General features: G+C 33.0%; 58 protein-coding genes and 1 riboswitch (1 of these 59 running past the window's edge). Of the genes, 36 read left to right on the plus strand and 22 right to left on the minus strand.

The window, feature by feature from the left end; all coding sequences use genetic code 11:
• Positions 1-397: 397 nt before the first annotated feature.
• The 5 genes from Q4487_RS16095 to Q4487_RS16115 all read left to right on the plus strand — a co-directional run bounded on the left by Q4487_RS16095 (position 398) and on the right by Q4487_RS16115 (position 8,165).
• Entirely contained in the window at positions 398-3,202 is a 2,805-nt protein-coding gene (locus Q4487_RS16095; protein ID WP_303545692.1) for a TonB-dependent receptor, read from the plus strand.
• A gap of 9 nt (positions 3,203-3,211) precedes the next feature.
• Complete coding sequence (locus Q4487_RS16100; RefSeq protein ID WP_303545695.1) at positions 3,212-4,735, plus strand: G-D-S-L family lipolytic protein; 1,524 nt, start codon at positions 3,212-3,214, stop codon at positions 4,733-4,735.
• A 227-nt stretch (positions 4,736-4,962) separates the two neighbouring features.
• Positions 4,963-6,471: a F0F1 ATP synthase subunit beta gene (gene atpD / locus Q4487_RS16105; RefSeq protein WP_100894668.1), complete on the plus strand. Its 1,509-nt coding sequence runs from the start codon at positions 4,963-4,965 to the stop codon at positions 6,469-6,471.
• Between the two features lie 67 nt (positions 6,472-6,538).
• The gene (locus Q4487_RS16110; RefSeq protein ID WP_100894669.1) at positions 6,539-6,817 is read left to right on the plus strand and encodes a F0F1 ATP synthase subunit epsilon; all 279 of its coding nucleotides are present in this window, start codon (positions 6,539-6,541) and stop codon (positions 6,815-6,817) included.
• Between the two features lie 205 nt (positions 6,818-7,022).
• Entirely contained in the window at positions 7,023-8,165 is a 1,143-nt protein-coding gene (locus Q4487_RS16115) for a thiol-activated cytolysin family protein (RefSeq protein ID WP_303545700.1), read from the plus strand.
• Between the two features lie 267 nt (positions 8,166-8,432).
• Here the strand turns inward: Q4487_RS16115 and Q4487_RS16120 are convergent, their stop codons facing one another.
• The 6 genes from Q4487_RS16120 to Q4487_RS16145 form a co-directional block, all read right to left on the minus strand.
• Positions 8,433-8,867 carry a LexA family transcriptional regulator gene (locus Q4487_RS16120; protein WP_303545702.1) on the minus strand — a complete coding sequence of 145 codons (435 nt, stop codon included), beginning with the start codon at positions 8,865-8,867 and terminating at the stop codon, positions 8,433-8,435.
• Between the two features lie 2 nt (positions 8,868-8,869).
• The gene (locus Q4487_RS16125) at positions 8,870-10,126 is read right to left on the minus strand and encodes a Y-family DNA polymerase (RefSeq protein ID WP_303545705.1); all 1,257 of its coding nucleotides are present in this window, start codon (positions 10,124-10,126) and stop codon (positions 8,870-8,872) included.
• 61 nt (positions 10,127-10,187) lie between these two features.
• Complete coding sequence (locus tag Q4487_RS16130) at positions 10,188-11,309, minus strand: aminopeptidase C (RefSeq protein WP_303545707.1); 1,122 nt, start codon at positions 11,307-11,309, stop codon at positions 10,188-10,190.
• Between the two features lie 41 nt (positions 11,310-11,350).
• Positions 11,351-11,788 (minus strand): ankyrin repeat domain-containing protein, encoded by a 438-nt coding sequence (locus Q4487_RS16135; RefSeq protein WP_303545710.1) that lies wholly within the window; start codon positions 11,786-11,788, stop codon positions 11,351-11,353.
• Positions 11,789-11,844: 56 nt separating this feature from the next.
• Positions 11,845-12,057 carry a helix-turn-helix transcriptional regulator gene (locus Q4487_RS16140; protein ID WP_303545713.1) on the minus strand — a complete coding sequence of 71 codons (213 nt, stop codon included), beginning with the start codon at positions 12,055-12,057 and terminating at the stop codon, positions 11,845-11,847.
• A gap of 3 nt (positions 12,058-12,060) precedes the next feature.
• Positions 12,061-12,627 carry a DUF2975 domain-containing protein gene (locus Q4487_RS16145; RefSeq protein ID WP_303545716.1) on the minus strand — a complete coding sequence of 189 codons (567 nt, stop codon included), beginning with the start codon at positions 12,625-12,627 and terminating at the stop codon, positions 12,061-12,063.
• A gap of 141 nt (positions 12,628-12,768) precedes the next feature.
• Here Q4487_RS16145 and Q4487_RS16150 point away from each other — a divergent pair, with 141 nt between their 5' ends.
• The 9 genes from Q4487_RS16150 (at position 12,769) to Q4487_RS16190 (ending at position 21,781) form a co-directional block, all read left to right on the plus strand.
• The gene (locus Q4487_RS16150; RefSeq protein ID WP_303545718.1) at positions 12,769-13,929 is read left to right on the plus strand and encodes a pyridoxal phosphate-dependent aminotransferase family protein; all 1,161 of its coding nucleotides are present in this window, start codon (positions 12,769-12,771) and stop codon (positions 13,927-13,929) included.
• Entirely contained in the window at positions 13,926-14,300 is a 375-nt protein-coding gene (locus Q4487_RS16155; RefSeq protein ID WP_303545721.1) for a DUF2007 domain-containing protein, read from the plus strand. The genes Q4487_RS16150 and Q4487_RS16155 overlap by 4 nt, the downstream gene beginning before the upstream one ends.
• A gap of 12 nt (positions 14,301-14,312) precedes the next feature.
• The gene (gene bioD, locus Q4487_RS16160; RefSeq protein ID WP_100894676.1) at positions 14,313-14,927 is read left to right on the plus strand and encodes a dethiobiotin synthase; all 615 of its coding nucleotides are present in this window, start codon (positions 14,313-14,315) and stop codon (positions 14,925-14,927) included.
• A 137-nt stretch (positions 14,928-15,064) separates the two neighbouring features.
• Positions 15,065-16,330: an adenosylmethionine--8-amino-7-oxononanoate transaminase gene (bioA, locus tag Q4487_RS16165; RefSeq protein WP_303545726.1), complete on the plus strand. Its 1,266-nt coding sequence runs from the start codon at positions 15,065-15,067 to the stop codon at positions 16,328-16,330.
• 2 nt (positions 16,331-16,332) lie between these two features.
• Positions 16,333-17,487, plus strand: a complete 1,155-nt coding sequence (locus Q4487_RS16170) for a beta-ketoacyl synthase N-terminal-like domain-containing protein (protein ID WP_303571910.1) — start codon at positions 16,333-16,335, stop codon at positions 17,485-17,487.
• A gap of 61 nt (positions 17,488-17,548) precedes the next feature.
• Positions 17,549-18,127 carry a hypothetical protein gene (locus Q4487_RS16175; protein ID WP_100894679.1) on the plus strand — a complete coding sequence of 193 codons (579 nt, stop codon included), beginning with the start codon at positions 17,549-17,551 and terminating at the stop codon, positions 18,125-18,127.
• Between the two features lie 4 nt (positions 18,128-18,131).
• Complete coding sequence (locus tag Q4487_RS16180; RefSeq protein ID WP_303545165.1) at positions 18,132-19,553, plus strand: flotillin family protein; 1,422 nt, start codon at positions 18,132-18,134, stop codon at positions 19,551-19,553.
• 134 nt (positions 19,554-19,687) lie between these two features.
• A complete protein-coding gene (gene bioB / locus Q4487_RS16185; RefSeq protein WP_100894681.1) occupies positions 19,688-20,782 on the plus strand; it encodes a biotin synthase BioB in 1,095 nt (364 codons plus the stop codon).
• Between the two features lie 141 nt (positions 20,783-20,923).
• Complete coding sequence (locus Q4487_RS16190; protein ID WP_303545169.1) at positions 20,924-21,781, plus strand: cupin-like domain-containing protein; 858 nt, start codon at positions 20,924-20,926, stop codon at positions 21,779-21,781.
• Positions 21,782-21,789: 8 nt separating this feature from the next.
• Here Q4487_RS16190 and Q4487_RS16195 read toward each other — a convergent pair whose 3' ends face one another.
• The 3 genes from Q4487_RS16195 to Q4487_RS16205 all read right to left on the minus strand — a co-directional run bounded on the left by Q4487_RS16195 (position 21,790) and on the right by Q4487_RS16205 (position 24,509).
• Positions 21,790-22,269, minus strand: coding sequence for a regulatory protein RecX (locus Q4487_RS16195; RefSeq protein ID WP_303545171.1), 480 nt, complete (start codon positions 22,267-22,269; stop codon positions 21,790-21,792).
• Positions 22,270-22,396: 127 nt separating this feature from the next.
• On the minus strand, positions 22,397-23,947 hold the full coding sequence (locus tag Q4487_RS16200; protein ID WP_100896809.1) for a ribonuclease E/G: 1,551 nt from the start codon (positions 23,945-23,947) through the stop codon (positions 22,397-22,399).
• Between the two features lie 271 nt (positions 23,948-24,218).
• Positions 24,219-24,509, minus strand: a complete 291-nt coding sequence (locus Q4487_RS16205; protein ID WP_013620605.1) for an HU family DNA-binding protein — start codon at positions 24,507-24,509, stop codon at positions 24,219-24,221.
• A 125-nt stretch (positions 24,510-24,634) separates the two neighbouring features.
• Here Q4487_RS16205 and mutY point away from each other — a divergent pair, with 125 nt between their 5' ends.
• The 4 genes from mutY to gldD are packed head-to-tail and all read left to right on the plus strand — an operon-like array spanning position 24,635 to position 28,075.
• Positions 24,635-25,660 (plus strand): A/G-specific adenine glycosylase, encoded by a 1,026-nt coding sequence (gene mutY, locus Q4487_RS16210; protein WP_303545174.1) that lies wholly within the window; start codon positions 24,635-24,637, stop codon positions 25,658-25,660.
• Between the two features lie 34 nt (positions 25,661-25,694).
• Positions 25,695-26,177 (plus strand): single-stranded DNA-binding protein, encoded by a 483-nt coding sequence (locus Q4487_RS16215; protein ID WP_100894685.1) that lies wholly within the window; start codon positions 25,695-25,697, stop codon positions 26,175-26,177.
• Between the two features lie 19 nt (positions 26,178-26,196).
• Positions 26,197-27,528, plus strand: coding sequence for a gliding motility-associated protein GldE (locus Q4487_RS16220; protein ID WP_303545180.1), 1,332 nt, complete (start codon positions 26,197-26,199; stop codon positions 27,526-27,528).
• Positions 27,518-28,075, plus strand: coding sequence for a gliding motility lipoprotein GldD (gene gldD, locus Q4487_RS16225; protein WP_303545183.1), 558 nt, complete (start codon positions 27,518-27,520; stop codon positions 28,073-28,075). The genes Q4487_RS16220 and gldD overlap by 11 nt, the downstream gene beginning before the upstream one ends.
• Before the next feature lie 91 nt (positions 28,076-28,166).
• Here gldD and Q4487_RS16230 read toward each other — a convergent pair whose 3' ends face one another.
• Positions 28,167-28,556, minus strand: coding sequence for a heavy-metal-associated domain-containing protein (locus tag Q4487_RS16230; protein ID WP_303545186.1), 390 nt, complete (start codon positions 28,554-28,556; stop codon positions 28,167-28,169).
• A gap of 198 nt (positions 28,557-28,754) precedes the next feature.
• Between Q4487_RS16230 and Q4487_RS16235 the strand changes: the two genes are divergently transcribed.
• Entirely contained in the window at positions 28,755-29,279 is a 525-nt protein-coding gene (locus Q4487_RS16235) for a hypothetical protein (protein WP_303545189.1), read from the plus strand.
• 21 nt (positions 29,280-29,300) lie between these two features.
• Complete coding sequence (locus tag Q4487_RS16240) at positions 29,301-29,486, plus strand: hypothetical protein (protein ID WP_303545192.1); 186 nt, start codon at positions 29,301-29,303, stop codon at positions 29,484-29,486.
• A 111-nt stretch (positions 29,487-29,597) separates the two neighbouring features.
• On the opposite strand, the gene Q4487_RS16245 is transcribed toward Q4487_RS16240, so the two are convergent.
• Both Q4487_RS16245 and Q4487_RS16250 read right to left on the minus strand, forming a co-directional pair.
• Positions 29,598-31,655, minus strand: a complete 2,058-nt coding sequence (locus Q4487_RS16245) for a pitrilysin family protein (protein WP_013620599.1) — start codon at positions 31,653-31,655, stop codon at positions 29,598-29,600.
• A gap of 4 nt (positions 31,656-31,659) precedes the next feature.
• Complete coding sequence (locus tag Q4487_RS16250) at positions 31,660-32,982, minus strand: pitrilysin family protein (RefSeq protein ID WP_303545195.1); 1,323 nt, start codon at positions 32,980-32,982, stop codon at positions 31,660-31,662.
• A 290-nt stretch (positions 32,983-33,272) separates the two neighbouring features.
• On the opposite strand from Q4487_RS16250, the gene rplU reads away from it, so the two are divergent.
• Both rplU and rpmA read left to right on the plus strand, forming a co-directional pair.
• Complete coding sequence (gene rplU, locus Q4487_RS16255; protein ID WP_100894692.1) at positions 33,273-33,908, plus strand: 50S ribosomal protein L21; 636 nt, start codon at positions 33,273-33,275, stop codon at positions 33,906-33,908.
• A 42-nt stretch (positions 33,909-33,950) separates the two neighbouring features.
• A complete protein-coding gene (gene rpmA, locus Q4487_RS16260; RefSeq protein ID WP_100894693.1) occupies positions 33,951-34,211 on the plus strand; it encodes a 50S ribosomal protein L27 in 261 nt (86 codons plus the stop codon).
• Positions 34,212-34,404: 193 nt separating this feature from the next.
• Here rpmA and Q4487_RS16265 read toward each other — a convergent pair whose 3' ends face one another.
• Both Q4487_RS16265 and ahcY read right to left on the minus strand, forming a co-directional pair.
• Positions 34,405-35,508 (minus strand): SDR family oxidoreductase, encoded by a 1,104-nt coding sequence (locus Q4487_RS16265; RefSeq protein ID WP_303545200.1) that lies wholly within the window; start codon positions 35,506-35,508, stop codon positions 34,405-34,407.
• 99 nt (positions 35,509-35,607) lie between these two features.
• On the minus strand, positions 35,608-36,924 hold the full coding sequence (gene ahcY, locus Q4487_RS16270; RefSeq protein WP_100894695.1) for an adenosylhomocysteinase: 1,317 nt from the start codon (positions 36,922-36,924) through the stop codon (positions 35,608-35,610).
• A gap of 130 nt (positions 36,925-37,054) precedes the next feature.
• Between ahcY and Q4487_RS16275 the strand changes: the two genes are divergently transcribed.
• The 6 genes from Q4487_RS16275 to Q4487_RS16300 all read left to right on the plus strand — a co-directional run bounded on the left by Q4487_RS16275 (position 37,055) and on the right by Q4487_RS16300 (position 43,291).
• Positions 37,055-37,690, plus strand: a complete 636-nt coding sequence (locus tag Q4487_RS16275) for a 4'-phosphopantetheinyl transferase superfamily protein (RefSeq protein WP_303545204.1) — start codon at positions 37,055-37,057, stop codon at positions 37,688-37,690.
• A gap of 29 nt (positions 37,691-37,719) precedes the next feature.
• Positions 37,720-37,980, plus strand: a complete 261-nt coding sequence (locus Q4487_RS16280) for a thiamine-binding protein (RefSeq protein WP_303545207.1) — start codon at positions 37,720-37,722, stop codon at positions 37,978-37,980.
• Positions 37,964-38,602 carry a nicotinamide riboside transporter PnuC gene (pnuC, locus tag Q4487_RS16285; RefSeq protein ID WP_303545210.1) on the plus strand — a complete coding sequence of 213 codons (639 nt, stop codon included), beginning with the start codon at positions 37,964-37,966 and terminating at the stop codon, positions 38,600-38,602. Before Q4487_RS16280 ends, pnuC begins: the two co-directional genes overlap by 17 nt.
• Positions 38,557-39,123 carry an ATP-binding protein gene (locus Q4487_RS16290; RefSeq protein WP_303545213.1) on the plus strand — a complete coding sequence of 189 codons (567 nt, stop codon included), beginning with the start codon at positions 38,557-38,559 and terminating at the stop codon, positions 39,121-39,123. The genes pnuC and Q4487_RS16290 overlap by 46 nt, the downstream gene beginning before the upstream one ends.
• The gene (locus Q4487_RS16295; RefSeq protein WP_303545216.1) at positions 39,120-40,658 is read left to right on the plus strand and encodes a DUF4301 family protein; all 1,539 of its coding nucleotides are present in this window, start codon (positions 39,120-39,122) and stop codon (positions 40,656-40,658) included. Before Q4487_RS16290 ends, Q4487_RS16295 begins: the two co-directional genes overlap by 4 nt.
• A gap of 201 nt (positions 40,659-40,859) precedes the next feature.
• A riboswitch (TPP riboswitch) is annotated at positions 40,860-40,954 on the plus strand.
• A 111-nt stretch (positions 40,955-41,065) separates the two neighbouring features.
• On the plus strand, positions 41,066-43,291 hold the full coding sequence (locus Q4487_RS16300) for a TonB-dependent receptor (RefSeq protein WP_303545219.1): 2,226 nt from the start codon (positions 41,066-41,068) through the stop codon (positions 43,289-43,291).
• 60 nt (positions 43,292-43,351) lie between these two features.
• Here the strand turns inward: Q4487_RS16300 and Q4487_RS16305 are convergent, their stop codons facing one another.
• Positions 43,352-43,795, minus strand: coding sequence for a hypothetical protein (locus Q4487_RS16305; RefSeq protein WP_100894702.1), 444 nt, complete (start codon positions 43,793-43,795; stop codon positions 43,352-43,354).
• A gap of 111 nt (positions 43,796-43,906) precedes the next feature.
• Between Q4487_RS16305 and greA the strand changes: the two genes are divergently transcribed.
• Positions 43,907-44,383, plus strand: a complete 477-nt coding sequence (gene greA / locus Q4487_RS16310) for a transcription elongation factor GreA (protein WP_100894703.1) — start codon at positions 43,907-43,909, stop codon at positions 44,381-44,383.
• Positions 44,383-44,775, plus strand: coding sequence for an HIT family protein (locus tag Q4487_RS16315; RefSeq protein WP_303545224.1), 393 nt, complete (start codon positions 44,383-44,385; stop codon positions 44,773-44,775). The genes greA and Q4487_RS16315 overlap by 1 nt, the downstream gene beginning before the upstream one ends.
• On the opposite strand, the gene Q4487_RS16320 is transcribed toward Q4487_RS16315, so the two are convergent.
• The gene (locus Q4487_RS16320) at positions 44,762-45,118 is read right to left on the minus strand and encodes a hypothetical protein (protein ID WP_100894705.1); all 357 of its coding nucleotides are present in this window, start codon (positions 45,116-45,118) and stop codon (positions 44,762-44,764) included. The two genes, Q4487_RS16315 and Q4487_RS16320, sit on opposite strands and share 14 nt — an antisense overlap.
• A 2-nt stretch (positions 45,119-45,120) precedes the next feature.
• The gene (locus Q4487_RS16325; RefSeq protein WP_303545226.1) at positions 45,121-46,269 is read right to left on the minus strand and encodes a PAS domain-containing sensor histidine kinase; all 1,149 of its coding nucleotides are present in this window, start codon (positions 46,267-46,269) and stop codon (positions 45,121-45,123) included.
• A 106-nt stretch (positions 46,270-46,375) separates the two neighbouring features.
• Between Q4487_RS16325 and Q4487_RS16330 the strand changes: the two genes are divergently transcribed.
• The 5 genes from Q4487_RS16330 (at position 46,376) to Q4487_RS16350 (ending at position 49,838) form a co-directional block, all read left to right on the plus strand.
• Complete coding sequence (locus tag Q4487_RS16330) at positions 46,376-47,272, plus strand: flavin reductase family protein (RefSeq protein ID WP_303545229.1); 897 nt, start codon at positions 46,376-46,378, stop codon at positions 47,270-47,272.
• Positions 47,273-47,311: 39 nt separating this feature from the next.
• Positions 47,312-47,695 carry a DUF3127 domain-containing protein gene (locus tag Q4487_RS16335; RefSeq protein WP_100894708.1) on the plus strand — a complete coding sequence of 128 codons (384 nt, stop codon included), beginning with the start codon at positions 47,312-47,314 and terminating at the stop codon, positions 47,693-47,695.
• A 5-nt stretch (positions 47,696-47,700) separates the two neighbouring features.
• Positions 47,701-48,345, plus strand: coding sequence for a leucyl/phenylalanyl-tRNA--protein transferase (gene aat / locus Q4487_RS16340; RefSeq protein ID WP_034645898.1), 645 nt, complete (start codon positions 47,701-47,703; stop codon positions 48,343-48,345).
• Between the two features lie 27 nt (positions 48,346-48,372).
• Entirely contained in the window at positions 48,373-49,194 is an 822-nt protein-coding gene (locus Q4487_RS16345) for an AraC family transcriptional regulator (RefSeq protein WP_303545235.1), read from the plus strand.
• A gap of 74 nt (positions 49,195-49,268) precedes the next feature.
• Positions 49,269-49,838 carry an NAD(P)H-dependent oxidoreductase gene (locus Q4487_RS16350; RefSeq protein ID WP_303545240.1) on the plus strand — a complete coding sequence of 190 codons (570 nt, stop codon included), beginning with the start codon at positions 49,269-49,271 and terminating at the stop codon, positions 49,836-49,838.
• A gap of 101 nt (positions 49,839-49,939) precedes the next feature.
• Here Q4487_RS16350 and Q4487_RS16355 read toward each other — a convergent pair whose 3' ends face one another.
• From Q4487_RS16355 to tyrS, 3 genes are all read right to left on the minus strand, one after another.
• Positions 49,940-51,235 carry a hypothetical protein gene (locus tag Q4487_RS16355; protein ID WP_303545243.1) on the minus strand — a complete coding sequence of 432 codons (1,296 nt, stop codon included), beginning with the start codon at positions 51,233-51,235 and terminating at the stop codon, positions 49,940-49,942.
• 5 nt (positions 51,236-51,240) lie between these two features.
• Positions 51,241-53,613: a prolyl oligopeptidase family serine peptidase gene (locus Q4487_RS16360; protein ID WP_303545246.1), complete on the minus strand. Its 2,373-nt coding sequence runs from the start codon at positions 53,611-53,613 to the stop codon at positions 51,241-51,243.
• Between the two features lie 252 nt (positions 53,614-53,865).
• The gene (gene tyrS, locus Q4487_RS16365) at positions 53,866-55,161 is read right to left on the minus strand and encodes a tyrosine--tRNA ligase (protein ID WP_303545248.1); all 1,296 of its coding nucleotides are present in this window, start codon (positions 55,159-55,161) and stop codon (positions 53,866-53,868) included.
• A gap of 94 nt (positions 55,162-55,255) precedes the next feature.
• Here tyrS and Q4487_RS16370 point away from each other — a divergent pair, with 94 nt between their 5' ends.
• Positions 55,256-56,263 (plus strand): NAD-dependent epimerase/dehydratase family protein, encoded by a 1,008-nt coding sequence (locus tag Q4487_RS16370; protein WP_303545251.1) that lies wholly within the window; start codon positions 55,256-55,258, stop codon positions 56,261-56,263.
• On the opposite strand, the gene Q4487_RS16375 is transcribed toward Q4487_RS16370, so the two are convergent.
• Both Q4487_RS16375 and Q4487_RS16380 read right to left on the minus strand, forming a co-directional pair.
• The gene (locus tag Q4487_RS16375; RefSeq protein WP_100894717.1) at positions 56,229-56,654 is read right to left on the minus strand and encodes a DUF4296 domain-containing protein; all 426 of its coding nucleotides are present in this window, start codon (positions 56,652-56,654) and stop codon (positions 56,229-56,231) included. The genes Q4487_RS16370 and Q4487_RS16375 overlap by 35 nt on opposite strands.
• 36 nt (positions 56,655-56,690) lie before the next feature.
• Positions 56,691-57,671: the 3' portion of a dihydroorotase gene (locus tag Q4487_RS16380; protein ID WP_303545254.1), read on the minus strand. Its footprint extends 354 nt past the window's final position; 981 of the gene's 1,335 nt are visible here — the last part of the coding sequence; its start codon lies off the right edge, out of view; it ends in the stop codon at positions 56,691-56,693.

The following is a 57,671-nucleotide window of genomic DNA, read 5'->3' on the forward strand; positions in this document are numbered from 1 at the left end:
CTAGAAGCTAACTTCTAGGACTTTTGTTGTTTATATGGGGTTGTAGGGAGTTATATCTAAGTTATTACTTAAAAGATTTACAAAACCGTAGTGTAGTTTGTCTTTGGGAGTAGTTTTGAATCTAGTTATTATGTACTAGTGGAATAATTATTAAGTTTTAGAATCTTATTAATATCTATCTATAATAAATTAAATCTTAAAGTTAACAATGTAGGTTTAAAACTACTAATCTTGTTATTTATTAATAATTAGCAACTATTTTTAGAGTATAAATAAATTTTTAGGTCTAAAAATGTTAAAAAATTACTATGCACGCATAATTTAATAGTGTTAATAGTTGTTAAAATCAAAAAAAAATATAACTTCACAATCAAAACTAACTTAATTCAATACTAGAATGAGAAAAATAATTCTTTTTTCTTTCCTTATTTTTAGTGTTTTGGGATATTCTCAGACCACAATAAAAGGAAAGGTTGTTGATCAAAATGATCAACCAGTGTCCTCGGCCAACGTTGTAATTGTTGGAAAGGCCGAAGGTGTAGTAGCTAATTTTGATGGACTTTTTACGTTAACCACGTCACAAGTTCCTCCATTTAAATTAAAAGTATCAAGTATTGGTTACTCTTCCGTTACAGTAGACGTAACAAAAAATAATCAAACATTAACAGTAACTCTAAACGAAGAGGCAGAACAGTTAGGTGAAATTGTAATTTCTGCTTCTAGGACTCCAGAACGTATTTTTGAGTCTCCGGTTTCTGTAGAGCGCTTTGGTTTAAAGGATATTAAGAATACTGCTTCTTCAGATTTTTATGATGGTTTAGAAAATTTGAAAGGAGTAGATATTAACACAAACAGTTTAACATTTAAGTCTATTAATACCAGAGGTTTTGCAACTTTTGCAAATACAAGGTTTATGCAAATGGTAGATCAAATGGATAATGCAGCTCCTGCCTTGAACTTTCCTTTAGGAAATTTATTAGGTATGACCGAGACTGATGTTTTAAGTGTAGAGTTACTGCCTGGTGCAGCTTCGGCATTATATGGAGCAAATGCATTTAACGGAATACTATTTATGAGAAGTAAGAGCCCTTTTGATTTTGAGGGTATTAGTGCTTATATTAAAAGAGGTGTAACATCTCAAGAAGTTTCAGGAGATAATACTTATACTGATTTTGGTATTAGAGCTGCGCATAAATTCAGTGAAAAATTTGCTGGTAAAGTTAACTTTGGTTATTTAAAAGGTACAGATTGGGGAGCTGATAATGAAACGGATAAGTTATTTAGAGGTTTTACTAGAGATGATTTAGATTATGATGGGGTAAATGTTTATGGTGATGAAGTAAGTCAGAATATGTTTAGTGTAGCACAAATACTTACCAAAACTAATAACCCAGCTACAGGAGAGCCAATTTTACCTGCAGGAGCAGAAGCACTAGTGCCTAATGTTAATGTGAGTAGAACTGGTTATAATGAAAAATATTTGACAGATTATAATGCAGAAAGCATTAAGGCTGATTGGGGACTTTATTACAGACCGTGGGAAAATGATTTTGAAATTTCTTATGTGGGTAAAGTAGGTTCTGGTTCTACAATTTACCAAGGAGCAAACAGGTATGCTATTGATGATTTCTTTTTACAACAGCATAAAATTGAAATTAAGAACGATAATTTTTTCTTAAGAGGATATATGACAGAGGATAAAGCAGGAGATTCCTATGATATGGTATTTACAGGGATTAATATAAACAGAGCTTGGAAATCTGACCCACAATGGTTTGCAGAATATGTTGGTACGTATGTACAGAGTACTTTAGGTGGTGCAACATCAGACCAAGCACATGCTAATGCAAGAGCACAAGCTGAATCAGGGAGATATCTACCGGGTACACCTGAGTTTCAGGCAGCGTTTGAAAAAAGTATAAATGATCCGGATTTAAGTTCTGGTTCTAAGTTTCAAGATAATTCAAAAATTTATCACGCAGATGCAAACTATAATTTTTCTGATATAATTGAATTTGCAGATATTCAAGTGGGTGGGTCTACAAGAACATATGAGCTAAATTCTTCAGGTACAATTTATACAGATAATGACGGACCTATTAGGTATTCTGAATTTGGTATTTATACACAAATACAGAAAAAATTAATGGAAGATCGTTTAAAGCTAACAGGTTCTTTACGTTATGATAAGTCGGAGCTGTTTGATGGTTTCTTTTCTCCAAGATTAGCTGCTGGTTATACTTTAGGTGAAAATAAAAACCATAATTTAAGAGCATCTTTTCAAACAGGATTCAGAAATCCTACTACACAGGATTTATACATTGGTTTAGACGTTGGTAGAGCTATTTTAATAGGTGGTGCTAAAGATAACTTAGATAGAGATGTTAGAACATATGGTATTAGTCAAGATGCACAAGATGATCTTGGTCAGCCTGCAACGATAGAAAAATCTGGAGATGGTGCTTACAACAATTCTTATTTGGCAAGTTCTTTACAGGCTTTTGGAGCTTCAGGAAACCCTGCAGATTTAAAAGTGGCAAATTCAAACTTAGCAAAACCAGAGCAGGTAACTTCTTTTGAATTAGGATATAGAGGTAAAGTACATGGTGTTGTGATAGATTTGAGTGGATACTATAATAGTTATAAGGACTTTTTGTCTAACGAGACTGTAGTTTCTACTTTTTATGGTGAAGCAGGTGATAATAGCTTATCTGTTTTGGCATTAGCTAATGGAGATTATCAGGCTTATCAAACATATACGAACTCTGAGGCAAATGTAAACTCTTATGGTGCTACATTAGGCTTAGATACTAAAGTTTTAGGCGGATTTGATTTAGGAGCAAATTATACATATTCTAAGTTAGATTTTGACCAAGAGGTAAACCCTGATTTTAGAACAAACTTTAATACTCCAGAGCATAAGTTTAAAGCTAATTTTGGTAAAACTGATTTATTTGAAAATATTGGTTTTAATGTAGCTTACAGGTGGAGTGACTCTTATTTTTGGGAAGCATCATTTGGAGATGGTCAGGTGCCTTCATTTAGCGTTTTAGATGCTCAGGTAAATATTACTGTGCCAAGTATAAAATCTAACTTTAAAGTTGGTGCTTCTAATTTATTAGGAGATGAGTACTTTACAGCATTTGGTACTGGTTACGTAGGTTCTCAATACTATGTTTCTTGGACAATTAATAATTTATAAGATTTAAATATGAAAACTAAATATATATGGCTAGTAGCCGCAATGGTAGCATTTTCTTCTTGTAGTGATGATGATGATTCATCTACAATGGTAGAAGAACAACTACCTGAATTAACAGCAGGATCTGCAGATTTTTCAAACTATATTTCTTTAGGAGCCTCTTTTACTGCTGGTTATACAGATGGAGCACTTTTTAAAGCAACGCAAGAAATGTCTTTTCCAAATATACTTTCTCAGAAGTTTGTTAATGCGGGTGGTAGTTCAACATTTACACAACCATTAACAAATGATAATTTTGGAGGATTAGCCTTAAATGGAGATAGAATTGCAGATCCTAGATTGGTTTTTGGAGGTGCAGGACCAGTGCCGCTTGAGGCAGCACTTGGGACACCTGTTACAGTTACAACAGATGTACTATTAAATAATCCAACAGGTCCTTTTAGTAATATGGGAGTTCCTGGAGCTAAAAGTTTTCACTTGCTAGCAAACGGTTATGGTAATATTTCTAATTTGTCTGCAGGTGCAGCTAATCCTTATTTTGTTAGAATGACGGGTAGTACACCGGATGCTAGTATGATAGAATTGGCAGCAGCACAAAATCCAACATTTTTTACACTATCAGAAATAGGAGGAAATGATGTTTTAGGATTTGCTGTTTCTGGCGGTATAGGAGTTGATCAAACAGGTAATCCTAATGCAGCTTCCTATGGCTCAAATGATATAACAGATCCAGGTCTTTTTCAAGTTGTGCTAAGTGGTTTAGTAGATGCTTTAACTGCAAATGGAGCTAAAGGTGCTGTAACTAACGTACCTTATATTACGAGTTTGCCTCATTTTACAACCGTACCTCACAACCCTTTACCAATGGATGAAGCTACTGCTACACAAGTAAACAATGGTTACGCCCAATACAATGGAGGTTTACAGGCAATGGTTACAGCTGGTTTATTAGATGAAGAAGAGGCAAAGGCACGTACAATAGAATTTGTTGCATCTGCGACCAACGCAGTGGTTATAGAAGATGAAGATTTAACAGATTTAACAGCATTTGGATTGCCAAGTTATAGGCATGCAACAGCAGATGATTTATTAGTTTTGCCAGCATCATCTTTTATTGGAACTAAAGTAAATGATGACCCAACAATGGTTAACGGTGTATCTGTGCCGTTAAAAGATAAGTGGGTTTTAGTAGCAAGTGAGCTAGAATCTATAAAAACGGCAACAGACGCGTATAATGCAACAATTGCATCTGTTGTTTCTGCAAAAGGATTGGCGTTGGTAGATTTAAATGCTATTCTTATACAAGCGTCAGAATCTGGTGTCCCTTTTGATGAGTATACAGTGAATACGGATTTAGTATTTGGAGGCTTAATAAGTTTAGATGGTATACATTTAACTTCTAGAGGTTATGCATTAATGGCAAACAAATTTTTAGAGGCTATAGATGCAACTTATGAGTCTAATTTTGTGGCGTCAAAAAACTTAGCTAAAGCAGCAAATTATCCAACAAATTTTTCTCCTGCGTTGCAATAGAAAAATATAAATGTTATAGAAAAGCGCCTTATTTAATAAGGCGCTTTTTTTTATAAAATGTGTTTAAGAACTAAAAGGTTTTCAATAAGTTAAAAAAACAATAAAAAGTAGTTTTTATTTAAATTTGAAAAACTTATCTTTGCACCCTGAAAAACACGGGGTCTGTATTACAGGGTTTTATGTTTTTTAAAAAACGAAAAATTATATATAAATAAATACTGATAGCAATGTCTAAAGTTACAGGTAAAGTTTCCCAAATTATTGGCCCAGTTATAGATGTGGAGTTCCAAGCAGGGGTAGATCTTCCAAAAATTTATGATTCATTAGAAATTAAAAAAGCAGATGGATCAATTTTGGTTTTGGAAGTACAATCACACATTGGTGAAAATACAGTAAGAACTATCTCTATGGATTCTTCTGATGGTTTAAGCCGTGGAGCAGAGGTTAATGCAACAGGAAGCGCTATACAAATGCCGGTTGGAGATGACGTTTACGGACGTTTATTTAACGTAATTGGAGACGCTATTGATGGTCTTGGAAATTTACCAAAATCTGGTAAAGATGGTCTGCCAATACACAGACAGGCACCAAAATTTGAAGACTTATCTACTTCTACTGAAGTATTATTTACAGGTATTAAAGTAATTGACCTTATTGAGCCTTATGCAAAAGGTGGTAAAATTGGTTTATTTGGTGGTGCCGGTGTAGGTAAAACAGTATTAATTCAAGAATTAATTAACAACATTGCAAAAGGTCACGGTGGACTTTCTGTATTTGCTGGTGTAGGTGAGCGTACTCGTGAGGGTAACGATTTACTACGTGAGATGTTAGAGTCTGGTATTATTAAATACGGAGATGACTTTATGCACTCAATGGAAGAAGGTGGATGGGATTTATCTAAAGTTGATAAATCTGTAATGAAAGATTCTAAAGCAACTTTTGTTTTTGGACAAATGAATGAGCCACCTGGAGCACGTGCACGTGTTGCATTATCTGGTTTAACTATTGCAGAATATTTCCGTGATGGAGCAGGTGAAGGTCAAGGTAAAGATGTACTTTTCTTTGTAGATAACATTTTCCGTTTTACACAAGCTGGTTCTGAGGTATCTGCATTACTTGGTCGTATGCCATCTGCGGTAGGTTACCAACCAACATTAGCAACAGAAATGGGTGCTATGCAAGAGCGTATTACATCAACAAAAAGAGGTTCTATTACATCTGTACAGGCGGTTTACGTACCTGCGGATGATTTAACGGATCCAGCTCCGGCAACAACGTTTGCTCACTTAGATGCAACAACAGTATTGTCTCGTAAAATTGCAGAGTTAGGTATTTACCCAGCAGTAGATCCGTTAGATTCTACTTCTAGAATATTAGCTCCAGAAATTTTAGGAAAAGATCACTATTCTTGTGCGCAACGTGTAAAAGAGTTGTTACAACGTTATAAAGAATTACAAGATATTATTGCTATCCTTGGTATGGAAGAATTATCTGAAGAGGATAAAATGGCAGTTGGTAGGGCAAGACGTGTACAACGTTTCTTATCTCAGCCATTCCACGTAGCAGAGCAATTTACAGGTCTTAAAGGTGTTTTAGTAGATATCAAAGATACTATTAAAGGATTTAATATGATTATGGATGGTGAGCTAGATCACTTACCAGAATCTGCATTTAACCTTAAAGGTACTATTGAAGAAGCTATAGAAGCAGGAGAAAAAATGCTTGCTGAAGCATAAATAATACATAATATTACGTGTTAGCTAAATGGCTTGCACGTAATATTTATTTAATACTTTTATAATTATGTATTTAGAAATTGTATCACCAGAAGCTACATTATTTGCAGGAGAAGTTGTTTCTGTAACTGTACCTGGTATTAATGGAGATTTTCAAATGTTATCTAATCACGCACCAGTTGTTTCGTTATTACAGCAAGGTACTGTTAAGATTCAAGGAAATGTATCTATAGATGAGGCTTTTGAGGGTAAATTCTCTAAAGGTTCTAACGGAGATACTGTTTTAGCTATAAGCAGTGGAACTATAGAAATGAAAGATAATAAAGTTATTGTACTAGCGGATTAACGTTAGGGTCATAACTCTTTAAAAGGGTATACTACTTGGTAGTATACCCTTTTTTTTGTGCTTTAAATAAATAATATCAATAGGTTTTAAAATCAAAAACCTTATACATTTTGCTTTTTTTTTAATATAATTCTTACCATATCGTAGTCCAAAATATAGTTGTACACGTATATTACTTGTGCCAAATAACCAAATCTTTAATTTTATGAAATCCTATTACTATATTATTGTTGCAATTCTTTTTTTAGTTTCCTGTGATAAAAATGATGATAGTTCTAGTCCAAATTTAAATGAGCTTAAATCGGTTTCTTTTCAAGTTGAGCCAGATAATATTATAAGCTCTGAAAAAACGGGTAATACTCGTTTTGATGCATCGGCAAATACAACCAATTATGAGTATCTTACATTGGTAGAAAAACAAACTACTTTAGAGCCACTTTCTATTGTAAGTGCTAATAGCTCGGACATTATTTATCCAGGAAGCATTTTACGAGGGTCCTCTTTTATGGATGCAACATATGATCCTATTGTACTTAAAAATGATTTTAATGATGTTCAGCTTTCTTTAACACTAAGAGGTAAGAATTTACCAGTAAGTGCGTCAACCCCTCCGACTTTAAGTAAAATTAGGACATCATTAAACGGTTTGTTGGAAAATAGCCAAGCTTTAATTGATTACAATGCTATACCTAGTTTTTATAGTTATGAGAGTAACTCTGTAACTACTCAAGAAAGTTTTAATAAAACTTTAGATATACATATTAAGGCAGATGTGCTTGGAAATTTGGTTTCTTCAAGCTTTAATTTTGACCAGAGTAGCGGAACTGTATCTAGTAAAAAGTATGTTGTTGTAGAAGTGCGTCAGTGGTTTTATAATGTATCTATAGATCCTAAAAACTACACGCAATGGATAGATGGTGAAATTAAAGCTGAAGATTTAGGGTCTCATGAGCCGTTGTATGTAAGTAGTGTAGATTATGGTAGGGTTGCGTATTTGTTAATAGAGACAGAAAAAGATGAAGCGTATAATAGTTTAATGGTAAAGGCATCAGTTAAAGTTGCTTTGTCAATAGTAGATGCAAGTACAGATGTAACTTACTCTGAAGAATTTAAATCACTTTTTGAGAATAACAAAATAAAAGTACTTATAGCGGGAGGCCCAGCTCAATTAGGGGGTAGAGTTAACGATTATGATAGTTTTGTACGTTTTTTAGAAACACCAAGCACTGCTGATTTAGTAAGTTCTGCGGCTCCAATTAGCTACAAGGTTCGTAGATTGTTAGATAATACAGAGGTAGAGGTAAAACAAATGTATACAGAGCAAATTTTAGAATATAAAAAAGACTAGCTAAATACTAATTAATAGGTATTATATAGTCTCTAATCTGTGATTTTTTATACTCTTTAAAGCTTATTTGTAAGAAAATATGTTAAATAATAAATATTTAAAGGTAATTTCTTACATTTGATACATCTAAAGTATATGTTTTAAGCGTATTTAAAAGAAACACAGCGCATTATAATAATGTGTGTTATATAATATTTATTTTATTATTGGAGTTAGTATCTGTAATAAATGTAAAGCGTAAAGTGTAAACTTTGCGCTTTTTTGTTGTTATACTTTTTTTATAACATTGGTAACAATGCCCCAAATTATAAAGTTGTTTTCTTCGGTAATTTGTATGGGTTTGTAATTGGGGTTTTCTGGTTGTAGCCAAACTATATTATTTTCAACTTTTAGTCTCTTTACGGTAAATTCACCGTCTAAATAGCAAACAGCAATTTTATTGTGAGATGGTTCTAAACTTCGGTCTATAACTAATAAATCATTATTTTCTAAACCAGCGCCAATCATAGACTCACCACTTACTCGTGCAAAAAAAGTTGCTTCGGGGTTTTTAATTAGTTCTTTGTCTAAGCTAATTCTATTCTCTTTAAAGTCATCAGCCGGAGACGGAAAGCCAGCAGAGATGCCAGTATCTATAAAAATAGTAGAGCTACTGGTAGAGCTATCAACAGAGAAAAAAGTAAGATTTGTATTTTTTATCACGCTTAATTTACTTTTATAATGTCGTTAAAACTTGTAGTGTACTTAGGAGATAAGTGTTCTTGTTTCATTTTCCAGGTTCGCTCCAAATCTTGATTGGCAATTTTTAATTTTTGATCACCATATTTAAAATTTAATTTATCTATGGCTTTCATTAAAGGTTTGTGCTTTGGGTTTTCTGTGGTAAACAAATGCAGTTGATGATTATTTGTGGGTACTAAACCAGTAACAATAACACCAGTACGCTTGTAGTTAATACCAGGCTTGTATATGTATTCTATAGCTTTTATAGCTGCGTTGCTAATTGCTAGGCTAGAATCTGTTGGGTAAGACATATTTACGTTAAAAGTTCCTCTATGTTGTTCTTCGCCTTGTTTATGTTTATCACTACTTAATAAAACAACTACCATATGGCAACTAGAGTTTTGTTTGCGTAACTTTTCTGCACAGCTACTAGCAAAAGTAGATATACGCTCTTTTATATTTTCTATGTCAGAAAAAGTATGCTCAAAACTTCTGGTAGTTGCTATAGATTTTTTATTCTCTTTAATTTCTAGATCTAAAGTAGGTATGCCTTCCAAATCTTTTTTTAGTCGCCACTCGGTTATAGAAAAGTTTTTGCGCACCCAATCGTCAGGTAGGTTAACAAAGTCTAATGCTGTTTTACAATTTTTAATTGCTAAGCGCTTATGAAGCCTTCTTCCAATTCCCCAAACGTCCTCAAGTTTTATCCATTTTAAGGCTTTTATACGTTTTTCTTCAGTATCAATAACATAAGTTCCTTTTGTTTGGTTGGGAAATTTACGTGCAATTTTGTTTGCTACTTTGCTAAGCGCTTTTGTTGGAGCAATACCAACGCAGGTAGGTATGCCAGTCCATTTTAAAACACGGTCTCTTATTTCTGTTCCATAGGTAGTAAAATTATAATTGTCAAAGCCTTTAAACTGAATAAAAGCTTCATCAATACTATATACTTCTACATCTGGAGAAAATTGTTGTAGTATGCTCATTACTCGACTGCTCATATCGCCGTATAATGAATAATTAGAAGAAAAAACGTGGACATTATTAGCTTTAAAAAAGCTTTTGTATTTAAAGGCAGGAGCGCCCATAGGTAAGCCAATTAATTTAGCTTCATCGCTTCTAGAGATTACACAGCCATCATTATTGCTTAAAATTGCAATAGGTTTTCCCTGTAGGCTAGGGTTAAAAACTCGCTCACAGGAGGCATAAAAGTTGTTACAATCTACTAGTGCATACATTGTTGCAAAGGTACAAGATTTGCTCTTTACATTTTGTATGCGCACTAGTAGTATGTGTTAATTATAATTTTATTTTTTTAGTTAAGTCTTTTGGTAATGCATCTTTGTGTACCATAACACTTATTGCTTTAAGTCGCATATAAGCCTCGCTAAAATATACATAGCCGTTATGTTTGGTTCTGCTAGCATCTGTGCCCCAACTGTTTTTTACTTTGTAGTATTTTGTTCCGTTTTGGTCTTTTACTGTGCCCGTTATGTGCATTAAGTGATCGTCTGTAGTTGTAAAGTTTTCAAACTCGTTTTGTCTGTAGCTTTGCGTAACTTTTAGCTCTGGATAAATGCCTTCTAGTGCTTTTTTATTGTTTTCATAATTTGCAGGTACTACAGCAACTCCATGTTTAGATGAAAACGTACGCTCGCTAACATCACAATCTAACTCAACAGTAAATCCGTTTTCTAGAGCGTTATCAATAGTATTCATCATTTCGTCTAAAGTAACATTGTACATGCTACCGTTACTCCAGTTATCAGGTATGTTTAATATAAACGAACTGTAAAAAGGAGCGTGTGTAAAAGAAGTAATTGTAACATAGTCTTCTGGTGTAATTTTGGTCATTTTTAAAAATGAAACAGGAGTATATTCTTTTCCTTGATAAGTAAAAGACGTTTTATTTGCTCCTAAATACACATCTAAAACAGCATTTACGGCTTTAGACCAGTTTTTGCTTAACTCTCCAGCAGGATTGTCTGCGTATGTTTTTACCATAGCTTCTAGCACTGCAACTAATTCCGCGTGATTGTGAAAGTTGCTATTTTCTAGAAGTCCGTTATATGCTTCTTGTGGTACAAGACCATAATTTTTAACCGAGTTAATTACATCGTGTGCTAGTCCACCTTCGCTAAACTGAGCTTTACCTTGTCGCATCACAAAGTTTTCTGCTTTTTTAGGATAAGTATTACGCACAGTGTACATCTCAGACAAATCTATTTGCTTTCCGGTAAGTCGTATAATTTCCGATTCTAAAAATGAAGAAGTAGAAAAACTCCAACATGTGCCCGTAGCTCCTTGACTAATAACAGGTGTTGCGTCTAAATCTATAACATCTGTAAATTTATATGCTTCTTGTGCGTTTATGGCACCTATGGCAAGCATAAAGCCAAGGCTTAAAAGTAGTTTTCGCATAGTGTTCTTAATTAATTAGTGCTTTGCGGTTAGCGTATTTTTTATTGATTAAAAGATTTTATGTATTCTATAAACTCTTTTCTCTCATATTTTTTAGCAAAATCTAAAGCAGACTGTTTATCATTGTTTCTAAGTGTAATCTCTGCACCTGCTTTAACAAGTTTTTTTGCCATTGCTAATCTGTTGTATTTGGCAGTATACATAAGAGGAGTTTTGTTGTTGCACGTTTTTTCTACGCTAGCACTTTGTGCTATTAGTTCTGCAAAACAAGATTTTGCGTTAAGTTTTATAGAAAGTGTTAACAAAGTGTATTCAGACTCTTCAAACTTAAAGCAGTTATTAATTTCTTTGGTTGTTATGTGTTTTTTAAGAGCGGTAACATTATCGCTTTCTAAAGCACTTTTAATGTCGTTGTTTAGTTCTTGTGCGCTTGCATAAGTAGAAATAATAAGTAGGAATGTTAAAAATAGGGTTTTCATTATTTTAAGTTTATTTAATTTAACTAATGTTAATATAAAACGTTAGTGAGTTAAATTTATTCTTTTTCTTTTACATATTCTAAAATATCTGATGGTTGGCATGATAAAGCTTTGCAGATTGCATCTAAAGTTGAAAATCGTATTGCTTTTGCTTTGCCGGATTTTAAAATAGATAGGTTTGCTTCTGTAATATTAATGATTTTAGCTAATTCTTTACTTTTTATGTTTCGTTCAGCCAATATTACATCTAGATTTACAATAATTGGCATAGTTTATATGGTTAAGTCGTTTTCTTTTTTAATAAATGTACCTTCTTTTACGAGTTGTTTTATTATTAAAGTAAATATTCCAATTATAAAAAGACCGCCGTTTTTTCCCAAAGAGGTTCCAATAGCATAGCCAAATTTGTAGGGCATTCTGTTGTTAACTAATAATTCTGTTTTTTGAGTGTGTATTTGATTTATACCTACAATGAAATGAGTTATTGCTACAATTATAAATAAGGCTAAACATATATAAAGTATCGTATTTCCTATGAGCTTTAATTGCTGTACATTTTTACTTGTAAAAATTAAATTTTTTGTAAAATCGCGTCTAATTAAATAGGAGGTGTATAATAGGTACATAAAAAAAATAATAATTATTCCAATAAGGCAGATTAGAATTAGTGTAAATATACCATTAGACTCTTGCGGATTTTTAATACCATACGTTAAATTTATTATTTTTTTATCTTGAATGTAGCTGTTTAAGGATGATATAAAGGAGGTTACTTGAAAAAGAATAAGAATTAAAAAAATAATTAATGAGCAGTTTAATAATATAGATAGTTTTTTCATTGTTATATGGTTAAGTCGTTTTCTTGTTATAAGCTAATAGATTTTTTATTATTGTTTTTCGATAACAAATATATTAAAATTATTGAATAACAATAATTTTTTAATTTTATTTTAAAATCCATCTCTTTGTATCTTTGCCAAATGCTACCACAAAAACTTCAGAAAAAATTAGAAGAACGACAACAGAATATGTCTTTGCGTACATTGCCTGTGACTAAGCAATTAATAGATTTTTCTTCTAACGATTATTTAGGTTTTTCTGGCAATGCTATAATCTTTAACGCTACGCATCAATATTTAATAAACCATAATTTTTTAAAAAACGGAGCAACTGGTTCTAGGTTACTTTCTGGGAATCATAATTTATACGATGAGCTAGAGTCTAAATTGGCATTATTTCATCAATCTAAAGCAGCAATAGTATACAACTCTGGTTATGATGCTAATATTGGTTTTTTTAGTTGTGTTCCTCAACGCGGAGATTTGGTTTTTTATGACGAATATATACACGCAAGTGTAAGAGACGGTATTGCAATGAGTAATGCTAAGAGTTATAAGTTTAAGCATAATAGCCTGTCCGATTTAGAAAAATTAGTTGAAAGACATTCATCTGCAATAAAAGATGATGAAGCAGCTATTTACGTAGTAACAGAATCTATTTTTTCTATGGATGGCGATTCTCCAAACTTAAAAGAAATGGCATTGTTTTGTAAAAATCACAAGTTATTTTTTGTGGTAGATGAAGCGCATGCCGTTGGTGTTTTTGGTGATTTAGGTCAGGGTTTGGTGCAAGAATTACAATTAGTAGACTTGGTTTTTGCACGCATTATAACTTTTGGTAAGGCATTAGGTTGTCACGGTGCAGCTATATTGGGTAGTGTAGAGCTAAAAAACTATTTGGTTAATTTTTCTCGTAGCTTTATATATACAACAGCTTTAGCGCCCCATAGTGTAGCTTCAATTTTGCAGTCGTACTACTTTTTAGAACGTAAAGATGGTAAAATGCAGCAACAACTTCTGCAAAATGCTGTTCAGTTTTTTAAAAATGAAGTTGATCAACGCGGGTTAAAAGAATATTTTATACCAAGTGATTCTGCAATACAATGTTGTTTAATATCAGGAAATAATAAAGTAAAAGATATTGCGAAAAAGCTTGAAGAAAATGGGTTTAATGTAAAAGCTATATTATCGCCAACAGTACCAAGAGGAGAAGAGCGATTGCGTTTTTGCTTGCATGCATACAATACACCAAAAGAAATAGAAAAAGTAATAACCGTTTTATGTAATTATATAAAAGAATGAGTCAGAAATTTTACAAGTTAGCTGCATTTGAGTATTTGGCAGATACAGTTATTATAAAAGGCAAGCTAGAGTCTGAAGGTATTGAGGTGTTTTTAAAAGATGAAAACACGGTAAACTCAGACCCGCTAATTAGTAATGCAATTGGCGGAATTAAACTTTTGGTTTTAAATGAAGACAAAGAAAAGGCAATAGAAATTTATAATGAAATTAGAAGCTATGCAGTAGATGATAACGGAAAACCTTTAGCGTGCCCAAATTGTAAAGCAGAAAAACTAGAAGGGTATTATTCAGGAAAGGGAATTTTTTACAAATTGTTTCCTTTTTTTGAAAAACGAAAGTTTCGTTGTTTTAACTGTAATATAGTTTCTTAAATAAGTAATAAGATGAAAACAAAACAAATATTTGTAACTGGTATATCTACAGAGGTTGGTAAAACGGTTGCTTCAGCAATACTAACAGAGGCTTTAGAAGCAGATTACTGGAAACCAATACAGGCGGGAGATTTAGATACGTCAGACAGTCATAAAATAGCAGATTTTATCTCTAATTCTAAAACGGTAATACATAAAAATAGTTACGCGTTGCAAACACCTATGAGTCCGCATGCAGCAGCAGAAATAGATGGTGTGGTAATAGAAGTAGATAAAATAGTGGCGCCAAAAACAAGTAATCACCTGGTTATAGAAGGCGCAGGTGGTTTATTAGTTCCTTTAAATAATAATGATACCATATTAGATATTATAGATCCTAGTTACCAAGTTGTAGTGGTTTCTAGACATTATTTAGGCAGTATAAATCATACTTTATTAACGGTAAATTATTTAGAAGAGCGTGGTTTTAAAGTGTCTATAATTTTTAGTGGAGAGGAACATAAAACAACAGAAAGTATTATACTGTCTAAAACAAATGCAAAACTTATAGGCCGTATAGAAGAAGAACCGTATTTTGATAAAAATGTGATAAAAGAATACGCAGATTTGTTTAGAGATAACCTATAAAATCTAGGCTGGTTTGTATATTTGCCAAAAAATAATAGCTATTTGTGTGGTGTAAAATATTGCAAAAACACATTTTAGAAATCTACTAATAAATTAAATGCCATAAATCCTGATACTAATAGGATGGCATACAGCTTATGAATCTTACAGAGAGAGATAAAAAACACTTGTGGCACCCGTTAACCCAGCATAAATTACATAGCACAATGTTGCCAATTGTAAAGGCTAAAGGGGCAGTGTTAACAGATGATAAAGGAAAAGATTATATAGACGGAATATCTTCATGGTATACCTCTGTATACGGACATTGTAACGATTATATTTTAGGAAAAGTTCAGACGCAAATGCAACAGTTAGACCAGGTTGTGTTTAGTGGTTTTACGCATAAACCAGCTATAGAACTGTCTGAAGAGTTAATAAAAATATTGCCAAACAATCAGCAGAAGTTATTTTTCTCAGATAACGGTTCTACTTCGGTAGAAATAGGAATTAAAATGGCATTGCAATATCATTTTAATAAAGGCGAAAAGCGTAATGTAATGTTAGCTTTTGAAGACGGATTTCATGGCGACACGTTTGGTGCAATGTCTGTGTCTAGTTTATCTGTTTATAACGGTCCTTTTGAAGATTTTTTTATAGATGTAGAGCGTATTCCTGTACCCACAGAAGAAAATATAGAAGCTATTTTATTGCAAATTGAAGATTTGGTTAGTACTAAAGCTATTGCAGGTTTTGTGTATGAGCCTCTTGTACAAGGAGCAGCAGCAATGAAAATGCATAATGTAGAAGGTTTAAATAAAATTTTATCAGCCTTAAAAAAACATAATGTTCTTTTAGTTGCAGATGAGGTAATGACTAGCTTTGGTAAAACAGGTAAGTTTTTTGCTTCTGATTATATGGATGTAAAGCCAGATGTTATATGTATGTCTAAGGCATTAACGGCAGGTTTGGTCCCAATGGCAGCTACTAGTTGTACGCAACAAGTTTATGATGCTTTTTATGATGATGATATTTCTAAAGGATTATTTCACGGGCATACATACACTGCAAATCCTTTGGCTTGTACTGCTGCGTTAGCAGGTTTAGAGTTGCTTAAGTCTGCAGAAATGCAAGATAATATTGCTAGAATTATAGCTTCCCATAAGCAATTTAATGAAGAGGTTAAAAATCATCCTAAAGTTGCAACAACAAGACAGTTGGGTGTTATTTATGCATTAGATCTTAATATAAAAATGGAGCGCTACGGTAATTTAAGAGATAAATTATTTAAGCATTTTATGGATTCTGGAGTGTTTTTACGTCCGTTAGGAAATACAATTTACATTTTGGCGCCTTTTGTAACTACAGATGAGCAACTTCAAAAAATATACAACTCAATTAAAGAAGCACTAGAAATAGTTTAAGTATGAGTATTTACATTACGGCACTGGCATCTATTTCTCCTTTAGGAACTTCTTTAGATAAAGTTTGGGAGAGTTATAAAAACGATGCGCATTTATTAGAAGAAAAAAATATAGGCAGTCAAAAAAGTTGGGTTGCTGGCTTAAATGATGATGCCAAGCAAGAAATAGAAGCTTTAAAAAACTCTGACTTAAAGTATAAAAGTTTAGATGATACTGTATTGTTTGCTATGTATGCTTCAAGAAAAACACTAAAGCAAGCCGGTTGGAGTTCAAAAGATAATTTTGGTGTAAACTTTGGATCTTCACGCGGAGCTACAGCTTTGTTTGAAAAATATCATACAGAGTTTTTAGAAAAAGATAAAGCATCAACCCTATCATCACCAACAACTACATTGGGTAATATTTCTTCTTGGGTTGCTCATGATTTGCAAACGCAGGGTCCGGAAATATCACACTCTATTACTTGTTCTACAGCATTACATTCGTTATTAAATGGTGTTGCTTGGGTAAAAAGCGGAATGGCAAATAAATTTTTAGTAGGTGGTAGTGAGGCTCCTTTAACGCCTTTTACCATTGCGCAAATGAAAGCTTTAAAAATTTATGCAAGAGGTACAGAAGCATATCCTTGTAAAGCTTTTGATGTAACAAAAGACCAAAATACTATGGTTTTGGGAGAAGGAGCTGCGGTAATTGGTATAGAGAACGGGAATAAAGAAAATGCCCTAGCGGAAATTATAGGTGTTGGTTATGCTACAGAAGTTTTAAAACATAATATTTCTATTTCTTCTGATGCTGTATGTTTTCAACGTTCTATGAAAATGGCTTTAGAAGGAGTAAATCTGGACGATGTGGACGTTATTGTAATGCATGCGCCAGGCACAATTAAAGGAGATTTGTCAGAAATTGAAGCAATACATAAAGTTTTTTGTAACAAAATACCTTCTTTAACTACAAATAAGTGGAAGATAGGTCATTCTTTTGGCGCTTCAGGGATGTTAAGTATAGAGCTAGCAATAGCAATGTTGCAAAAACAAGAATTTATAAAAGTTCCTTTTGTAAACTATGCAGAAACTCCAAAGAGTATAAAAAAGGTGCTAATAAACGCTGTTGGCTTTGGTGGTAACGCTGTAAGTATTTTATTGCAAAAAACTTTTTAAAACTAGTCATTAGCTAAGTTGTATTTTATTATCTTTCACAAACCAAACTAAATTTTTATTTATGGGAGAATGGTATGCAAGCTTAGAGTTGTTTCCAAAAGTGTACTGGAGTATTGCCTTAATTGGCTCTGTGGTAATGATTGTCTTTTTATTGCTAACCTTAATTGGTGGTGATGTAGATGGTGTAGACGGTGATGTAGATGCAGAAATAGAAGGTGATTCGGGAATTGGATTTCAATTTTTATCTATTAAAAACTTATCAGGATTTTTTGCCATTTTTGGATGGACAGGCATTGCTTGTATAGAAGCAGGCTTTTCTAATGTGCTAACGATACTAATTTCTGTTATTTGTGGTTTATTAATGATGCTGTCTATGGCGGCATTATTTTATTACCTAAGTAAATTGCAAAGTAGCGGAACACTACGCTTAAAAAATGCTTTAGGTCAAGTTGGAGAAGTGTACTTGACTATAGGTGCAAACAGAAGTTTTATAGGTAAAGTAAGTATAACAGTGCAAGGGTCTTTGCGCGAGCTAGAAGCACTTACAGATGAAACTGTGAATCTTACACAGGGTAATGTTGTTAAAGTAGAAGACATTACAGATAACGGAATTTTAATTGTTAAATTATTAAATAAATAACCATATGATTTTAGTACCCCTACAGTTGGGCGGTAATGCCAGTTTAATTGGTATTGCAGTAGCCATTTTGTTCTTTTTTATAATTGTGATCTCGTTTATACGTAGATACAAACGATGTCCTTCAGACAGGATTTTAGTTGTGTACGGTAAAGTGGGCGGAGGAAATTCGGCCAAATGTATACACGGTGGAGCCGCTTTTATTTGGCCAGTTGTACAAGATTATGAATTTTTAGATTTAACACCTATATCTATAGAGGTTAACCTAGTAAATGCATTAAGTAAGCAAAATATACGTGTAAACGTACCTTCAAGATTTACAATTGGTATATCTACAGAGCCTGGAGTTATGCAAAATGCTGCAGAGCGTTTATTAGGATTAGGTCAGAGTCAAATTCAAGATTTAGCACAAGAAATTATTTTTGGACAATTACGTTTGGTAGTTGCTTCTATGGATATTGAAGAAATTAACAACGATAGAGATAAATTTTTAACTAACATATCTCAGAGTGTAGAAACGGAATTAAAAAAGGTTGGTTTAAAATTAATCAACGTAAATATTACAGATATTGTTGATGAGTCTGGATATATTGAAGCTTTAGGTAAAGAAGCTGCTGCACACGCAATTAATGCAGCGCGTAAATCTGTAGCAGAGAAAACAAGAGATGGTTCTATTGGTGAAGCTAACGCATTACAAGATGAGCGTACACAAGTAGCAGCAGCAAATGCACAAGCTGTAGAAGGTGAAAACATTGCAAAAATTAATGTTGCAAATTCAGATTCTTTACGTCGTCAAAGAGAAGCAGAAGCAGAGCGTACGGCAATTGCATCAGAAAAAGTACAATCTGCAAAAGCATTAGAAGAATCTTATGCGGCAGAAAAAGATGCGGAACTTGCAAGAGCAGAACGTGTGCGTAGTTCACAAATGGCAGATATAGTTGTACCTGCAGAGATAGATAAGAAAAAAGTAGAGATAGATGCAGAAGCAGATGCAGAGCGTACAAGACGTTTAGCAAAAGGTGAAGCAGATGCAATCTTATTTAAAGCGCAAGCAGAAGCACAAGGTATTTTAGAGGTTTTAACTAAGCAAGCACAAGGTTTAGATGAAATTGTAAAAGCTGCGGGAGACAATCCTAAAGATGCAGTATTATTATTAGTGGCAGATAAGTTACCAGAATTGGTTAAAACACAAGCAGAAGCTATTAAAAATATTAAAATTGATAAGGTTACTGTTTGGGATTCTGGAGCAAAAACTGCAGATGGTAAAGGTTCTACAGCTAACTTTATCTCTGGTATGTATAAATCTGTACCACCACTACAAGAGATGTTTAATATGGCTGGTATGCAATTGCCAGAGTATTTAAAAGGTAAAGATGTAGAGGCGGTAGAAGTAGAAGAGAAATCATCTAAAAAAGACGAAAATAAATAAAAAACGTTTTTTGATATTTATATGTAAAATGAACCATTAGATTATATCTTTTGGTTCATTTTGTTATTTAAAAACCTTTATTGGGATTTAATTACTAAATAGGCTATTTTTGACAACTGATTTAAAATAATCGTATGAGCGAAGTAAGACACAACTGGAGCAAGCAAGAAATTTTAGATATATATAATAAACCGTTAATGGATTTACTGTATGAGGCAGCAACAATTCATAGACAAGAACACGATCCTAACACAGTACAAGTATCTACTTTGTTATCTATAAAAACAGGTGGTTGTCCTGAAGATTGTGGTTATTGCCCACAAGCGGCTAGGTATCATACAGATGTAGAAGGCAATGATTTAATGTCTGTGCAACAGGTAAAAGCACAAGCTTTACGTGCAAAATCTTCTGGAAGTTCTAGAGTTTGTATGGGGGCAGCTTGGCGTAATGTTAAAGACGGACCAGAATTTGACCAGGTACTAGAAATGGTACGTACAATAAACAAACTAGATATGGAGGTTTGTTGTACACTTGGTATGATTACTGAAAACCAAGCGCAAAGATTAGCTGAAGCTGGTTTGTATGCTTATAACCATAACTTAGATACATCTGAAGATTATTACAAAGATGTAATTTCTACGCGTGCTTTTGAAGATAGATTAGATACTATTGAAAATGTACGTAAAACCAATGTTACTGTTTGTAGTGGTGGTATTATTGGTATGGGCGAAGCTTTAGAAGACAGAGCGGGTATGTTAGTTGCATTATCTACTTTAAGTCCGCAACCAGAATCTGTGCCAATTAATGCATTAGTAGCTGTAGAAGGTACACCAATGGAGGATATAGAGCCGGTATCTATTTGGGATATGGTGCGTATGGTTGCAACCACACGTATTGTTATGCCAAATACTCAGGTTAGGTTATCTGCAGGGCGTACGCAAATGAGTAGAGAAGGGCAAGCAATGTGTTTCTTTGCAGGTGCCAACTCAATCTTTGCAGGAGATAAATTATTAACTACTCCTAATCCAGATGTAAACGAGGATATGGAAATGTTTAAGATGTTAGGTTTAAATCCGCAAAAACCATTTACTAAAGTTTCTCAACCAAAAACAGTAGAAGCTCAGGATTCTGAGTATCAAAATTTAGGTGAAAAACCAAAATGGTCTAGACCGGGTCATAAAATAGAACGTAACGAGGCTGCTAAAGAAAAAGCAAAGCTTACAAAATAATTAAAACATCAAGTTATATAAAGCCGCTATTTAATTTTATAATTAGATAGCGGTTTCTTAATTATTCTAGGTTTTTAAATGATTTTAAGAATTATTTAAATCGTATTTTTTATTTTTATCTATTATTTAATATAATTTCTATTGCAGTTACAAGATATTCCAAGGGTAAAAACCATTACCAAAGAAGATTTTATAAACCACTTTTTTAAGCCTCAAAAACCAGTAGTTGTTGAACGTTTTATTGAAGAGTGGCCTGCGTATTCTAAATGGAATTTAGAATATATGAAAACTGTAGCGGGAGATAAACTTGTGCCGCTTTATGATGATAGACCTGTAGATTATAAAGATGGTTTTAATGAGCCACACGCCACAATGAAAATGGCAGATTATATAGATTTGCTTAAAAAAGAGCCTACTAAATTCCGTATATTCTTGTGGAATATCTTAAAGGAAGTTCCTCAATTACAAAAAGATTTTACGTATCCAGACTTTGGCTTACGATTAATGAAAAGTCTTCCTATGTTATTTTTTGGCGGTAGAGATTCTCATACATTTATGCATTATGATATTGATTTAGCTAATATTTTTCATTTTCATTTTGAAGGAGATAAAGAGGTGGTTCTTTTTGATCAGTCTCAGAATAAACACTTATATAAAGTGCCACATTCTTTAATTACAAACGAGAGTATAAATTTTTCTGACCCAGATTATAGTAAATGGCCAGCACTAAAAAATGCTAAAGGTTTTAAAACAACATTGCAACACGGAGAAGTGCTGTATATGCCAGAGGGCTATTGGCATTATATGAAGTATATTACGCCAGGTTTTTCTATGAGTTTGCGGGCAATAGCGCGTAACCCTAAAAACTTAAGTACAGCGCTCTACAATGTCTTTATAATGCGTAATTATGATAATCTAATGCGTAGAATTAAAGGTCAAAAATGGATAGATTGGAAAAATAATAAATCTATAATAGATACAAATAAGGCATTAAAGTAATGTGTTGTTTAATTGGTAGGAGTAAGTTCTTTTACTTTTTCGTAAACCAAATGACTTTCCCAGCCTCTGTATAGTAAATAGTCTGCTATTTTTTTTCTTTTTTTAAATACATTGGTTTCTTTAACTTCATTAGCTCTTTTAGTGGCAAGTGCATCTAATGTCTCTATGTATTTATTGTCTTCTATTTCTTTTAAAGCTGTTTTAATATTGTAAATAGATATGTCTCTAAACTTTAGTTCGTTTACAATTCTATTTTTGCCCCATTTTTTAATATTAAATTTTCCACGAGCAAAACTTTGAGCAAAACGCTCTTCGTTTAAGTAGTTTTCTTTAATTAAATGAGTAATTATAACATCTCTAGCATCTGTAATCATCCCCATATCTTTTAGTTTTTGGGTAACTTCTTTGTGGCAACGTTCTTGGTATGCGCAGTACTGCTCTAATTTTTTAGTTGCTTCTTTAATAGTGTAAGAGGGTTGTAGACTCATATTACAAATGTACGTAAACAAAAAAAGCGACCACATTGCTGAGGTCGCTTTTTGCTTATTTTTTATATAGCTCTTTTGGTTTTGAGAAGATCTATATAACAAACCGTTTTTTAAGTAAAGGTATATTTTAATATATGGTTTTACCTTTTTTGTTTTTAAAGCGATATTCTAGATACGTATATGCGTCTCTAGGCTGCACTTTAACCCATTTTTTATATTCCATAAACCACTTGAAACGAATGGATTGTAATCCTTTTGTAAGATATGCTGCAATAAACGGGTGTATGTGTAGAATAACATCGTTGTCTTTTGCAGGGCCGTTTAGTAGTTTTTCTAAATCGGATTTAATCTTATCTATTAAAACTATAGGAGCTTCTACCTCTGCGCCATTTACGCCGCTAGGGTTTTTCTCCATTGTTTTAATGTTCCTTTCTGGTCTTACTCTTTGTCTTGTTATTTGAATAAGTCCAAATTTACTTGGTGGTAAAATTTTATGCTTAGCTCTGTCATCTTTCATTTCATCACGTAGATGATCAAAAAGTTTTTTTCTATGATCTGGCTTGCCCATATCTATAAAATCTACAACAATAATACCTCCCATATCGCGTAAGCGTAATTGTCTGGCTATTTCTGTAGCAGAAATCATATTTACCTCTAATGCTGTATCTTCTTGGTTTTTTGCCTTATTAGATCTGTTACCACTGTTAACATCTATAACGTGTAGGGCTTCAGTATGTTCTATTATTAAATAGGCGCCTTTACTCATAGAGGCAGTTCTACCAAATGAAGTTTTAATTTGTCTTTCTATTCCAAATTTTTCAAAAATTGGTACGGAAGACTCATATAATTTTACAATAGATTCTTTCTTTGGTGCAATTTCCTGCACATAATCTTTTATTTCATTGTAAAGCGTTGTATCATCAACATGTATTCCTGTAAAGGTGTCGTTAAATACGTCTCTAAGTATAGATGATGCTCTGTTTAGCTCTACTAATACTTTAGATGGGTGAGGTGCTTTATACAATTTTTTACACATTACTGTCCATTTGTCCAGTAAGTTTTCTAGATCCTTGTCTAGCTCTGCAACTTTTTTGCCTTCGGCAACGGTTCTTATAATTACACCAAAACCTTTTGGTTTTATGCTTCTTACAAGTCTTTTTAACCTCTCTTTTTCTTCTTTGCTTTCTATTTTTTGAGAAACAGAAACTCTGTCTGAAAATGGTACCATAACCACATAACGTCCTGCTAATGAAAGCTCGGAGCTAATTCGTGGTCCTTTGGTAGAGATAGGTTCTTTTACAATTTGTACTAATAAGGATTGATTAGATTTTATAGCATCGTTAATGCTACCGTCTTTATCAATATCTTTTTCAAAAGGGAAGTCTTTTAATGAAAAATCTTTTAATTTTCCAGTACTTGCTCCCTTTACGAATTTCAGCATAGAAGATAACTGCGGACCAAGGTCATGATAATGCAAAAATGCATCTTTTTCATAACCAACATCTACAAATGCAGCGTTAAGGCCAGTAACGGGTTTTCTTATTTTGGCAAGAAATATATCGCCAACAGAAAAATTGTTATTGTCCTCTTCTTTGTGAAGTTCTATTAGTTTTCCGTCCTTAGTTAAGGCAAAATCGACAGCGTTAGAACCAGATCTTACGATTAATTCTTTATTCACCTGAATCAATTTTTATTTAACTCTGCCTAATAATTAGGTAAGTTAAATGGATTAAACAATAGTTGTGCGGGTAAAATTTACCCGCTGAAATTCTTTCGTTAGAATCTCTATGTCAATGAACGTTTTTAAAACGAAAAAGTAGTTGTTAACAACTACTTTTTCTTGTGTCGGTTAGCTCTTCTACGCTTCTTGCGCTTGTGAGTAGCTACCTTATGTCTTTTTCTTTTCTTACCACTAGGCATAAAATCTACTTTTTAATTAATATTATGTTTTATTTTACTTGTACGTTGCTCTTTACACCTTCAACAAAAACCTTTGCAGGCTTAAATGCAGGGATGTTATGAGCTGGTATTTTAATGGTAGTGTTTTTTGAAATATTTCTACCAGTTTTTTCTGCTCTTGTTTTAATAATAAAACTACCAAAACCTCTTAGGTAAACATTATCTCCATTCTCTAATGAAGTTTTAACCTCTTCCATAAAAGTTTCAACAGTAGCCTGTACATCTCCTTTTTCAATACCCAGTTTATCTGAGATTTTCGATACGATATCTGCTTTCGTCATTGTCAGTATATATTATGTCCTTGTTTTTTCGGGTTGCAAATATATAAATTAAATTTATTCTTTTACGTTAATAGACTTAATTTTAAGTATATAAACCTGTACTTTTGTTTATTATTATTTATTTGATGACTTTTTCCCAAAAAATTCTTGATTGGTACGCCTTAAATAAACGCTCTTTACCTTGGCGAAGCACTGTAAACCCTTATAAAATATGGCTTTCGGAAATTATGCTTCAACAAACAAGAGTTGCTCAAGGTACGTCTTATTATTTAAGTTTTGAAAAACATTTTCCCACAATTTTTGATTTAGCTAATGCTTCAGAGGAAAAAGTTTTAAAATTATGGCAAGGTTTGGGGTATTATTCAAGGGCAAGGAACCTTCATTTTACGGCAAAACACATTGTAAATAATTTAAATGGCGAGTTTCCTAATACATATAAGGAGTTAGTAAAACTAAAAGGAGTGGGTGATTATACTGCCAGTGCTATTGCATCTATTTCTTTTAATGAGCAACAAGCAGTTGTAGATGGTAATGTGTACAGAGTTTTGTCTAGATATTACGGTATAGATTTACCTATTAATAGTACGGAGGGGGTTAAATATTTTAAAACGTTGGCTACAGAAGTAATGCATTCCTCTAATATTAGAGATTACAATCAAGGTATAATGGAATTTGGAGCAATCCAATGTGTGCCTAAAAATCCAGATTGTAAAATATGTCCTTTAAATGATAGTTGCGTTGCATTAGAGAAGAACTTAATAGCCACTTTGCCAGTTAAACTAAAAAAGATTAAAGTTAAAAAGAGAAACTTTAATTATTTGGTCGTGGTTGATGCTGTAGGCAATACTTTATTACAGCAGCGTACAGGAAAAGGAATATGGCAAAATTTATATCAATTTCCTTTGTTGGAGGAGGAGGTTAATGAGGATGCAATATTAGAGTTATATAATAAGGTATTGCCTAAAATAGATGTAAATAGTGTTACCTTATATAATAAGGTAGCAATTGTGCATAAACTATCGCATCAGCATTTACATACACACTTTTGGGTGCTTCATACAGATGCTGTTTTAGAAGAAGGAATTCCTTTTTCTGAATTAGAAAAATATCCTGTACCTGTTTTAATAGCAGACTACATAAAAACATTGTAAATTTTTGTATTTTTGATTTTAATATAACAAAATTATGAGTGGTACGTTAAACAAAGTGATGCTAATTGGGCATTTAGGAGATGCAGTAAAAATGCACTATTTTGAAGGAGGAAACTGTATAGGAAGATTTCCTATTGCAACTAATGAGTCTTATACAAATAAGCAAACAGGAGAGCGTGTTACAAATACAGATTGGCACAATGTTGTAGTGCGTAATAAAGCCGCAGAAATATGCGAAAAGTATTTAAGCAAGGGAGATAAAATATACGTTGAGGGAAGATTAAAAAACCGTCAATGGCAAGCAGAAGATGGTACTACGCGTTATGCAACAGAGGTACACGTGCAAGATTTTACATTTTTATCTACTAAGCAAGAGAGTATGAATAATGCGCAAAATAATTCTGCACAACCAGCTCAGCAACAGCAAAGTCAAGCTGCGCCACAACAAAGTGCTCCTGTGCAACAAAATACTGCAGCTCCTAGTGAGCCTGTAGAAGATGACGATTTACCTTTTTAATACAACTAAATTATAATTATTGGACCCTGACCCCCTTATTTTACTGCTAAACGCAACTGTTTTTGATGGCGCCTTAATAACTAAGTTTATTGTGCTAGTTGTACTATTGCTGTTGTCTGCCTTAATTTCTGGTGCAGAGGTTGCATTTTTTGGTATGTCTGCAACAGACATTAATGCTATTGGAGAAGAGAAATCTGCAAAAGGAGAATCTGTAATAAAGTTATTGCAAAAACCTAAAAAATTGCTAGCAACTATTTTAATTGCTAATAATGCAATAAATATTGGCATTGTTTTATTATTTAGTGCCATTGGAGATGTTATTTTTTCTAGCATAACATATAAGGTTTTAGATGTTATTTCAGTTCGCTTTTTGTTAGAAGTTGTTTTGGCTACTTTTTTAATTTTAATGTTTGGGGAAATTATGCCTAAGGTATATGCAAACAGAAATAGGGTTCAGTTTTCTTATTTTATGGTATTTCCTTTGCGTTTTTTAGATGTAGTTTTTACACCTTTAAGCTCGCCAATGAGATCTGTAACCTTGTATTTGCATAATAAATTAGGAAAACAAAAATCTAGTTTAAGTGTAGATCATTTGTCGCAAGCTTTAGAAATGACATCTGAAGATGATACGACTAAAGAGGAACAGAAAATTTTAGAAGGTATAGTGTCTTTTGGTAATACAGATACTAAGCAAGTAATGAGGCCTAGAATAGATATTTTTGCCTTGGACGCAGAGCTTAAATTTTTAGAAGTTGTTGCTGAAATTAAGCAGAAAGGATATTCTAGAATTCCGGTTTTTGAAGAAAATGTAGATAATGTAAAAGGTGTGCTTTATGTTAAGGATTTACTACCTTATATAGATAGAAAAACATTTAACTGGGTAAGCTTATTAAGAGAGCCTTATTTTGTGCCAGAAAATAAAAAATTAGATGATTTGCTAAAAGAATTTCAAGAAAAGAAAAACCATTTAGCGGTTGTTGTAGATGAGTATGGTGGTACTTCTGGTATTGTTACTTTAGAAGATATTATTGAAGAGATAGTTGGTGATATAAGTGATGAATTTGATGATGAAGATTTAGTGTTTTCTAAAATTGATGACTTAACCTTTGTGTTTGATGGTAAAACAACTTTAAAAGAGTTTTATCGTGTAGCACGTATAACTGAAGATGAAGATGCTTTTGAAGAGCAAAAGGGAGAGTCTGAAACTATTGCTGGGTTTGTATTAGAAATAGCGGGCAGTTTTCCTAAACGAGGAGAAAAAGTTTTATTTAAAGATTATCAGTTTGTGGTAGAGAGTTTAGATAAAAAGAGGTTAAAACAAATAAAAGTAATGTTGCCAAATGATGCGTAAATATATTTTTTTAATAGTGATTTTTAGTGCTTTGGTGGTAAGTTGTAAAGAAGATACTTTGCCAAAACCAAAGGCAATGCTAAGGTTGGAGTATCCGGACAGTACTACTGTGAATTTTGTTGCAAGCAAATATTCTTTTGATTACAATGCGTTAGCAAAAATAAATAAGAAGAATGAGAGTGCGGTTACTGTAGAGTACCCAAGAATGAATGGGTCTATATTTTTAAGTTATAAACCTGTAGTTGGTAATTTAAACCAATTATTATCTGATGCGCAAAAACTTTCTTATGAGCATGCGGCAAAAGCAGATAATATATTAGAACAGCCTTTTGTTAATGAAGATGCAAAGGTTTACGGTATGTTTTACGATGTAAAAGGAGATGCAGCATCACAATCTCAGTTTTATGTAACAGATAGTACGGAGCATTTTTTAACAGGTTCTTTGTATTTTTCTGTTAAACCTAATTATGATTCTATTTTGCCTGCTGCTGTTTATTTGCAGGAAGATATTAGAAAAATTATGGAAACATTACGTTGGAAAAATTAACGTGTGTTTAAAGCTTACAAATTCAAAAAAAAAGCCAATGTCTGCTAGTAGATATTGGCTTTTTTAAATATTATTATAAGGGTGGTTTTCTTTATTCTGCTGCTTGCATATTTTCAACAGTATAAATATCTCCAGAAGCTGCAGATGTTACTGTTTTAGTTAAATCTTCTGTAGAAACAGAATTTTTATCATATTCTACAATAGCTAGTTCTTTATCAAAAGAAACAGTGGCAGATTTTACGCCTTCCATTTTAGCTAATTTTTTTTCAATTGTAGCGGCGCATCCAATTTGGCACGTCATTCCTTTAATTGTAAATTCAGCTTTACTAAACTCAGCATTATCAGCAAATACTTTTGTTTGTTCTTTAGCAACCGTATTGTTAACTGTAACAACTTCTGGCTCTTGCTTGTTTTCTTTGCAAGAAGCTAGTAGTGTTAAAGAGCCAATAAGAACTAGGCTAATATTTTTTATAAGTTTCATATTAATAGGTGTTATAGTAGGTTGCAAAAGTACTAATTTTTAATTTTTTAGTTCTTAAAATTGAAGTAGTTAATCTAAATAAAATCATAAAAAAAACTGCCTAAATTTAATCATACAGGAATGATTAGTAAGTTTATTCTTGTTTTTAAATAAAAATAAACCTACGTTTGTACTGTTATTAATAAAAAAATATATTATATGAAAAATTATTACTTTGGTCTGGTGGTCTTGCTTGTAGTCTTTTCTTCTTGTCAAGAAAAAGAAATAGATCAGGTAGATATTAATCTATCAGCAAAAGAGAGAATAAATCTTAAGGTTGAAGATTTGTTTTATAGGGCTAGCAATTCAACAGAATTGGAAAAATATAAAGAGTATGTCAAGAATGATAAACTAACAAAAGAACAAGCTTACACGTTTCTAGGTTTTAGTACTGAAGAATCTTTTTTGCAATTTTCTTCAGAATTAAAAGCAGATTTAAAAGAGTATAGTTATGATTCTGGTCTAAATATGAAAGAAATCGAAATGGAGTTGGTTGCTGATTATTCGCAAAATCAAAATGCAAGTAAGAGTAAATTTTGGTGTATGGAATTATGTGATTTAAGGGGCTTGAGAGATAGCATTCAAGCAACAGCTATGTTTGTTGGGAATCCATATGTTGCGTTAATATTTCTTGTTAATAGTGCGATAAACAATGCTGATTGTAAACCAAATTGTTTAAAATAAGTTTTTTTTAAAAAAAATATAATGAAAAAATCAAGGCCCAAAATATTACTCTATTTTGAGATTATAGCTATGTTAATATTGTGTTATTTAAGTTATGCTAAAATAATAGAGGAGTGGCAATTTTACTTTATAGTAACAGGTTATATGATTATTGCATACTTACATTGGTTTTTTGTAGTATCTAAAAATAAAAAAGAAGAAGACTAGTCAGGTTTACAGAAGGTGTTACTATCCTGGCATGTTAAAAAAATATAAAAGCCCCCTAAAAATTTAATTTTTAGGGGGCTTTTTTTTGTTCTTTCGTTAATTTAAAACTACTTACTTAAAATCTTCAGCAGTAACACCTTCGTTAACTTTTATTTCAGTTACGTTAAAGTCAAACTTTTGTGGTCCCATTGCTTGTTTCCAAACAAAAGGAAATTGTATTCCAGAAACTTCTTTGTAATCTGTGTAACTAATAGTAGCGCTACCTTGTGGGGTTGTTGTAATATCTGCAATTTTTAATCCCGTTTTGGTATTGTAAGCAGCAGACTTGGTGTCGGTAAACTTAATAACATAGGCTTTAGTTCCGTCAAAATCTTCTATGCCAGTTAGTGTTGCGCCTCCATTTAAGAAATTAAGTTCAGGAAAAGGAGCAGATTCTGCTTTAATGGCAGACAGTTGAGCTTCTTGCATATCCATTTTACGACCTTGAACAATCATAAATCCACTATCGCCATCTAATACTTGTTTGCTTACGGAGTTGCCCATCATGCTAACATTTTGCATAAATTGGTTGCTAGTAGTTTTTTTCATTTCTAGCAGTAACTCTTGTCCTTGTACTGTTGCTTTAGCTTGTATGTAGCTAGATGTAACGCTTTCTAATTTGGCTTTACCACCAATTGCAGCTACATAATCTGCTAATACTTTGTTTGCATCTACACCTTCAGGAATAGCAATATCATATTTAGGCTTTTCAACAGCGTTGCCATATCTATCATAATATTTAACGGGTACAGATTGGCCTTTAAAAGTAACTTTTTCTAGGTTTTCTAAAACGTCACTTCCTTTACCAGTAACAACTATACGTGCGTTAGAAGATTTAAAGTATTTTTTAGCAGCGTTCTCTACATCTGCAATAGTTATAGCGTTAACTTTCTCTAAATAAGTTTTGTAGTAGTCTTTGTCTAGACCTTCAGTTTCTATGTTAAGGGCATAGTTGGCTATTGTGCTAGGTTTTTCTAAAGCCATAATAAAGTTGCCTATGTAAGCTGCTTTAGCTGCGCTTAACTCTTTTTCAGAAACTGGAGTAGATGCTATTTTATCAATTTCAGATAAAATTTGTACTACAGCACTATCAGTAACGGCATTACGTACACTTGCGTAAGCTCTAAATCTAGATACAGAATTTTTATCATTTCCAATACTAGAGTAAGATCCGTAAGTATAAGCTTTATCTTCTCTAAGATTTAAAAATAATCTTGCAGATCCGCCACCACCTAATATACGGTTTGCCATCAAGGCAGCAAGGTAATCAGGATCACTCTTTTTAAGATTTACTAAGTTTTCTACAGCTATCTCAGACTGTACAGCATTAGGAGCGTCTATAAAATTAATTTGTGTGTATTGTACATCTTTAGGTGTAGCTAAAGAAAAAGAAGGAGGAGTTGCTTTTGTCCAGGCAACAAAGTTTTCTTTTACTAATTTTTTAGCCTCTTTGTATTCTACATCACCAATTATAACCATATATGCATTGGCGGGTACAAAATAGTCGTTATAAAACTGCTTTACATCTTGCAAAGAAATATTATTAATTGTCTCTTCTGTTACTTGCTCTCCATACGGGTGTTTTTGTCCGTAAGCTAAAGTACTTTGTACTTTACTAGCAATATTAGATACATTTTTTTCATCTGCTTTTAGGCCGGTTAAAATCTTTTCTTTTTCCTTGTCAAATTCTTCTTGTGTAAAGTTTGGATTAATACTAGCATCTGCTAATAACTCTACAATTCTAGGGAAATATTTAGATAATGCAAATGCAGAAGCACTTTCAGATCCAAAAGCCATACTTGCGCCCATAAAGTCTAACTCCTCATTAAAATCATCTTTAGAGATAGATGTAGATCCGTTGCCTAATAAGCTAGATACAAAAGAACTAACACCAGCTTTGTTACCTTCTGCAACAGGTGGGTTGTCTATAATTAATTGTATAGATACTCTTGGTAATTTATGGTTTTCAACTACTAAAACTTTTAATCCGTTTTTAAGTTCAAAACGTTGTGGTTCAGATAAATTTATTTCTGGTAGTGGACCAGCCTCTGGCATTTTACTACGGTCTACTTGTGCTTGTAGGTTAAAAGCTATTAATGCTATAACCAATAAAGAATATATTTTTTTCATTTTCTTAGTTTTCAGGTTTTGCAACAGGTAAATATTCTAATTCTACGCGTTGGTTAGGCTTAAGGTATTTGTTGGCTACAGTTTTAATGTCTTCTCTTGTAATAGCTTTGTAAATTTCTATTTCAGTATTAATTAAATTTGTGTTGCCGTATAACATATAGTTTCTTGCTAAAGAGTTAGCAATACCTTCTACGCCGCTGTTAGAGTTAACAAAGTTATTTTCAAACTTGTTTTGTAGTTTTTGGTAATCTTTCTCAGAAATTAATTCGGTTTGTAATTTTGCAATTTCTTTATCAAACTCAACAATTAAATCATTTAAAGAGGTTTTTCCTAAAGGTAGAGCACCTATTATGTAAGAGCCATAATCTTCTTGAGAATTGTTAAAAGCAAAAACTTGTAACGCCATTTTTTTGTCATCTACCAAGCTCTTGTATAGTTTAGAGCTTTTTCCGCTAGTTAGGTATGTAGATATCATATCTAATACGTATGCATCTTTTTCTGTGTTAGCAGGGGTTCTGTAAGCAGTAAAGATTGCAGGAATTTGTATGTTTGGATCGTTGTAAGTAGCCTTAATAGTCTTTGTAATAGGCTCCTCTGTAAACTTATTCCTTTTTATTTCTTTACCTCTTGGAATAGGTCCAAAATAATCTTGAATCATTTTTTTAGTACTAGCAACTTCAAAATCACCTGCTACTACTAAAACAGCATTGTTAGGTACGTAGTAAATTTTATTAAAATCTTTAAAATCTTCTAATGTAGCGTTGGCTAAGTGCTCTAAAGATCCAATAGTTTGCCATTTGTAAGGGTGATTTTTAAATAGGTTTATGCCAATTTGTTCTTGAAATTTACCGTAAGGTGAATTGTCTACACGCATACGCTTTTCTTCTTGTACAACCTCTTTTTGTGTATCTACACCTATTTGATTAATTACTGGATGCATTAATCTTTCAGATTCTAGCCATAATCCTAATTCTAATTTGTTAGAAGGAAAAACTTCGTAGTAGTATGTACGGTCTTGTGTTGTGTTTGCATTGTTAGTTCCTCCGTTAGATGAAACTATTTCAAACCACTTGCCACGCTCTATGTTCTTTGTTCCTTCAAAAAGTAAATGCTCAAAAAAATGTGCAAAACCTGTTTTTTCTGGATTTTCATCTTTGGCACCTACGTGGTACATAACAGAAGTTGTTACAATAGGAGCTGTGTTGTCTTGATGCAAAATAACGTGCATGCCGTTATCAAGATCATATTCTTCAAAAGCAACTTGCTGTGCTTGCATCGTAAACGCTGCACAGAAAAGAGTTGCGGATAGGAATAAATTTCTTTTCATTTTTAATAGTGTTTTATTTAGTTAAATCATAAGTCTAAAATTACTGGATTTGTTACATATTTAGATGAAAAAAATAGAAAAAAAGAAGAAAATACTTTCAACATTTGGTTTTAAAGCCTTCAAAAGATGCAAAAAACAGTTTTAAAATACGGAGATTATTAGAGGTTAATAGTGTGCTGTCTTTTTTTTATAAAATAGCTTGTAAGTTAAGGAATTAGCAGTATATTTGCATCCGCTTATTTAGGTAGGCAAGTTCATTAAATTAAACATAATTAATTAATACACAAGCTATGTATGCAATTGTAGAGATAGCAGGGCAGCAATTTAAAGTTGCGAAAGATCAAAAAGTGTATGTTCACCGTTTACAAACTGAAGAAGGTCAAAAGGTAACTTTTGATAACGTTCTTTTGTTAGAGAATGGAAAGGACATTACTATTGGCGCCCCAGCTATAGACGGAGCCGCTGTTGAGGCAAAAGTCGTGAAGCACCTTAAAGGTGACAAAGTTATCGTCTTTAAAAAGAAAAGACGTAAAGGGTATAAAGTGAAAAATGGTCACCGTCAGTATTTAACGGAGATTGTTATTGAAAACATTTTAGCCTCTGGTGCAAAGAAAGCTGCACCAAAGAAAGAAGCTGCTCCTAAAGCAGAAGCTAAAAAAGCTGCACCAAAGAAATCTGCAAAAGCAGACGATTTGAAAAAGGTTGAAGGAATTGGACCTAAAATTGCAGAAACATTAGCTGCGGCAGGAATATCAACTTTTGCTGAATTAGCAAAAACTGATGCTGCTAAAATTTCTGAAATCATTGCAGACGTTCGTGGTAACCACGTAACTGATACATGGCCAGCACAAGCTAAATTAGCTGCTGACGGTAAATGGGATGAGTTAAAGAAATGGCAAGATGAATTAGACGGTGGTAAAGCATAATTGCATTATCATTTAAGTATAACAAAATAAAACCTAGAAATTATGGCACATAAGAAAGGTGTTGGTAGTTCGAAAAACGGTAGAGAATCAGAATCGAAACGTTTAGGAGTTAAAATTTTTGGTGGTCAAGCAGCTATCGCAGGAAATATTCTTGTAAGACAGCGTGGTACTAAGCATAATCCAGGAGATAATGTTTATGCTGGTAAAGACCATACTTTACATGCCAAAGTAGATGGTATTGTAAAGTTTCAGAAAAAAGCAGGTGGTAAGTCTTATGTCTCTGTAGAGGCGTTTGAAGCTTAAGAAACTAGCTTAAAATTCTATAAATAGCTCTTCCTTACAAAGGAAGGGCTTTTTGTGTTTTTAATATTTATTAGATTTTTTGCGTGCTTTAAGTTTAATTAAGCTTAAGCGGTGAGTAGTTTTTTATATTAAATAAGAATAAAAAAGGGGTAACATAAAATGTTACCCCTTTTTAAATTTAAGTGTGGTTATACTACCATTTCTGGTTTCTAAAATTTTTAAGCTTTGCAAACTCTACTGTATTTGCTAGGTATTGCTCTAAGTCGTATTTAGGTATGGGTAAAATACTTTCTAGTAAAGATGTGTCCCATTCATATGGTTTAGACGTTAAATAGGGGTTTAAGTGTACGCCAATAGTCTCGTAGTAAAATTGTTCTAATTTAGATTCAAAACCTGCTGCTTTGGTAATAATATCTTGTGTAATATTGTACGAGGTAAAATCTACCGTATCTAAAATTTTAGAAATACCGTTGCTAATGTTAGTTGCTTTGTTGTGTACAATATTTAATTGTTTTACATCAGTGTCAAAAACCTTCACAATAACTTTGGCGGCGTAATCTGTAGGTATAATGTTAAGTCCGCTATCTGCATTTGCAGTAATTCTTATGTGCTCCTTTGATGGGGTGTTGTAAAAGAACTTAGCAAATAGGTAAAACACCATATACTTAGAGATGAAGTAGCTTGGATTGTCTATAGCATTACCGCCTAGAACACTGGGTCTTAGTATTTGTAATGGTATGCTGTTTTTTTTGCTTGCTTCAGTTAAAAATTTTTCTGATGCGTGTTTAGAAGCTTCGTAGAAATTACGGTAGGTTCCGCCTTCAATTTTTATATAATCATCACCTATAATTCCACCTAAATCACCAATAGAAAAAGCGGTACTTATGTATATAAATTTTTTTAAGTATGGTAAATATGCGTTGTAAATAGACTTGGTAAAGTTAAAATTTTCTTCAAAAATTTCATCTTTATTCGCAGGGTCTACAGATAAGTTTACAAAGCCAGCGGAGTGTATAAAAAAATACTTTTCTTGTTGGTTTAAATAGGTATTTGGTTTTAAAATGTCTGATGCGTCAATAACCTTAATTTTAGAGACAACAGCTTCTAAATTATCTTTTATAAACTGTGGAGCATATTCGCTCTTTAGCATATTAGTTACTCTTTCTAATGGAGCGGTTAAACCTTTTTTACGAACCAATAGATACACCTTATTAATTTGGTTGTATTTTGTTTCAAAAAGAGTGTGTAAAACTTTAGAGCCTAAGGTACCTGTTGCTCCTGTTAAGATAATATTCATTACTGTTATTGTGTAAGTAAGGTTTGTGTATAAAAAAGCTCTTTTCCAAATAGATTTATATATAGGAAAAGAGCTAAGTTATTTTATAGTGCTAAAAAATTAGTATCTGTAATGTTCTGGCTTGTATGGGCCTTCTACTGTTACACCAATATAACTAGCCTGATCTTCTTTTAACTCAGTAAGTTCAACGCCAATTTTAGCTAAGTGTAATTTGGCTACTTTTTCGTCTAAAGCTTTTGGTAGCATATAAACATCGTTTCCGTATGCTTCTTTGTTGTTCCAAAGTTCTATTTGAGCTAAAGTTTGGTTTGTAAAAGAGTTACTCATTACAAAACTAGGATGTCCTGTAGCGCAACCTAAGTTTACCAAACGACCTTCTGCTAAAAGAATAATGTCTTTACCGTTTATAGTGTATTTATCAACCTGTGGCTTAATTGTGTTTTTGGTATCACCGTGCTTCTCGTTTAGCCATCCAACTTGGATTTCGTTATCAAAGTGACCAATGTTACAAACAATAGTTTTGTCTTTCATAGCCTCAAAATGCTCAGCACGTACAATATCTTTGTTACCAGTTGTTGTAATAATAATGTCAGCATTACCAACAACAGTCTCTAGTCTTTTTACTTCAAAACCGTCCATTGCAGCTTGTAATGCACAAATTGGATCAATTTCTGTAACTGTTACTATAGAGCCTGCGCCTTTAAAAGAGGCAGCAGTACCTTTACCAACATCACCATAACCACAAACAACAACACGCTTACCAGCTAACATAACATCTGTAGCTCTACGTATAGCATCTACAGCAGATTCTTTACAACCGTATTTGTTATCAAATTTAGATTTAGTAACAGAATCATTTACGTTAATTGCAGGCATTGGTAATGTACCATTTTTAACACGCTCGTAAAGTCTGTGTACACCAGTTGTAGTTTCTTCAGATAAACCATTAATTCCTTCTGCTAACTCTGGATATTTATCTAAAACCATATTAGTTAAATCTCCACCATCATCCAATATCATATTTAAAGGCTTGCGATCTTCGCCAAAAAATAAAGTTTGTTCTATACACCAGTCAAACTCTTCTTCTGTCATATCTTTCCAAGCATAAACAGCAGTTCCTGCAGCAGCAATTGCAGCGGCAGCTTGGTCTTGAGTAGAAAAAATGTTACATGAACTCCAAGTAACCTCTGCTCCTAAAGCTTGTAAAGTTTCTATTAAAACGGCAGTTTGTATTGTCATATGCAAGCAACCTGCAATTCTAGCACCTTTAAGAGGCTGAGAATCTTTGTACTCTTCTCTTAAAGACATTAAACCTGGCATTTCTGCTTCAGCTAATTCAATTTCTTTTCTTCCCCAATCTGCTAGAGAAATATCTTTTACCTTATTTGGTACGTAAGCAACTGTATTTGAGCTCATTTTTTCTTTTTTTCGTATTTTTAATAAAAAGAAACACTTTGGCGTAGCGTTTTAAATAGTTAAATTCGCTTACCAATACTATTTCATTTGCCTTAAGCAGTGCAAAGATACTAATATCTTAAATAATGCTATGCCTCTTTACAAAACTATAACAGTAAACAATACCACAAAACTCTACATTTGGAAAATAGAAGAGTCTGAGGCGGAATTAGCTGATCCAATTGCACTTACAGATCATTGTCAAAATAGATTAAGTGGAATGAAATCTGATATGCATAGAAAAGGTTTTTTAAGTATTAGGCATTTGCTTAAACAAGCTGGTTATACAGATTTTGATTTGAGATATGATGAGGTAGGAAAACCACATCTAAAAGACGGTAATTTTATATCAATAACACATTCTCATCACTTTACAGGCATTATTATTAGTGAGGTAGAAGAGGTTGGTATTGATATAGAAATGCAGCGTGATAAAATTTTAAAAATAGCGCATAAATTTACTCCAATTGAAGAATATAAAACCATAGCCAATGTATCTGCTTTACTGCAAAAGTTAACTGTAGTTTGGGGAGCAAAAGAATCGCTTTATAAAATTTATGCACAAAAAGGATTAAGTTTTTTACATCATATAAATGTAAAAGATTTTACGTTTGCAGATGAGCAAACAACAGCAGAGATTTTATACCAAGGAGCATCTTCATTTTACAATGTAGCTTTTTTAGAATTTGAGGGTTTTACTTGTGTTTATGCATTAAAAACAACATAGGCTTACTAATTTATTACTAATAATTTACAATGAATATTTCTGTAGAACTTACATTTTCACCGCTTCAAGATACGTTTGAAGAGCATATAATTAATTTTATTAAAAAACTAAGAGCATCTGAATTAACAATTTTAGAAAACCCATTAAGTACCCAAGTTTATGGAGATTATGATGAGGTAATGCAGGTTTTAAACACAGAAATTAAAGAAGCATTTGATTTAATGGATAAAGGATTGCTTTTTATGAAAATTGTAAAATCTGACAGAAGCGATTATGAGCCACATTTTTGATTGGATTTTTGCGCAGTATAATGGCGTGCCAACACATTTAATAGTTTTAGAATCTATTGGTGTTTTGTTTGGGTTGCTAAGTGTTATTTACTCTAAAAGAGAAAACATATTGGTTTTTCCAACAGGTATTATTAGCACCGCTATTTTTGTGTATATATTACTAGTGTATGGACTGTTGGGTGATATGATGATAAATGCATATTATTTTTCTATGAGTATCTATGGTTGGTACATTTGGACAAGAAAAGTAGATGCTAATCATTTTATACCAATAACCACAATTACAGTTAAAGATAAAAAATGGTCCGTATTTTTATTTGTATTTACTGTTGTGTTTGTAGCCTTAATTTATTTATTTTTTGATAAATTTAATAGCTGGACCGCTTATGTAGACACATTTACTACAGCAATTTTCTTTGTGGGTATGTGGTTAATGGCAAAAAAGAAGATAGAAAACTGGATATATTGGATTATAGGAGATATAATTTCTGTTCCATTGTATCTTTATAAAGGGCTTGTTTTTACGGCCTTACAATATTTTGTTTTTACAGGAGTAGCAATTTTAGGATATTTAGCATGGAAGAAAAGTATAGGCAAAAGCCCAAAGACGTTATTAAAGTAGTTTTGTTTGGGCCAGAGTCTACTGGTAAAACAACGCTGTCAGAACAATTAGCAAGGCATTACCATTCTGTTTGGGTCCCAGAGTATGCTAGGGAGTATTTGCAAGATAAATGGAACAACGAACGTAAAACCTGTGAACCCAAAGACCTTTTGCCAATTGCAGAAGGACAAATGAGAATTGAGAACAGCCTAGCTGAAAAAGCAACAGGTGTTCTTATTTGTGATACAGATTTGTTAGAAACAAAAGTATACTCAGAAGCCTATTACATTGGCACTTGTGATCCTGTTTTAGAAAAATACGCCTTAGAAAATACGTACGATTTATACTTTTTAACGTATATAGACGTTCCTTGGGAGGCAGATGATTTAAGGGATAAGCCAGGAGAGCGCCAAGAAATGTTTAATTTTTTTGAGCAAACATTGCTAAAGTATAACAGGAATTTTATTACTTTAAGGGGCGGTAAGGCAGAAAGACTAGCTACAGCAGTAGCAGCAATAGACAAAATATTAAAAAATAGATGAATTTTACAGATATAGATTTACAGCAATTTGCAGCAAAAGGAATTACCAACGAAAAGGTTTTAGGTCAAATAGAAACTTTTAAAGAGGGGATACCTTTTGTAAATTTATCTAAAGCAGCCGTTGTGGGTGATGGTATCTTAAAATTTACAACAGATGAAGAGCAGCAATTAATTTCTTTATTTGAAAAAGAACGTAAAGCTAAAGAATTGCTGAAATTTACGCCTGCCTCTGGTGCGGCAACACGTATGTTTAAGGCTTTGTTTGCTTTTTTAGAAGTATATACCCCTAAAAAACAATCATTACAAGAGTATATAAATACATCAGAAGATGGTGCTGTTAAGGCTTTTACAGAAGGGTTAAAGAGTTTCCCTTTTTATGATGATGTAAAACAGCGTATAGGGTCTAATTTTTCTTCTACAGGTGAGGAGGTTTATGCTTTTGTAAGTGAGTTGCTTTCTGATGAAAAATTAAATTATGGTTTTTATCCTAAAGGTTTATTGCCTTTTCATAACTATAAAGACCAAATTGTGACTCCTTTTTATGAGCATTTGAGAGAAGCCGCTTTATACGCTGCTACGGATAATAAAGCAAAACTACACTTTACAATATCTGAACAACACCAACAAATGTTTTTAGATAAGGAAGAGCAAGTCTTGGGTAAAGTGAATAAAGAAACAGGAGTTAGCTTTAGTGTGGACTATTCTTTTCAGAAAAAAGAAACAGATACTATTGCTGTAGATATGAGTAACAAGCCTTTTAGGCTTAAAAACGGAAGTTTGTTATTTAGACCCGGAGGACACGGAGCCTTAATAGAAAACTTAAACGATAAAACAGCAGATGTTATTTTTATTAAAAATATAGATAATATAGTTGTTGAGGAGCATTTAGAAACGATAGCTAACAGCAAAAAAATGTTAGCAGGTTTTTTATTAAAAGTACAGAACAAAGCTTTTAAATATGCATCAATTTTGGATAATAATGATATTGATGACGAGTTAATTAATGAAATTAGATTATTTTTAAAGGAAGAGCTAAATGTCAGGTTCAAAAATGGTTTTATTCATTTAGGAAAAAAAGATCAAATAGCACTTTTAAAAGATTATATAAATAGGCCAATAAGGGTTTGTGGTATGGTTAAAAATCTAGGTGATCCAGGAGGCGGACCTTTTTGGATTAAAGATTATCAAGAAAACGTGTCTTTGCAAATAGTTGAATCTGCACAGATAGACACTTCTAATTACAACCAAGCCAAAATATTGCAAAATGCAACACATTTTAATCCTGTAGATTTAGTTTGTGGTGTTAAAAATTACAAAGGAGAAAAATATAATTTGTTAGACTTTGTAAATGAAAAGCAAGGATTTATTACAGAAAAGACAAAAGAAGGAAGGCCTGTAAAGGCCTTAGAGTTGCCTGGTCTTTGGAACGGAGCAATGGCATATTGGAACACAATTTTTGTAGAGGTGCCAAGTATTACTTTTAATCCGGTAAAAACAGTAAACGATTTACTTAAATCTGCTCACCAACCTAAATAGTTATATGTTTTCCTATATTTATTAATTTTATTAACAAATACAGGAAAATATGGGTTTTGTGTAAAATGTCTTAGTATTATGCTGTTGTATGTGTTTAAACTAGCTGTAAATACTCCCAATTTCATAATATAGGTTTAGTTGCAGAGGTTAATAAAATTAACTTTTTTTTATGATTACAAGAAAGTGTGCCATACATTTGCTCTTATCTCAAAGGGGTGCTTATTTATGTAGGCTGAGATTATACCCAACGAACCTGAGCAGATAATGCTGCTAAGGGAAGTAATAGCAATACAAAATATTAGTGTTAGCTAGGTTTAAAGGCAAGTAACAAATAGAGTTTGCCACTCTTAAAAATCAATATAATTTAATAAAAATAACAGCCCCTTTTATTTGTAATACTATTACGAATGAAAACAAACTGTTTTAAATTTAATGCTACTGCACGCAAAAATAGCAGTAACAATAGGCAACCTAGCTTAAAAACTTTAGGCGCAACTTTTGCTTTTTTTGGTTTAGCTTTTTCTGGTTTAGCTCAAGAAAAGGAAATAGACACTTTAGAAGGTAAAAAAGTGATTTTAGATGAGGTTTTGGTGTCAGGAATACGTGTTACAACACAATCTCCTGTTACATTTACAAATTTAACAAAAGAACAATTTAAGTCGCGTAACCTTGGTCAGGATATTCCAATTTTAATGAACTTTTTGCCAGCAGTAGTAACCACTTCAGATGCAGGTGCTGGTGTTGGTTACACAGGAATTAGGGTTCGTGGTACAGATGCTACGCGTGTAAATATTACCATAAATGGTATACCTTATAACGACTCTGAGTCTCACGGTACTTTTTGGGTAAATATGCCAGATTTTGCTTCTTCTACAGAGAATTTACAGCTGCAAAGAGGTGTGGGTACATCTACAAACGGTTCTGGTGCTTTTGGAGCTAGTTTAAACATTTTAACAGATGCCGTTTCTGAAGATGCTTACGGGCAGGTTTCTACATCAATTGGTAGTTTTAATACTTTAAAAAACAACATAAAGTTTAGTACTGGTTTGTTAAATAACCATATTGAAATTTCTGGTAGATTATCTAGGGTAGCTTCAGATGGTTATGTAGACAGGGCTTCATCTAACTTAGAATCGTACTTTTTACAAGCCGCTTATGTAGATGACAATACTTTAATTAAGGCATTGCTTTTTGGAGGTAAACAAGTAACGTATCAATCTTGGGACGGTATAGATAGAAAAACATTAAAAGAAGACAGAACATACAACCCGGTTGGTGCATACCAAGATGAAAATGGAGTTACTCAATTTTATGAAAATGAAAATGATGATTACAAGCAAGATCATTTTCAACTACTTTGGAACGAACAAATTTCTGATACTTGGTCTACTAACCTAGCGGTACACTATACAAAAGGACGTGGTTTTTTTGAGCAATACAAGGAAGATGAAGACCCTGCAGATTATAGCGGCATTGTGGCTGGTTTTAACGGAACAGGTGTTACAGATTTAATTAGAAGAAGGTGGTTGGATAATGATTTTTATGGAACTACTTTTTCTGCTAACTATAAAGAAAATGCTGTAAACTTTATTGTTGGTGGTGGTTACAGCAAATATAAAGGAGACCATTTTGGAGAAGTAATTTGGGCACAACAATTTGCAGTTAATAGTAGTTATGAAGACCGTTATTATGATGATAACTCTACTAAGACCGACTTTAATATCTACACTAAATTAAATTATGAAGTAGATGAAAAATGGAGCCTTTTTGGAGATGTACAATACAGAAGCGTTGGTTATAAGGCTAACGGAGAAGATACAGGTTTGGTAAATGATAGGTTTAACTTTATAAATCCAAAGGCAGGTGTAACTTTTAACTTAAATAAAAATAATAACTTTTATGCTTCTTATGCTGTGGCAAACAGAGAGCCTAACAGAAATGATTATGAAAGCGGTAGTCCTAAACCAGAAAAATTAAACGATTATGAATTAGGTTGGCGCTATGTAACTTCTGCTGTACAGGTAAATACAAACTTGTATTATATGGGTTATAAAGATCAGTTGGTTGTTACAGGTGAGTTAAATGATGTAGGAGCTCCTCTTAGAGAAAATATTGGAGATAGTTACCGTTTTGGTATAGAGGTAGATGCAAATATTGTTATCAATGAGCAGTTTTCTGCCAGGCCAAACATTTCTTTAAGTAGTAATAAAAATAAAGATTTTTTTACAGATAGAGATGGTGGGGTACAAGACTTAGGAGATACAAATATTGCATATTCTCCTAGTGTTGTAGCAGGAAATATTTTTACATATTCGCCAAAAGAGAACATAAAATTATCTTTTTTATCTAAATTTGTGGGCGAACAATACTTAAGTAACACAGACACAGCAAAATCTAAACTAGATAGCTATTTTGTAAATGATTTTAATGTGGCTTACGAGATAAAATTTAATAAAATATTTAAATCTATTGTGTTAAGCGGGCTAGTAAATAATGTTTTTAATGAAAAATATGTATCTAACGGATACACTTATTTAAACAATTGGAAAACTCCTGGCACTACTTTTGAAGTACAAGGTTATTACCCGCAAGCAGGAACTAACTTTTTGTTAGGAGCTACATTTAACTTTTAAAATTTTGAACACTAACCATGTTTATAAAGGGGTGAGCCTTATTTTAGGTTTGCCCTTTTTTTAATTTCTAACGGTGACAATATTTCCGTTAATAGACGAGCTATAAAAAAGCATATCGTGGTATCTTGTATCGCCTTCTGGTCTATTTAAAAACTGACCTGTAAATAAATTATATTTATAGTCTTCGCAAGAGCAAGTAACATTTTGTTTATCAGCATCTAAAATCATTGTAGAGCAAGCACTAGGTTCGTGGTTGGGACAACTAGCTTCAAAAGCCATAAAATTATCAAAACCTGTGTTTATTACAAATATACCCTTGGTGCCAACACCTTGACTGCCTACGTATACACCACTTCCTGTATTTTTTAAAGCACTGTATGATGGTAAGTTTAAGTTTAAATCTATTCTAAAACCTATCTCTTGTAAATAAGGGTTTCTATTGGTTCTACCGCTATCGCAGGCAAATAAAAGTAAAACTGCAAAAAGTGAAAAAAGTGATCTCATAATATATTCTCTTAGTACTAATACAACAGCAAATGTGAACAAAAATTATGTATATTTGTATAAAATCCTCTAGAAATAAGAGGATTTTCTTATTTATAAAACGATAATGTTATGAGTAACGTATCTTATTATACCGCAGAAGGTTTAAAAAAGTTAAAAGACGAGCTTAATCAGCTTAAAGATATAGAGCGCCCAAAAGCGTCACAGGCAATTGCAGAAGCAAGAGATAAAGGAGATTTATCTGAAAATGCTGAGTATGATGCAGCTAAAGAAGCACAAGGATTGTTAGAGCTTAAAATTTCTAAGTTAGAAGAAATTGTTTCTGGAGCCAGAATTATTGATGAGTCTCAGTTAGATACATCTAAGGTGTTAGTTTTATCTACGGTTAAATTGAAAAATCAATCTAACGGTATGGAAATGAAATATACTTTAGTTGCAGAAAGTGAGGCCGATTTAAAAACAGGAAAAATATCTGTAAACTCTCCAATAGGTAAAGGTTTGCTAGGTAAAAGTGTTGGTGATGAGGCAGAAATTGCTGTGCCAAACGGAAAAATTAAACTTACAATTTTAGAAATAACCAGAGCGTAATGGCATCTATTTTTACCAAAATAATAAATGGCGAAATACCTTGCTATAAAGTAGCAGAGGATGCTAATTATTTTGCTTTTTTAGATATTAGTCCAAATGCAAAAGGGCATACACTTTGTGTGCCTAAGCTAGAGGTAGATAAAATTCTAGATTTAGATGAAGAAACCTATATGGGTTTAATGGCTTTTTCTAGAAAAGTAGGTAAAGCTATAGAAGCTGTTATTCCTTGTAACCGTGTTGGTATGTCTGTAATAGGTTTAGAAGTGCCTCACGTGCACGTGCATTTAATACCATTAAATTCTATGGCAGATGCTTCCTTTAAAAAGAAGGAGGAAGTTACTAAAGAAGAGTTTAAATTACTAGCTGCAGCAATAGCTGCTAAAATTCAATAATTTTCTGTGTAAAAACATACACCGCTGCAGCTACTACAGCTGTTAGTATAAGCATAACAATGTAAAATAAAGAGGTGAATTTTACACTTGTTTTTTGTGGTATAGCTAATTTTTGGTAATAGTTAAAAGAGCGCTCTATATCGTCTGTCCAGTTTACAGGATATATAGTAGAGTGGCATCTTTGGCATTTGATATCATTAGTAACCTCATTGGTGGTTTTGTGTATAAATTTCCCAAATTTTTGCTTTTGATAAAAAGTAACCGTCAGCTCGTTATGAAAACATTCTGGGCAGTTATTTTTTATATTAGCCTCTTTAAGTACTACTAATTTCTCCTTAGACATAGTTAAGCTTTTGTTTTTAGCGAAATCTGCATCACAGTGCCATCTTTGCTCGAAGATAACACTTTTACTTTGCCGTTATGGTATTCTTCTACAATTCTTTTAACTAAAGACAGCCCTAAACCCCAGCCACGACGCTTAGATGTGTGCCCTGGATTAAAAATTGAAGCATAGTTTCCTTTGGGTATTCCGTGTCCAGTGTCAGACACTAAAATATTAACAATACTTCCGGCAGGGATAATTTCTATAGCAATATGCCCTTTGCCTCGCATAGCGTCAATTCCATTTTTTACAAGATTTTCAATGGTCCAGTTAAATAAAGGTTTGTTTAGCATAACAGGTAGTTCATCAACCTTACTGTCAAAAGAAAATTGTATAAGTTTAGAGCTTCTTCGTTTTAAATAGTCAAAAGCACTTTTTGTCTCGGCAACAATATCTTTTTCTTCAAGCTTAGGCAATGATCCTATGTTAGAAAACCTGTCTGTTATGGTTTGTAATCTAGAGATATCTTTTTCTATTTCTACAGATATTTCTGGATTTATATTTTCATCTTTTAAAAGTTCATTCCATCCTAAAAGAGAGGTAAGCGGAGTGCCAATTTGGTGTGCTGTTTCTTTGGCCATACCAGCCCAAAGTTTACTCTGTTCAGACGCTTTATTGGTTTTAAAGAAAAAGAAAATTACAGCACCAAATAAAAATATAATTAGCAATAGCGCTAAGGGGTAATACTTTAAATTGTTTAAAACTTCGGAATTTCCATAGTATAAAGTAGCAATTAACTCTCCTTTATGCGTCATTAAAATGGGTGTATTTTCTTTTTTAAAATCTTCTATTTTTTGGTTGATAAATGCAGTGTCTTTTGTTTTTTTACTTTCTATATTTTTAGCATTAAGTGTACCATTTTTATTCACCAAAATCATAGGTGTAGAGGTGTTGTTCTGAAAAATCTTTAAATGTAAATCTCCTAAATCTTCGGTTTGTGAAGAATTACGGAACTCTGTTTGTGCCGTGGCCCAAATCTCCATTTTATGGCGTTCTTCTTTTTTAAATTGTTCAAAAAAACTATTTGTATTCCATAAAATAAGGCTTACAATAAAGAAAGCCCCAACCATTAAGGAAATGTTTATAGTTTTGTTTTTTGGGTTAAAATTCATCTAGCCAATTATAGGGTTTAAAGATAACGTAATTTAATGCACATTTGGTATTTCTATAGTCACATCTTGTTTTAAATAGCGGACAAATTATGTACCTTTGCATTCTATGAAAAAAACAATATCTATAGTTCCAAACGAGGTAACTACAGCAAAATTGCATGGTTATCTTTTAGGGGCGGTTGGTCCTAGACCTATAGCATTTGCTAGTACAGTAGATAAAGATGGTAACCCTAACTTATCTCCGTTTAGCTTTTTTAATGTATTTAGTGCAAATCCGCCAGTTCTTATATTTTCGCCTGCTAGGCGTGTAAGAAACAATACAACAAAGCATACGCTAGAAAATGTATTAGAGACTAAAGAAGTTGTGATAAATATTGTGAATTATGCAATAGTACAGCAAATGTCTTTGTCTAGTACAGAGTATGCAGAAGGGGTAAATGAGTTTAAAAAAGCTGGTTTAACAATGTTAAAGTCTGATGTGGTTACCCCTTTTAGGGTAGCAGAATCTCCAGTGCAGTTTGAGTGTAAAGTTACTAAAGTAGAGGCTTTGGGTGATGAAGGTGGTGCCGGTAATTTGGTGTTTTGCGAAGTTGTAAAAGTACACGTAGATACAGCTGTTTTAGATGAAAACGGAAGTATAGACCAACATAAAATAGATTTGGTTGCCCGTATGGGTGGAAATTGGTACAGTAGAGCTAAAGAAGGTATGTTTGAGGTGCCAAAACCCTTATCTACCTTAGGAATAGGCATAGATAGTTTGCCAGACAAAATAAAAAATAGTAAGTTGTTGTCTGGTAATGATTTAGGTTTTTTAGGAAATATAGAAGAGTTGCCATCTGCAAAGAGTGTAACAGAATTTATAGAAGACAATGATGAAGCCCAGGCAGTATTAGCAACTAGTGACAGTATGCAATTGCAGTTAAAAGCTAAGGAGTATATTTTTAATGAAGATGTAGTTGGAGCATTAAAACTTTTAATGGCAGGTATAGATATTATAGAGTAAGAACTAAATTAATAAACACGCATAAGAAACTAATTTAAGATGGAAGTACAAGGAAAAGTAAAAATGGTTGGGGAAACTCAGACTTTTGGAAGCAACGGATTTAGAAAAAGAGAAGTAGTTGTTACAACAGAAGAGCAATATCCACAACATATAATGGTAGAGTTTGTTCAAGATAAATGCGATTTGTTAAACGGTTATAGTGTTGGGCAACCAGTAAAAATTAGCATAAACCTTAGAGGTAGAGAATGGGTTAACCCACAAGGAGAAACTAAATATTTTAACTCTATACAGGGTTGGAGAATTGAAAACCTACAAGGAGCAGCGCCAGAAGGTGGGGCAGGAATACCTCCAGTGGCACCAGCACAAGCTTTTGAGCCTGCTGATAATTTAAATGAAGAAGATCACGATGATTTGCCTTTCTAGGTTAAATGGTGAATCCAATATATTATTTAACAGATAAGTTAGAGTTTCCTCCAGTACATACAGCTAATGAAGAAGGTTTGTTAGCGGCTGGAGGAGATTTATCTGTAGAACGATTACAACTTGCCTATAAAAGCGGAATTTTCCCTTGGTTTGATGATGATAGATTGCCACTTTGGTGGAGTCCAGACCCAAGAATGGTATTGTTTCCGCAAGAATTAAAAGTTTCTAAAAGTATGCGTAAGCTTTTACGCGATGAAGCTTTTACTGTTACAAAAAATAAAAATTTTGAAGAAGTAATTCACCGTTGTGCTACTGTACCAAGAGATGGGCAGCCTGGCACGTGGATTACCCAAAATATGCAAAACGCATATATAGAATTGCATAAAAAAGGCTTTGCACACTCTTACGAGGTTTGGTTAGATAACCAATTGGTGGGTGGTTTGTATGGCATAGATTTGGGTACTGTGTTTTGTGGAGAAAGTATGTTTAGTGATGTTAGCAACGCATCTAAATACGGTTTTATAACAATGGTACAAGAAATGCAAGCTAACAATTACAAACTTATAGATTGCCAAGTATATACCCAGCACCTAGAGAGTTTAGGCGCCAGAGAAATAGATAGGGATTATTTTATGGAGTTTATTGAGTAGTTGTTAACAAAAACGAAAGAAAAAGCAATGGAACAAAACGGTGAAAAATATGATAGTTTCAGAATAGCTGTTCCAGCAGATTATGAAGAATTATTCTCTCATTTCTATTTTGCCGATAATAAATCTAACAAAACGATAACAAAAACCTTATTACCATCGTACCAAACTATTTTAATTTTCAGTTTTGGCGGAAGTGCGTTACTTAATTCTAAAAACAATTCACAAATAGAAATTAGCAAATGCATTGTATTGGGAACAATACGCAAAGCATTCGACTATTCATTATACCCCAGGACAAAAATTTTGGTCGCTAATTTCAAAGACGATGCGTTTTATCGGTTTTTTGGTAACACTTCACTTGCGGAAAATTTACCAGTTAATCCAGATGAATTATTGAATAAAAACTGCTTTACTTCAATCTGGTATGAACTCAATAAAATTGCTGATGTAAGTCAGCAAGTAAATTACATTCTTGAATTTTGCTCTCCCTATATAGCGCAGCGTAACAATGTTGCTGAACAATTATCAAAATTTACTAAAAACTCCTTAAATCCTATTAAGTCGATTGCTAGCCGGAATAACCAAACAGAGCGAAACATTCAAATTAAACAAAAAAAGTACTTTGGGTATTCTGCTAAAGAAATTAACCGCTACCAGCGCTTTTTAAAGGCGATTGAATACATTGAAAAGATTACCTCAAAGGTTTCAAAAGAAGATTGGTTTACTATTATAAATGATTGTGGTTACTATGACCAAAGCCAGCTAATTAACGACTTTAAACATTACATTAATATTAGTCCAACAGAATACCTAAAATTTCAACAAGATATATGTAATCCAGTAAACTGATTTTCGTTTTCTTACAATTTTAATAGAAAGCAACATTCTACTTTTGCTCTAAAGCATTTTAAAAAAGTAGAAAAATGAAACATTTAATCATTTACGCTCATCCAAATGAACAAAGTTTGAATGGATACCTAAAAAAAATAGTTTTTGATACACTAAACCAACAAAGACACGAAATAAAAGTTAGGAATTTGTATCAACTTAATTTTAACCCTGTACTTTCTTTAGAAGATATAGAAGGACAAAGAAAAGGAAAAGTTTATGAGGATGTAAAAGCAGAACAAAATTACATTGCTTGGGCAGATAGTATTACTTTCATCTATCCAATTTGGTGGACTGGTTTACCCGCTATTATGAAAGGTTACGTTGACCGTGTTTTTAGCTATGGTTTCGCCTATAAGTATGATAAAGGAATTCAAAAAGGCTTACTTGCGGGTAAGCAAGCCATCATTATTAATACACACGGAAAATCACAACAAGAGTATAACGATATAGGAATGGATAGAGCTCTTAAGCTTACGTCGGATAAGGGAATTTATACCTATTGTGGTTTAGAGGTTAAACACCATTTATTTTTTGATCAAGCGGATAGAGTAGATGCTGAAATTATTGAGCAGTGGGCAAAGGAAATCAAATCAATATTTTAAAAATTGATAAAAATATGATCTATTTGCGAATCCCGATGTTCTGGGATTCGCTTTTTTTTTAATACACTAATTGTCTAGTGCAATTTTCACTAAAATGTCAACTACTTTAAACTGCTTGCTGTGTGTGGGTTACTTAGCAACTCTTTAAAAACAGCCCAGCGTTTTTCTGGTTGGTCCACAGTACCACCTTTGGCTTTTACATAATCTGCAACTAGGTCTTTACCTAAATTATAGTTTATAACATAGCTACGGTATTGGTCTATAAAACGTGTGCGTTGCAATGCTCTGTCTGGCGCGTAAAACAAATATTTTTCTAGCCATTTAGCAGCTTCATCTCTAGAGATTTCTCCGTTTAAATATTTTCTTGCAGCTTCATTACCTGCGTAATTTAATTTGCCAATTAACCCTAGAATTTTATAGTATTTATCTGCCTTGCTAGCATCTAAACCTGCAATAGGGAAAAGTACTTCTTTTTCAAAAGCAACACGTTCATCTCCTGGGAAAGCTACGTCTATACCATAGTTTGCACTACCTTCTGCTATTAAAGACTGCGGAGAAAATAATGGGTAAACCGAAAATTCTTTCCATCCTTTAGCATCAACTAAATTTTGTTCTAATAGCGCATTAAATACGTGGTGACCAGGGTAACCCTCGTGGCAAGCTAAGTCTATTGCACGCTGAATAAAAATTGGAAAATCTGTATTTATCTGTATTAAACTTTTACTTTTTCCTTGGTAATAATTGTAGCCAGACCAGCTTTTATCGTTTACATATTCTAAAACAAAATCTTCATTCTGAGGTAATTTAAAATGGTGGTTTGTTCTTTTTCTTGCTTCTGTTATAGCTACCCTAAAAACAGTATCTAACTTATCTTTTGGTATTATAAATTGTTGTTCAAAAGCAGCAAATCTTGTGGCTAAATCTTCATCCCCAGGCAACTCTTCTTCAAGTGCGGCAATAAGTTTGTTAAAGTGTTCTTCTGTAAAATGCGGTGGTTCTGCATCATACAAAAGTTTAGCTTCTTCATCAAAACTATAGGTTTTGCCTGCCAGCATCTCTAGCTTAGTTTTTACAGCAATTAGTTGCTTTTTAAACATTGTATGTCTTGCGGTTTCAATACTAGAAAAAGCAGTTGTATCTACCAAATTAGCGTTTTCTATTAATGTGTTGGCTCTGGCAATAAAATCTGAAGCTGGTATAGTATCTAATTTAGTTGAGGTTGGTTTCCATTCTTCTGGACCGTAATAAGCATCAACAAAATCACTATTATATTGTCCTACTTCTAAAACCAGTTTTACATAATCTTCTGCTAAAGCATTCATTTTAGGCTTTTCTGGTGGTTTACTACAAGATCCTAATGCTATTACAGCAAATAAGGCTACTATTTTATTTTTCATAAGTGTTATTCTTTAGTGGTAATGTTTAAAAGACTCTCATTAAATAAATTAAAAATACGTGTATATTCATCTGTCCAGCTACTAGGCTCTACAAAACCGTGACGCTCTACAGGATATACAGCCATTTCCCAATTCTTTTTTTCTAACTCTATTAAGCGCTGAGATAAACGTACCATATCTTGAAAGTGCACATTGTCATCTACCATACCGTGTAGAATTAATAAGTCTCCTTTTAAACCATCTGCAAAATAAATAGGAGAACTTCTTCTGTAAGCAATGCTATCTGTAACCGGAGTATTTAAAATACGAGCAGTATAACCGTGGTTGTAAGCAGCCCAATCACCAACCGAACGTATTGCAGCACCAGCTTTAAAAGTGTCTGGAGCATTAAACATTCCCATTAGCGTAATAAAGCCACCATAAGAACCACCGTAGATTCCAACTTTATCTTTGTCAATTCCGTATTTTTCTACAAGTAATTTTGCACCATCCACTTGGTCCGATAGATCTTTGCCACCCATATGACGGTAAATGCCTGTACGCCATTTGCTGCCATAACCAGCACTTCCTCTGTAATCTATATCTAAAACAGTATACCCGTTATCTACCAATAGGTTATGAAACATATACTCTCTGTAGTAAGAGCTCCACCATTTATGAGCATTTTGTAAATAACCAGCTCCGTGTACAAAAATTACGGCAGCTTTATTTTTTGTTGCTGTTTTAGGTTGATATAACCTTGCGTAAACCTCTGCACCATCTTCTGCATTAAAAGTAATTACTTCAGAATCTTTCCAGTTGTATTTTTTAAAGTTAGGAGTAAGTGAGTTTGTTATTTGTTTTGGAGCTGTTTTAGCTCTATTTTTTATTGGGTTAGGCTGTAAATATAATTCTGTTGGTTTATTGCTGTATGAGTATATAATAGCCATTTGGCGTTCATCTGGAGATAAAGTAACCTCGTTATTACCAACCATTGTAGTTAACTGAGTTAATTTACCACCTTTTAAAGGCATTGTATAAAATTGTCTGTCTCCAGGATGATTTTTATTAGCCGTAAAATACCAACGTTTTTTGTCTATAGATATGGTTGGTTCATAAATTTCAAAATTACCAGAGGTAAGTGCTTTTGTTTTTTTAGTTAACACATTAGTGCTGTACAAATGAGAATATCCCGTTTTTTCAGACTGGTACCAAATACTATTGTCATCTGGTAACCAACCTAAATTGCCCCAACCAATTCCTGGGCCGGCAATCCAAGCTTTATCGTGCTGGTGGTCTAAATTTGTAACAGTACCATCAGCAAGGTTTAAAAGAACTATCCAACGGTCTTTATAATCGTTAGAGCTAATGTCTAAAACGGCTTTTTTGCCATCTGCACTCCAAATAGGACCAACTATGTAGCCAATTCTGTTGTCGTTTTTATAGGCTTTGTTTGGGTAATCTTTAGTATACTCTGGTACATAGTCTAAACCTTCTAAATTATCTAAAGATACAGGATACGTTTTTTTGTTTTTGATGTCGTAAATATGAAGCTCGTAGCTGCTTGGCTTGTCGCCAACCTTAGAGCGAGTATTTTCATTTTCTACATAACCAGATTCTGTTACAAAGTGTGGCATTGTAGTGCGCTTGTTATTTGCATAAGTAGCAGCAATATAGGTTACATAACTACCATCTGTACTAATACTTTGACTACTAATAGATTTGCCTTCTGTGTATATAGAAAACAACTCTTTTTCTTTGTAACGCTTCATTGCCTTTTTACGAGCATCTTCTTTTGCTTTACGCTCTTTTAAAACATTAAAAAGAGCAAGTTGGTCGTTACGTAACCACTCGTCTTTATCGCTTAAACGTTTTTCTTGATCTTTTTTATCTGTAAAATTTGTGATTTGTACAGTTGCACCAGTTGTTGTATTCCAAGTATAAATATTTTGTCCTTTTTGATATGCAATTTTACTGTCGTACTCTATAAATTTAGCATTTCTTTCTCGGTCTTCTGTCTGTGTAATTTGTATGGTTTTGTTGGTGGCAACATCAGTATAAAAAATGTCTCCACGTTTTACATATACTTTTTTTGTTCGTTCAGAATTAAAAGTAGGGAAAGAGGGTAAGTTGTATTCGGTTTCAAAATCTACTTTAGCAGTTTTTTCTGTGTTTAAATTGTATACGTATAGTGAGTCACTAAATGCATTTTCTGTATTCCAATTAAAGTAAATGCTTTTACTGTCTTGAGACCATTTGGGGGCAGAAGGTAAGTGGCCAACAAAGGCATCTCCTTGCATAATTTGTTTAATACTTAAAACCGATTTGTTATTTTCTTGTGCGTAGATTGATAACGAGCAAAGCAGAATGCTTATGCTAAAAAGGAACTTCTTTTTCATTTTTTTTGGTTCTTTCTGATGATTTTTAGACTAGGTCAGCGTCTGTAGTTTTTTAATGCACTAAAGTTAGCATTATTTCCAATTACATAATAATATATTCTAAGTATCTGTTTGGTCTGTAAATGTATGGTTGCGGAATATGAAACTTAATTTAAGTAAAAACTAAAATAGCAAAAATGGATTCTCAATTTAAAAAGGAATAAAAAAAGGCTGGTAAAAACCAGCCTTACTAATATTATGAGTGTTATAAAATTAATTTACAACCAATACAAAATAGTTCTTTTTACCACGTTGTAATAAAACAAACTTGTTGTTAATTAGGTCTTTGCTTGTAATAACGTAATCTTCTTTTACTTTTTCTTTATTTACAGAAATAGAATTTTGTTTAAGTTCTCTACGCGCAGCACCATTAGAGTCTAAAAATTGAGTTTTAGCGGCTAAAGCACCAATCATATCCAAGCCTTCTTCAATGTCGGCTTTAGTTACTTCTGCTTGTGGTACACCTTCAAAAATATCTAAAAAAGTTTTTTCGTCTAGTGTTTTTAAATCTTCAGAAGTAGATTTTCCAAATAAAATATTACTTGCTTTTATAGCATTGTCTAAATCTTGTTTAGAGTGTACGCTAATGGTAATTTCTTCGGCTAATTTTTTCTGTAAAGCACGCATATGTGGTGCCTCTTTGTGTTCTGTAATTAAGGCATCAATCTCTTCTTTAGTTAAAAAAGTAAAGATTTTTATAAATTTTTCTGCATCCTCATCTGACGTGTTTAGCCAGTATTGGTAAAATTTATAAGGAGAAGTACGTTCTGCATCTAACCAAATGTTACCACCTTCGGTTTTCCCAAACTTAGTACCATCTGCTTTTGTTATTAATGGGCAAGTAAGTGCGTAGCCTTTACCGCTGCCAATTCTACGTATCATTTCTGTACCAGTAGTAATATTTCCCCATTGGTCACTACCACCCATTTGTAATGTACAGTCGTGTTCTTTAAACAAGTGGTAAAAATCGTACCCTTGTACTAATTGGTATGTGAACTCTGTAAAAGACATTCCTTCTTTGGCTTCAGAACTTAAGCGTTTTTTTACAGAATCTTTAGCCATCATATAGTTAACGGTAATATGCTTACCAACATCACGAATAAAGTCTAAAAAAGAAAACTCTTTCATCCAATCGTAATTATTAACTAAAACAGCAGCGTTTTCTTCGTTGCTTTTAAAATCTAAAAAACGAGATAACTGGTCTTTTATAGCGTTTTGGTTGTGTCTAAGTGTTTTTTCATCTAATAAATTACGCTCAGCAGATTTGCCAGACGGATCACCAATCATACCTGTAGCTCCACCAATTAACGCATAAGGTTTGTGGCCTGCTAGTTGAAAATGACGCAACATCATTACACTAACCAAGTGGCCAATGTGTAAAGAGTCTGCAGTTGGGTCTATACCCACATAAGCAGCACGCATTTGTTCTAGTAAGTGTTCCTCTGTGTCGGGCATAACATCGTGTATCATCCCTCTCCATTTTAATTCTGCGATAAAATTAGAAGCCATTGTATTTTATTTTTTGTAATAGTAGATGCAAATATAAAAGAAATAGAGAGCTTTGGCAGTAGTCTATGGTAAATTAAATTCCTAAATTTGAACTATGATATTGGTAACAGGAGGCACAGGATTGGTAGGTGCGCATCTTTTATTGCAGCTACTAAAAACAGAAGATAGTGTAAAGGCTATACATAGGCCAAGTAGCGACTTAGATAAGGTTAAAAAAGTATTTTCTTATTATGTAGATAATGCAGATGAGTTGTATGCTAAAATTAAATGGGTTGTTGCAGATATTACAGATATACCTGCTTTAGAGAATGCCTTTATTGGAGTTACACACGTGTATCATTGTGCTGCTTTAATTTCTTTTGACCCCAATGATTATTTTAGGTTAAGACGAACAAATGCAACGGGTACAGCTAATATTGTAAATTTTTGCTTAGCAAATAGTGTAGAAAAGCTAGCTTATGTAAGCTCTATTGCTACTATTGGGAAAAATGAAAACTCTCCTATTGTTACTGAAGAAACAGATTGGAATGAAGCAGATGTAAATGTATATGCAATTACAAAATATGCGGCAGAAATGGAAGTTTGGCGTGGTACACAAGAGGGGTTGGATGCTGTTATTGTTAATCCGGGTGTTATTTTAGGACCTGGATATTGGAACTCTGGTAGTGGACAGTTTTTTAGTAAAACAGCAGACGGATTAAAATACTACCCACCAAATGGTAGCGGATTTATTGGTGTTGGTGATGTTGTAGATATGTGTATTAGGTTAATGAAATCTGACTTAAAAAACCAGCGTTATATTGCTGTAGCCAAAAATGCTACGTTTAAAGAGGTGTTGGGTAAAATAGCAACTGCACTAGGAAAACCAGCGCCTAATAAAGCCTTAAAAATATGGCAGTTAAATATTTTGTATAGATTAGATTGGCTAGCACATTTGTTAACCAGAAGAGGTAGAAAACTCTCTAAAATGCAAGTTCACGGTCTAAAGAGTCAAGATATTTATGAAAATACAAAAATCACAACAGCAATAGATTTTACGTATACAGATTTAGATGAGGTTATTAAAACTACTTCTTCCCTGTTTTTGCAGGAGCAACTTTAAGTTTTTCTGGATTCTTTTTTCTGCTAGCGGCAATACTATCTGCTTCAAACTGTCTTTTACGTTCTAGTCGTTTTTTAATAGTATCTAGTTTGCTTTGTACATCTTTATAAAATCCTTCATAAACAGTTGGGTTAGCTGCGTAATATAAATCGCTATCTGCAAACTGAGTACTATCTATTTTATATTTGTTGTAGATGTATGGCATTGTTTTTACATTGTTTTCTACTAAAACATTAGAATTGGTGTTTTTAGCAGCAGTAATAAGTGCTAAGTCATACAAAATATCTACCATTTCCTCTTCACTAATAAGATTATCTGGTTTTTCAATAGCACTCTCTGCACAAGATGCTACTGTGGCAATTACAAAAAGTAACGTTAAAAACTTTTTCATCTTTTTTGTGTTAATGGTGTAACGTTAACCGTTTAATTATCTGTTAAACGTTAGTCTATGTGCATTTTTCTCTTCTGAAACAACGCCATTTTCATATGCTAAATGACCATTTACAAAGGTATGAGAAATTTTAGATTTAAATGTGTAATCTTCAAACGGAGACCAACCACATTTATACAAAATATTAGATTTGCTTACTTGCCAAGGTGTGTTGGTATCTACAATAACTAAATCTGCAAAGTATCCTTCTTTAATATAGCCTCTTTTTTCTATCTGAAATAAAATAGCAGGGTTGTGGCACATTTTTTCTACCATACGTTCTATAGTAATTGTACCGTCTAAAACTTTCTCTAGCATAGCAGGTAAAACGTGCTGTACCAATGGTCCGCCAGATGGTGCTTTTGTGTAAACGTTATCTTTTTCTTCAAAAGTATGTGGTGCGTGGTCTGTAGCAATAACATCTATGCGGTCATCTAAAAGGGCGTCCCAAAGCATAGACCTGTCTTCTGCCGTTTTAACGGCAGGATTCCATTTTATAAGTGTGCCTTTTTCTTTGTAATCTTCATCAGAAAACCATAAGTGGTGAACACAAACTTCTGCTGTAATTTTTTTATCTTTTAAAGGTATGTCATTTCTAAAAAGGCTAGTTTCTTTACCTGTAGATAGGTGAAAAACGTGTAATCTTGCCCCTGTTTTTTCTGCTAATGCAATAGCTTTGGAAGAAGATAAGTAACACGCCTCTGTACTTCTAATAATTGGGTGGTATTCTACAGGAATATTGTCTCCGTACTTTTCTTTGTAGGTGGCCATATTTTTGCGAATAGTAGTCTCATCTTCACAATGAGCCGAGATTACCATTTCTGTATTGCTAAATATTTTTTCTATAACCTCTTCATTATCTACTAGCATATTACCTGTAGAAGAACCTAAAAATAGTTTTACACCAGAGCAAGCATTTTTGTCTAGTTTTTTTAATTCTTCTAAATTATCATTAGTGCCGCCAAATAAAAATGAGTA

Source organism: Cellulophaga sp. 3_MG-2023 (assembly GCF_030546975.1).
GTDB lineage: Bacteria > Bacteroidota > Bacteroidia > Flavobacteriales > Flavobacteriaceae > Cellulophaga.

Bases quoted from the DNA above. Each gene is read 5' to 3' on its own strand.
- Q4487_RS16230 (WP_303545186.1), bottom strand. From the start codon at position 28,556: ATGAAACTTATAAAAAATATTAGCCTAGTTCTTATTGGCTCTTTAACA.
- Q4487_RS16135 (WP_303545710.1), bottom strand. From the start codon at position 11,788: ATGAAAACCCTATTTTTAACATTCCTACTTATTATTTCTACTTATGCA.
- Q4487_RS16375 (WP_100894717.1), bottom strand. From the start codon at position 56,654: ATGAAAAAGTTTTTAACGTTACTTTTTGTAATTGCCACAGTAGCATCT.
- Q4487_RS16195 (WP_303545171.1), bottom strand. From the start codon at position 22,269: ATGAGTCTACAACCCTCTTACACTATTAAAGAAGCAACTAAAAAATTA.
- bioD (WP_100894676.1), top strand. From the start codon at position 14,313: ATGAAAACAAAACAAATATTTGTAACTGGTATATCTACAGAGGTTGGT.
- Q4487_RS16100 (WP_303545695.1), top strand. From the start codon at position 3,212: ATGAAAACTAAATATATATGGCTAGTAGCCGCAATGGTAGCATTTTCT.
- Q4487_RS16110 (WP_100894669.1), top strand. From the start codon at position 6,539: ATGTATTTAGAAATTGTATCACCAGAAGCTACATTATTTGCAGGAGAA.
- Q4487_RS16345 (WP_303545235.1), top strand. From the start codon at position 48,373: ATGGAACAAAACGGTGAAAAATATGATAGTTTCAGAATAGCTGTTCCA.
- Q4487_RS16370 (WP_303545251.1), top strand. From the start codon at position 55,256: ATGATATTGGTAACAGGAGGCACAGGATTGGTAGGTGCGCATCTTTTA.
- Q4487_RS16265 (WP_303545200.1), bottom strand. From the start codon at position 35,508: ATGAATATTATCTTAACAGGAGCAACAGGTACCTTAGGCTCTAAAGTT.
- ahcY (WP_100894695.1), bottom strand. From the start codon at position 36,924: ATGAGCTCAAATACAGTTGCTTACGTACCAAATAAGGTAAAAGATATT.
- Q4487_RS16280 (WP_303545207.1), top strand. From the start codon at position 37,720: ATGAATATTTCTGTAGAACTTACATTTTCACCGCTTCAAGATACGTTT.
- mutY (WP_303545174.1), top strand. From the start codon at position 24,635: ATGACTTTTTCCCAAAAAATTCTTGATTGGTACGCCTTAAATAAACGC.
- Q4487_RS16125 (WP_303545705.1), bottom strand. From the start codon at position 10,126: ATGTATGCACTAGTAGATTGTAACAACTTTTATGCCTCCTGTGAGCGA.
- Q4487_RS16305 (WP_100894702.1), bottom strand. From the start codon at position 43,795: ATGAGATCACTTTTTTCACTTTTTGCAGTTTTACTTTTATTTGCCTGC.
- Q4487_RS16170 (WP_303571910.1), top strand. From the start codon at position 16,333: ATGAGTATTTACATTACGGCACTGGCATCTATTTCTCCTTTAGGAACT.
- Q4487_RS16300 (WP_303545219.1), top strand. From the start codon at position 41,066: ATGAAAACAAACTGTTTTAAATTTAATGCTACTGCACGCAAAAATAGC.
- Q4487_RS16175 (WP_100894679.1), top strand. From the start codon at position 17,549: ATGGGAGAATGGTATGCAAGCTTAGAGTTGTTTCCAAAAGTGTACTGG.
- Q4487_RS16180 (WP_303545165.1), top strand. From the start codon at position 18,132: ATGATTTTAGTACCCCTACAGTTGGGCGGTAATGCCAGTTTAATTGGT.
- bioA (WP_303545726.1), top strand. From the start codon at position 15,065: ATGAATCTTACAGAGAGAGATAAAAAACACTTGTGGCACCCGTTAACC.
- Q4487_RS16155 (WP_303545721.1), top strand. From the start codon at position 13,926: ATGAGTCAGAAATTTTACAAGTTAGCTGCATTTGAGTATTTGGCAGAT.
- Q4487_RS16335 (WP_100894708.1), top strand. From the start codon at position 47,312: ATGGAAGTACAAGGAAAAGTAAAAATGGTTGGGGAAACTCAGACTTTT.
- tyrS (WP_303545248.1), bottom strand. From the start codon at position 55,161: ATGGCTTCTAATTTTATCGCAGAATTAAAATGGAGAGGGATGATACAC.
- greA (WP_100894703.1), top strand. From the start codon at position 43,907: ATGAGTAACGTATCTTATTATACCGCAGAAGGTTTAAAAAAGTTAAAA.
- Q4487_RS16235 (WP_303545189.1), top strand. From the start codon at position 28,755: ATGAAAAATTATTACTTTGGTCTGGTGGTCTTGCTTGTAGTCTTTTCT.
- Q4487_RS16150 (WP_303545718.1), top strand. From the start codon at position 12,769: ATGCTACCACAAAAACTTCAGAAAAAATTAGAAGAACGACAACAGAAT.
- Q4487_RS16360 (WP_303545246.1), bottom strand. From the start codon at position 53,613: ATGAAAAAGAAGTTCCTTTTTAGCATAAGCATTCTGCTTTGCTCGTTA.
- Q4487_RS16350 (WP_303545240.1), top strand. From the start codon at position 49,269: ATGAAACATTTAATCATTTACGCTCATCCAAATGAACAAAGTTTGAAT.
- Q4487_RS16245 (WP_013620599.1), bottom strand. From the start codon at position 31,655: ATGAAAAAAATATATTCTTTATTGGTTATAGCATTAATAGCTTTTAAC.
- atpD (WP_100894668.1), top strand. From the start codon at position 4,963: ATGTCTAAAGTTACAGGTAAAGTTTCCCAAATTATTGGCCCAGTTATA.
- Q4487_RS16315 (WP_303545224.1), top strand. From the start codon at position 44,383: ATGGCATCTATTTTTACCAAAATAATAAATGGCGAAATACCTTGCTAT.
- Q4487_RS16140 (WP_303545713.1), bottom strand. From the start codon at position 12,057: ATGCCAATTATTGTAAATCTAGATGTAATATTGGCTGAACGAAACATA.
- Q4487_RS16295 (WP_303545216.1), top strand. From the start codon at position 39,120: ATGAATTTTACAGATATAGATTTACAGCAATTTGCAGCAAAAGGAATT.
- Q4487_RS16275 (WP_303545204.1), top strand. From the start codon at position 37,055: ATGCCTCTTTACAAAACTATAACAGTAAACAATACCACAAAACTCTAC.
- rpmA (WP_100894693.1), top strand. From the start codon at position 33,951: ATGGCACATAAGAAAGGTGTTGGTAGTTCGAAAAACGGTAGAGAATCA.
- Q4487_RS16240 (WP_303545192.1), top strand. From the start codon at position 29,301: ATGAAAAAATCAAGGCCCAAAATATTACTCTATTTTGAGATTATAGCT.
- bioB (WP_100894681.1), top strand. From the start codon at position 19,688: ATGAGCGAAGTAAGACACAACTGGAGCAAGCAAGAAATTTTAGATATA.
- aat (WP_034645898.1), top strand. From the start codon at position 47,701: ATGGTGAATCCAATATATTATTTAACAGATAAGTTAGAGTTTCCTCCA.
- Q4487_RS16290 (WP_303545213.1), top strand. From the start codon at position 38,557: ATGGAAGAAAAGTATAGGCAAAAGCCCAAAGACGTTATTAAAGTAGTT.
- Q4487_RS16145 (WP_303545716.1), bottom strand. From the start codon at position 12,627: ATGAAAAAACTATCTATATTATTAAACTGCTCATTAATTATTTTTTTA.
- Q4487_RS16330 (WP_303545229.1), top strand. From the start codon at position 46,376: ATGAAAAAAACAATATCTATAGTTCCAAACGAGGTAACTACAGCAAAA.
- gldD (WP_303545183.1), top strand. From the start codon at position 27,518: ATGATGCGTAAATATATTTTTTTAATAGTGATTTTTAGTGCTTTGGTG.
- Q4487_RS16250 (WP_303545195.1), bottom strand. From the start codon at position 32,982: ATGAAAAGAAATTTATTCCTATCCGCAACTCTTTTCTGTGCAGCGTTT.
- rplU (WP_100894692.1), top strand. From the start codon at position 33,273: ATGTATGCAATTGTAGAGATAGCAGGGCAGCAATTTAAAGTTGCGAAA.
- Q4487_RS16130 (WP_303545707.1), bottom strand. From the start codon at position 11,309: ATGCGAAAACTACTTTTAAGCCTTGGCTTTATGCTTGCCATAGGTGCC.
- Q4487_RS16355 (WP_303545243.1), bottom strand. From the start codon at position 51,235: ATGAAAAATAAAATAGTAGCCTTATTTGCTGTAATAGCATTAGGATCT.
- Q4487_RS16205 (WP_013620605.1), bottom strand. From the start codon at position 24,509: ATGACGAAAGCAGATATCGTATCGAAAATCTCAGATAAACTGGGTATT.
- Q4487_RS16115 (WP_303545700.1), top strand. From the start codon at position 7,023: ATGAAATCCTATTACTATATTATTGTTGCAATTCTTTTTTTAGTTTCC.
- pnuC (WP_303545210.1), top strand. From the start codon at position 37,964: ATGAGCCACATTTTTGATTGGATTTTTGCGCAGTATAATGGCGTGCCA.
- Q4487_RS16320 (WP_100894705.1), bottom strand. From the start codon at position 45,118: ATGTCTAAGGAGAAATTAGTAGTACTTAAAGAGGCTAATATAAAAAAT.
- Q4487_RS16215 (WP_100894685.1), top strand. From the start codon at position 25,695: ATGAGTGGTACGTTAAACAAAGTGATGCTAATTGGGCATTTAGGAGAT.
- Q4487_RS16095 (WP_303545692.1), top strand. From the start codon at position 398: ATGAGAAAAATAATTCTTTTTTCTTTCCTTATTTTTAGTGTTTTGGGA.
- Q4487_RS16325 (WP_303545226.1), bottom strand. From the start codon at position 46,269: ATGAATTTTAACCCAAAAAACAAAACTATAAACATTTCCTTAATGGTT.